The organism is Arthrobacter sp. R3-55 (genome assembly GCF_054161505.1).
This window is the reverse complement of sequence record NZ_CP096423.1, coordinates 3,893,521-3,951,191: the sequence shown is the minus strand read 5'-3', so window position 1 is coordinate 3,951,191 and position 57,671 is coordinate 3,893,521. Positions and strand designations below refer to the sequence as shown.

The following is a 57,671-nucleotide window of genomic DNA, read 5'->3' as shown; positions in this document are numbered from 1 at the left end:
AACCCATGTCCAGAACCATGAGGTCCAAATCGGCCGGATCTGCGTCCTTCGCAAGGGTCAATGCGATGGTCGCCAAGGTGGTGCTGGTACCTGAGCCCGCCACGCCCATGAGCATCAGGTTGCCCACGGACAGGTCCCAGCCGGCGGGCGACTGGCGCTGCAGCTCAGGTTCGTCCAGCAAGGTCACCAGAACGGTAGAGCCCTGCACGCTGCCGACTGTTGGGTGGCTGGCTGCAGCGGCGCCCTCCGGAGACCCCTCCGTCAGGAATCCCTCCAGTTCCACCCGCTCGCCCAACGCTTCCGGCCAGACCTGCCTCGGAGGGGCGTATCCGGCTTCAGCATTGGCGTCGACCACTGCGTCGATGAGCAGGTCCAGGTCGTTCTCGTCCACAGCAGCGGACCGGGCAATCGCAGGCGCGGGGGCCGGGACACCGAACTGACGGATGTCGCGGACATCGACGGCGGGACCGCCGTCGAGCTGTGCTTGTCCGGTGACCAGCGCGGTCTGGACAGGCGTGATGTCGTCCTGGCCGAGTTTCACAAAGGCGCGGCCCATCTGGGCCCTGCCGATGGACGAGGCAGCGGGCACGCCAATCACATTGTTGGAGTCATCGCGGCTCTGGACGCGCAACGCTACCCGAAGGTTGGTATTGGCGAGGATGTCATCACTGACCACACCGGCTGGGCGCTGAGTAGCCAGGATCATGTGCACCCCCAAGGTGCGTCCGACGGCGCCGATGCTGACCAAGGCGGTCAGGACATCCGGGAAATCCTTGGCCAGCATGGCGAACTCATCCACCACCAGCAGCAGGCGTGGCATCGGTTCGGCCGGGTTGGTGGCCAGGTAGGCGTTGAGGTTATCGATGCCCTCGCCTGCCTCCGCGAAAACCCGCTGGCGGCGCTCCATCTCTGCTTCCAGTGCAATCAGGGCGCGGTCGGCCAGCTGTTCGTCCAGGTTGGAGATGGTCCCAATAGTGTGCGGCAGACGCTCGCAGGCCTTGAAAGCGGCCCCGCCCTTGAAGTCCACCAGAATGAAGTTCAACCGGGTGGGATCGTTGCGGGCCGCGAGTCCGGCCACCAGGGACCGTAGGAACTCGGACTTTCCAGAGCCGGTGGTACCGCCTACCAAGCCGTGTGGACCGTCTTTGACCAGGTCCAGGGTGAGTGGCCCGTTTTCGCCGGTACCAATGGGTGTAGAAATCCCGGTGGGGGCCTGCCACAGCCTGCGAATGGTCGCTGCGTCGGGGCGCTCATAGCCAAGAAGGCCCGGCATCCGCACCAAGGCGGGCAAGGATGCCCCTGGAACGCTGAGTTCGGGATCATCGAAGTGTGCCAGTCTCGTGGCGCAGCGCAGGGCTTCCTCCTGGTCTAGGCCTGCCAGAATCACATCCTCCACGCGAGTGAGGTCCTCAGGCTGCTCAACGGTCGCGGCAGCATCCGTGCCAACCCTGATGATGGTGGTGCAGGAGGCTGGCAACTGCTCCTCGGACGTCGCTATGACGATGCCCGCCACACGGGGTGGGCGTTGCTGGGGGTTGACGTGGCTGCCGGGCAGGGAACGTCCCATGCCGAGCAAGGCCCGTGCCGGGGCATCCCTGCCCTCTGTCAGTACGTCGGAATCGAGGACCACCATGAGCGCTGGAGTGGGCAATTCTTCCACTGAGTCCTTCAGTATGCGCAGCATCGCCAGGCTGGTCTCACGGTGCGCGGACATCCAGCGTTCACCCTTGCTGCTGCCGGTTTGGCGCGTGTGGGGGAGCCACGAGGCCCATTCCCATTCGTCGGCCCGGCCGGCGTCGCAGAAGACACCGATCGTCAGATCTGCCGGACCAACATGCACCGCAGCCTGGGCCACCAGGGAACGGGCCAACGCCAAGGCGCCTTCCCGCGAGCCAACGATGCCCACCACTCCGGCGTCGGTCAGGTCCACCAGTACGGGGGCTGCCAGAAGACGGGCTGCCGTGAGGGTTTCCTTAACCTTTTCGTCGGGGCGTGAGCCCGCAGCACGGTCCACCTCCGGCTTCCAGGGCACATCACCTGTGCCCGCATGCAGGGCCAGGAAGTCGTCCGAGTCCGCACGCCGCTGCCACAGTGACGTTGCCGGAAGCGCAGGTCGACGGACCACTGTGGCGGGATCGGGGACCATCCTGTGCCGGCGGGCGGTTTCCACCTCGGCGGCAGTGCGGATCTGCTTCTCAAACTCCTTGAGCGCTCCGTCGAAGCGCTCGGCCTCTTCCTTCAGGCCACGGGCATGGCGGCGCTTTTGCTCGAACCACATGCCCACAGCCATCACCGGACTGAGCATGGCGAACATGGCGAACCGCATGTCACGGAGGATCATCACCATCGCAACCGCCATGACCAGCGGAGCCAGCACGGTGATGTAGCTGAACTTGTTGGCCGGGGGAACGTCCTTGCGGCTCGGCGGGACCAAAGGATCCCCGGCCGGTGCACGCCCTGGACGCGGTGGCCTGTTAAAGGGAGCAGTCGCTGCTGGCGTCAGGTTGTGCAGGCTGCCTGGCGCGGGGGCCGGGGTCTCGTCCAAGGCAGGGCGGAGGAGAAGGACCGTGCCGCCTGCCGTGATGGTGGCCGTTTGAGTGACCAGGACCCCGTCCTCGCCCACAGGTTCCCCGTTGACCAAAGTGCCGTTGGTGGAACCGCCATCCACCACGCGTAGCCCCTCCTCTTCACGGCGAAGGCGGAAGTGGTCCCATGAGGCACTTTCAGTAGGGAGGCTGAGATCGGCGTGGGGTGACCTGCCGATGAGCATGTCGCGTCCCTGCGGAACGTCCACCACGCCCCCAGTACGCTGACCGCCGGCCAGTGTGAGGCTCCAATCACGCACGCGGTGCGGCATTGGCCATGGTGCACGTGAGATGCGGCTGCCTTCCAGCAGAATCAGCTCGGACAGCGGTGTGGCCCCACGAACCTCTGTTTCATTGACGAACACAGGTTCCTCAGGGCCTACACGGGGTCCCCCGGCGGCTTCGACTAAGTCGGACAACGTGATGGCGGGCGCAGCGTGGGCAACCTCGCACTCGAAACGACGATCGTCCAGGTCGATCAGCACACGCATCAGGCGCTCCTCCTGTAGTGGAACTGTTCCCCTCAGTTGTGGGGACAGAAAGGGTTGTTAGGGGCTGCCAGGCGCCGGAACCCAGACGAGCCGTGGAGCGTTTTCATCTGCCGGACGAAGACCGAGGTCCTGTGGGGACGCGAAGACGGGGATCACATCAGCGGTCAGTGCCTGGGCTTGGGTGAAGTCAAGCGGGGGGCCGGCGAGGCCTTCCCCGGGGCCGAAGGACAGGGTGCGCAGCGACGCTGCGACCTTTGACGGTTCCTTGCTCCCAGCCAGTGCAGCCGCGCGGACCAGTGCCACCACGGCGTCGTGGCTGCGGGCGTCCGCGGCCCACGCATCGGCGGAGAACGGGGTATCGTCCGTCAGGTTCTTGACCTCCGGATTCCCCCCAGCCAATCTGATACCGGAGAGGAACGCGGACATTCCCCGCCCTTGGGCATCCTGCTGGAGTGCGATTGCATCTCCGGTGGCGGGGGCAACGCTGACCAGTTGTCCTGAAGCGGTGCCGTCCAGCTCCGCGAGCGAGGATGCGAACGCGGGGGTGATGGCGCCGTCGGGAAGTACCAGCGGAACTGACACATCGCGTGATTGGAGGGCTTGGACCAGGCGGGCGAGGCGCTGCGGCGTTGCCGCCGACACCACAACAGCGTCAGCCGGGTTGGCTATCCGTATGCCTTCAGCATCTGCCGGCGCGTCCTTGGCCGGAGGACGGAGCTGGTCGCCTGTACGGATGGCTGCTTCCTGGGCAAGGTCGGCTACCTCAGTGAAACCTTCCAGGGACAGGGTGTCCGCCACCGTCACCGAGGCGGGGACCTGACCGCCGTCGCTGACCAGCAGCACCCGGCTTTTGCCGGCAAGTACGGTTCCCAGGGCGGCTTCGACTGAAGCTGCCGTGGGTCCGGTGGTCCACGTGGTTTGAGTGGGTTCGGAGGCTTCGGCGTAGGGCAGGATGACCGGGAGGTTGCGCTCCTCGGCCGCCTTCGCTGCGGCAAGGGCCTGAGGCCCGGTGCTTGCAACAACGACTCCGGACACACCCTGCTCAGCAAGGGTGCCGACGGCTGCACGTGCGCCGTCTTCGGTGCCTTGGTCGTTCTGGGTGGGCAGGGTGACCTTTGAGCCGCTTTGGGCGAAGCGCTGCGCGGCCACCACGGCGCCCTGCGCTGCTCGGTTGTATTCGGTACCTGGCTCGCCGGACTGGCCGAACGTCATGACGACGCCGATCGAAAGGTCCGCTGGCAGGCCATCAGCCTTCAGTGCAACAGGAACGGTTGCGGCCACAGGATCGGGCCGGGGAGCTTCCGTAGGACGGTTCAGCGTCATCACCAAGACTGCCGCTGCAGCAATGACGACGGCGGCTCCCGCAGCAATCAGGGCGATGAGACGTGCGCGGGGGCTCATGCTGCACCGCCGATCTTCAGTGTGTAAAGCGTCTGAGACGTAGCGCCGGCCGGCACTTCGAGTTGGAACGGCGGCAATTCATCCACTGCGGTGAGCGAGGCCTTGAACTGGGCCTGGCGCAGCAGGAGTCCTGCCACGTCCCGGGAACGGATGTTTGCGTAGCCTTCGGCGTTCTGCGAGGCAAGGGCCAACTGGAAGTCCGCGGTGTCCGCTTTTGCCGCGCTGGTGGCCATCGAGCCGAGCAGGCCTGAACCGTTCACCGCCCTGTCCCCGAGGTCCAGCATCACCTTGTTGAGGCTGGACGCGAGAAGCGCGCTGGCACCTTCGACGTCGCGGGTGGAGCCCGACGTGCTGGCTGCGATGTTGTCCAAGGAAGCCTGGGTGCTCTTGGACAGTGCAGCGGTCAGGTCACCGCTCTGCCCCAGGAGCTCGTCACGCTGCTTGTTGACCGTTCCCTCGGCGTCTTTCACAACGTCGTCCGAGGTGGACTTCAGCCCGGAAATGGACCGGTTGAACGCTGAAGTCACGGCTTCGGAACTGGCATCGCCGATGTCGGCAACCTGCCGCACTTGTTCGTCCACGGTTTTGTAGACCTCTGCAGCAGTTTCGGCCGAAACGTCGCGGAGCGATTCCTTGATCTTATCGCCGAGCATGTCCTGCTGCTCTTTCAATTTCGCAAGTGCAGTGGTCACCGTGCCGGAAGATTCAATCGCGTCAGCGAGGGCAGCGTCGAGCGACTCGAGTCCCTTTTTGGTTCCGTTCACGTTTCCTGTTGCGGCGCCGTCGAGCGTCTTGACGGCGGTCTTGATCGCCTCCAGTTTGGTGTCGGTGGCGTCGAACGTAGCCTCCAAGGCCGTGAAGGCCTGGCCAATTGCCTGGTCGGCGGCGGTGGTGTCAGTCGCTGCGAGCACTTCGTCCCAGGCAGCTGACTGAGCTTCGAGCCGAACGTCCAGGGGCTCCTTGAAACCCGGCGGCGGATTCAGCGCAGGTGAGGGGTTGCCGTCTTCATCAGTCGGTTCGCACGGCACTGACGTCAGGTAGGAGCGCAACCTGTCAACGTCCTTGGCGGACAGTTTGCCCTTGCCAGGGATGAGTCCGTCGTCGGACAGCTTGCAGAGTTCGTCGGCCAGTTTCTGGTTCTGCTGCAGCATGGAGCCGTTCAGCCAGGTTCCCTGACCGAGTTCGCCGTTTGCTGCCTTGGCATTGTCCGCGATGGCGAGGAGTTTCTCACGGAGGGTGTCAACACTGTTCTGCGCCGCGGTGGCTGCGTTACGGGTCGCAGCTGCAGAGTCCTCGGCTGACTTGATGGCTGTATCCAGTGCCGCGAGTGCCCTGCTGTAATCCTCCGAAGTTCCGAAGCCGTCAAGCATCGCACCGAGGTCCGTGCGCACCTTTTCAAGTGCGACGGCGGACGTCGCCTGGTCTTTGATGGCACCTTCCACGACCTGCGGCTGAAGGCCGGAGACGAGCTCGTCGCCTTCTTGCACCAGGCCCAGAAGCGCTCCGGTGACAGTGACGGCGGAACCGTAGAGGGAGCAGGTCATTGAACCCTGCTCAGCACACTCTGCAGGGGTAGGGTTCTCGGGTCCCATGGTCGCCTTGAGAGCGCCGGCGACGGTGTCACGGCAACCAGCGCTGACCTTTGCATAGGCATCCAGCTGTGAGGACATGGTAAGAACGCTGGAATAGACAGTGGCTGCGGGCGCGGCCTTGGCTACCTCAGCGGTGCAGCCGTCGCCTGATATGGGGGTGACCGGCGGTGTGGCGGAAGTGTCGCCCAGCATCGCATCCACCGCGGAGACCGTCAGGTTCAGCTGCGACATGGTGGTGGACTGGGTGGCCGTGGTTGAAGACTCCAGGTCGGAGCCCAGAACCTGCAGTTGCTGCTTCAGGTCCGACATCGTCGCGGCAAGGGCCTTGGAGTTGTCCCGCAGTTCACCGGCTGTCTTTGCGCCAAGGGTCTGCGAGGTTGCCTGGAGGTTCCGGCGGACATCGGTGATGGTGGATCCGGCTTTCGCCAGGACGGTGTTGACATCAGAGACCAGCGAAATGGTGCGGCGCTGCAATTCCATCTCCGAGCCTGTTCCGGACGAGAAGGCGCTGGCAAGGACACCGTTGGCACTGAGGTCTGTATTGAGGCCCGGCTGGACGGCGACATCGAATTCGGGGACCTGGAAGTCTTTCACGTCGGCGGCGAGACGCAGCGTGGTGCTGGCGCCGGAACGCGGGGGAGCCAGGACGGTGGCCCACTGGACTACGGTGGCACCGTCTTCAGTACTGCTCAGGACTCCGTTGGTACCCGTGGTGCCGTCGCCCGAGCCGGGTGTTACGTCGTCCGCCCGGATGCCGGGGAGCTTGGTAGACGCGGCGATTGTCAGCGGGGCACCGACCAAAGCCGTGTCAGAACGGGCCTGGCCGGCGGCATCGTACTGGATGGTCTGTGGTTTGACCGTGAGGTTCTCAAGCGTCAGGTTGATCTCCACCGGGCCGGTATGGCCTTTCAAATCGGCGAGGTCGGAACCCGATTTCTCGCCGGCGCGGTACTGCAGGCTCACGCGCACCGGGAGTTCGCCCACAACCTGGGCGGTGTCATATGTGGTGTTTTCCGCCGAGGAGTCACCCGCAGCGGACACCGAGATGGTGGTGCCCTCGATCTTCTGCACACCGGCGGCCGGGGACAGGCCCACGCGGACGCTCTGCAAGAGTTTGACCGGGTTGGACACCGGCTCCGGCTCAGGTGGCTGGGTGCACGACGTGGTCGCGATCAGTCCCAGTGCTATCAGGGCGATGCCCAGAGCACGGACCGGGGGGATACGACGCCCCGGGTTGTACTGGTTAAAACTAGCCTGCCTGGGCATGGATCGTCCCCCTCTTTCCGTTCACGGTGCCTTGAGTATCATAAGGTTGCGCTCCCGATTGGACTAATCCATCCACGAAGTATCACCGCAGGTGGCAGGCAGGATCATGTTTTTTCAACAATGATTTATCTGTTTGTTGGATTTATTGGTTGGTGTTGGTAGTTTGGGGGCGTTGCCTGGGCTGGTTTGGTTTGGGTGTTGCGATTGTTCTTATTGGGAGGAAAGTTCTATGTCGCGTGTGTTGTCTACTGAGCAGGCCAAGGCTGCTATTGGTCAGGTGCAGTCGATTATTACTGGTGGGTTTACGGATCAGATTTCGGCGTTGGATGCCCAAGGTCGTGTGTTGTCGGATCCGAATGTGTGGGATGGTCCGTTGGCTGCTGAGTTCCGTGGTTCGACGTGGCCGGAGACGAAGGCTGCGTTGGATAAGGCCAAGGAAGAGTTGGAGCAGTTGCGGGGTCAGTTGCAGAAGATTTCGCAGGATATTTTCTCTGCTGGTGGCGGGGCCTGATTCTTTTTTGGTGTGAGTGTGGGGGCCGGGTGATCGTGCTGCGTTGATGCGTGGTGTGGTTGCCCGGCCGTTGCACTGTCTTGCTGTAGCGCCCGTTGTTGTAGCGCGGGTTGTAGCGCGGGTTGTTGTGGTGTGGGGTCGTGCCGTGTGGGTTGTGGTGCGGGTTGTTGTGGGTTGTTGGGTTTTGTTCGCGTTCTTGTTCTGTGGGGGGCTGTGGTTGTGACCGAGTTCGTTGAGATGCCGTTGTTGCCGGATTCCGGTGTTGGTCATGGTGGCCGGTTTGTGTATGGGGTTGCTGAGTCGGTGAAGGGTGCTTTTGAGTCCGCAGCGTCGCGGGTTGAGGAGCATTCGGGGTCGCGGACGCCGTTGGTGTCCTCGGCTGGGGAGGATTTCCGGGGGCATTTTTCGGAGGTGTTCGCGGCGAACGCGGTGACGGCGTCCCGGGACGCGGAGTCTTTGGCCGCGGCGTTACGGACGGTGGCCGGGTATGTGGGCACCATGATCGAGCGTGCGCGGGAAGAGGATGACCGGCGTCGGGAGAACAACGAGTGGGTGCGGCGGCATAACAACCGTAACTGGCTTGAGCAGTTTGGTGACAGCCTGTGGGGTGAGGAGGCGCGTCCGAATATGGAGCCCGGGAGTGGGCCGTCGTTCCCGTCCGAGGCTCCGGTGCCGGGGTCGCGGGTGCCCCCTGGCCCGGGTGGCGGGTTTGGGGGCGGGGTGTCCTCGGCGCGTCCGGAGTCGTTGCGGACTTTCGCGGCGGGTTCGCGTGGTCTGGATGAGGGTGTTGCGTCGGTGCCGGGGTCTTTGGAGTCGGAGTTGTCTTCGTTCGCGGACCGGTGCGGTTGGGGCCGGATTGACGCTGCGGGTGTGGTGACGGCGTTCCGGCAGTATTTGGCGGCGAATGAGGCGGACGCGGGGTGGGCGTTGGTGGTCGCGGACGCGTTTGCTGCTGCCGGGGGTGAGGGTGCGGTTTCGACCCTGTCGGATGCGGCGGTGAACGAGGCGTTGGCCGCGGCGGGTGTTTCGGGGACCCGGACGGGGTTGGTCATTGACCCGCCCACGGCGGCCGGGGCGATGCCCTCGTCCGGGTATGCCAATGATCCGGTGAACACGGCCACGGGGAATTTCATTGAACCCGAAACGGATCTGGGGTTCGCCGGGGCGGCCGCTGACTTGGCGGTCACAAGGATGTATAACTCTCTCGGTTCGGGCCTGGGCACTGTTGGGGTGTTTGGTCCGGGGTGGGCGTCGGTGCTGGACCAGCACCTGGCCTTCACTGATGAGGGGTGCCGGTGGGTGATGGCCGACGGGCGGGCGGTGGACTTCCCGCGTGAGGGTGCGGGTTGGGCCCGCGCCGTCGGGGAGAATTACTGGCTCACCCGCGAAGATGCCGGCACACCGTGGTTGGCGGAGCTGACCACGGTCCCCGAAGGTGTTACCGAGGTGCTGGTCGTGACCGACAATCAGGGCCGTTGGTGGGCTTACACCACTGCCGGGGTGTGGCTCGGGACCGGGGCAGGGCCCGGCCGAACCATCTCCGCCCACCGCAGTGAACCGGCTGCTTCTGTTGCGGAGACTGCGGTCGATGGTGGTGGGTTGGGTGTGGTGTGCCGGTTGGTGCATGTGCGGGGCCGGTTCGTGGAGATCGACTACGTCGACGGTGTTGTCGGGGTGGTTCGTTCATCGGATGGGCGCCGGGTTGAGTACGGGTACGACGCCGAGGGCCGGCTGACCAGTGTGGGCACGGAGACCGGCACCCGTAGGTATGGGTGGAACGAGCAGGGCTTGATCGCCTCGGTGGTTTCTGCCGCGGGTGTGGTGGAGGCCGCGAACACGTATGACGAGGCCGGCCGGGTCATCATGCAGGTCACTCAGCATGGGCGGCGGACGAGGTTCGCGTATTTACCGGGCCGGGTCACGGTGGTCTCTGATGAGGACGGGTCCCGGTCGAATTCCTGGGTCGCTGATTCGAAGGGCCGCCTGGTGGGGGTGCTGGATGCCGAGGACCGGCGCCAGTCCATGTCTTATGACGGGCACTCGAATCTGGTGTCTTTGACCGAGCGTGACGGCGCGGTCACGGTCCATGGTTACGACACCCGGGGCCGGAAGATCCGGACCGTGACCCCGGAAGGCGCTGACCTGACATATGGGTGGGACGATCAGGACCGTATCACCACCCTGGTGACCGCTTCCGGTGCCACCGTGACCTATGAGTACGCCGATGAGCTGTCCCGGGACCCGTCCGTGGTGGTTGACCCGTTGGGTGGCCGGACCATGCTGGTGTGGCGGGACGGGCTCCTGACCCAGGTCACGGACCCGGTCGGAGTCAGGATTGGTTTTGAGTACGACGAGTTCGGGGACCTGACCGGAACGTCCAACGCCGCTGGAGATGTGGCGAGGATTGTGCGGGACCGGGCGGGCCGTCCGGTGGCGGCGGTGAGCCCGTCGGGGGCTGAGACCCGGTTCGGTTATGACGAGGCCGGGGTGTTGGTGCGTCGGGTGGACCCGGACGGGGCGGTGTGGGCGTTCGAGCACGACGCCGCGGGCCGGACCACCGCGGTGGTCGCCCCGGATGGGGGCCGGACGGTGTTCGAGTACGCCCCCAACGGGGAGTTGTTCCGCACCACCGACCCGCTCGGACGGGTCGTGGAGCGTGTGGTTGATGAGCTGGGGAACCTCACGGCTGCGGTGTTGCCGGACGGGGGCAGGTGGGGCTTCACCCATGACAACCTCTCCCGGCTCGTGGGGGTCACGGACCCTGCCGGGCATGATTGGGTGCGGGAGTACGACACGGTCGGTGCCCTGACCGCCGTGGTGGATCCGACCGGGGTCCGGACCGGGGCGGTCACCGACCGGGCGGCCGGGACGGCGTCCCTGACCGACGCCTTCGCGTCGTCGACGTTGAGTTTTGATGAGTACGGCCGGCCCACGAAAATCGAATCTGTCGACGGGTCCGCGGAACTCATCACGTATGACGGTGCGGGCAATCCTGTCGAGTTGGTCGATGGTGAGGGCGGGTTGACGGTCCTGGGCCGTGACGCTGCGGGGAAGATCACCTCGATCACCTCCCCGACGGGGGCGGTGACCCGGTTCAAATACGACCACTGCGGCCGACCCTTCCGCAGTATTGATCCGGTCGGGGCGGTCACGGAACTGTCCTACGACGTCGACCAGCGTCTCACCGCGAGGAGACTGCCGACCGGTGAGGTCGAAACCTTCGCCTACGACGCGTGTGGCCGGTTGACCGCGAAGCACACCCCCGGGGACGGGACGGCCCGGTACGGGTACGACAAGGTTGGGCGGCTGAGTTTTGCCCAGGATTCCTGGTACGGGACCCGCCGCTTCGAATACAACCTCGCCGGGGAACTGGTGGCCACGATCAACGGGGTGGGTGGCAGGACCGGGTTCGAGTACGACACCCGCGGCCGGCTCACCCGCATCACCGACCCCAATGGTGGGGTCACGACCCGCACGTATACGGCCACGGACCAGGTCGATTCGGTGACGGACCCGCTGGGCCGGGTGACCACGGCGACCTATGACCCGGCAGGTCGGCAACTCTCGCAGACGGACCCGGACGGGCATACCACCACCTGGGTCTACGACGCCGCGGGCCGGGAAGCGTCCACCTCGGTGGACGGTGCCCTGATCGCCGCGATCGAACGTGACGTGGCCGGCCGGCGGGTGGTCATCACCGACCATACCGGCGGGGCGGGGTATGCGGTGGAGCACGAACTGTGCTTTGACCGCCGCGGCCTCCTCACCCGAAAGTCCAACGGCAACGGGACCGGGACCGGGACCGGGACCGGGAGTCAGGTGTTGGGGTGGGAGTATGACGGTGACGGGAACCGCACCGGCTTCACCGACCCCACCGGCACCACCACCCGCTACATCCGCGACGCCGCGGGCCGGGTCGTGAAGGTGTCGAACCCGTCGCTCGGGGACGCGGCCTTCACCCACGACGCTTCCGGGCGGATCACCACCGCGACCGCAGGGGACCTGGTGCAGGAGTGGGTGTATCGGGGAGGGAACCTCAGCGAGCACACCCGCACCACCGCCGACAACGGCACCAACCCTGCGGGTGCTGCTGATGTGACGTTGATCGGTCGTGAGGACGGCGGCCGGATCACCGGCCTGTCCAGGGGCGGGGTCGTGACCCGGTACGGGTACGACACTGCCGGGCAAATGGTCTCCGCCACCACCACTGTGACTGGCTCGGAGGCGTCGGGTTCGGTGGTGGGGTGGGAGTACGACGCCGGTGGGCGGCTGCTCCGCGAAACCACCCCCACCGGGGCCCGCACCTTTGAGTACGACGCCGCGGGGCAACTCCTAACTGTCACGGACCCTGACGGTGCCCGGACTGAGTACGTGTATGACGGGTTGGGTCGGCGGGTGCGGGTGATCGACCCGGGTGGGTCCTGGACCGAATACGCCTGGGGCCCCACCGGCTACCTCACCGGCACCATCGAAAAAGACCCGGACGGGGGAGAGGTGTCCAGGCACCGGCTCCACGTCGACGCGCTTGGTGAACTCGCTACCGTGGACGGGGCGACCTTGTGGTGGGACACTGCCGCGCCCGTGCCGACCCTCGCCGGTGCCAACACCACCCAGGTGGCGTCCTTGCCCGGCGGGGTCACCGGCATCGGGGACGCGTGGACCGCGCCCGGGTGGCGGGCCGCCCGACCGACCGATCAGCACGATCCCTGGGCCGTCCTCGGCACCCCCACCACCCCCAACCCGGGCAGCCCCACAGCTGCTATTGCTGGTGGTCTGGGTGGTGTGTTACCCGCCGGGATCGCCCTGACCGCCGGTGGCGGGATCGACATCGCCGGACTCGAATGGCTCGGCCAACGCGCCTACGACCCGTCCACCCGGGGATTCCTCTCCACCGACCCCCTCGCCCCCGTCCTTGGCGCGGGCTGGGACGGGAACCCCTACTCCTACGCCGGAAACAACCCCCTCAACACCACCGACCCCACCGGCCTGAAACCCCTCACCGACACCGACCTGAAAGCCTACGACGGCTCCTCCCGCGGCGCCCTCGCCGCCACCGGAGACTGGCTCGGACACAACTGGGAATACGTCGTCGGAGGGGCCGCTGTGGTCGGCGGGGCCGTGCTGATGTTCGTCCCCGGCGGACAACTCGCGGGCATGGGACTGATGAGCTTCGGCGCCGACGTCGTCATCCAAAAAGCAACCACCGGCCAAGTCAACTGGGGCCAAGCCGCGATCTCCGGCGGCCTCGGCATAATCGGCGGCGGAGTCGGGGTTGCCATTACTAAAACTGCTTCGCATATTGTTGGGAAAGTGGTGGCACAGCAGGCTGCGCGAAGTATGGCTTCAAATGTTGCGACTTCGACGTTGACTCGTGCCACAGGCAATGCCGCAGTCATTGCACGGAGGTTCGGCGCTAATTTGTTGAAAGACATGGTCGGCAGTGGTGCAGCAGGAGGTGTAGCCGGAACCGTAGATTATGTCCGGGAACGCGTTCAGAAGGGCGGTCCCTGGACAGCCCAAGGACTGTTGGGTAGCGCGGCTGGAGGTGCCTCCACGGGTGTCATCAGCGGGGCACTGAATCCAGCAGCCGGCCACGTTACGGGCAAAGGCGCCCAGTTTCTCCTGAGTGCGAGCGTCAACACAGGCGCCGGGTTCGCGGGGGACATGCTCAAGAGCGGTGTGAATGGCGAAGCATTTGATCCGATCAAGTCTCTGGTTTCTTCTACTACGGCCGGAGTGTTCTCTACGGGTGTTTCTACTTCGCGGGGAAACTCATCACAGGGTTACGCTGATCTTATTGGAACTAGCACCTCTTCGCCTATTGAGTATTTTACGAAGTCGAATATGACTACAGACTTAACTAATTCACTCATTGGACTCGGAACGAATGGAATGATCGATGGAGCATGGAAATAAGGATGACTAAAGAGACTGCCGGGGACCGCACCCTTCGTGAAAGATTGACGCCCCACTGGTACCAATGGCTGAGCGTGACAATTCCCGGTCTTATAGCGATTTTTACCTGCCTAAATAGATTTGACGAGTTTGGCTTATCTGCTTGGTTAACAAATTTTGTTGTCTTGTTTATGTGTATTGCCGGCATAGGGTTTGTCACATATGTCAGTTCAAATTTTGCCTCCATAAATACTCTGGTTGGCACAATTGTCCTAGGCAGTCTAGCCATCGCGGCTCTGTCCAACATACTTCCGGTCATTGCGACATCGTACGGATCGCTATGGGCGGGCTGTGGTCTCGGGTTCATGATTGGACTGACTCTAACTGCTGGTGAACAGCGATAAGTGTGGGCTTCGATGTGGTTGACAATGAAAACCAAATAGCACAGCAAGCAGCGAAGCTGTCATGACTAAAGAGCGGCGAAATTCTTGAGGGGTCTCCCTGATCTTCAGTGGGGTGGATTTATTGGCTACGCTCTCAGCGATCGTGTTTGTGCCGAATGACACAGTGTTGCTGGAGCGTGGTTCATTACTTGCCAGTCTGGCTGCTTTTTCTTTGTTTCATCGGTTTGGCTTACCTCGGCAGTGGATAGGTTCCGTTGTTCTGGTTGCTAGTGCACTGATAGGAAGCGGTGCAAATTTTTACACCGACGAAATGTGGACGAAGTAAATGAAGAATGAACGCGACAAAAAGGCAATCCCCAGCAAACGAGTCGCTCCGGAATGGTATTACTGGACCGGGGTCGTTATACCGGGAATTCTCATGCTGGTTCTGTGCGTCAATAGGACTGAAGAGTTTGGAATATCCGTGTGGATTGCTAACATTATTGTCCTTATTGCTAGCGCCCTTGGCATCGGATTTGTAACGTATTGGAAATCCAACTTCGCCGCCACGCTGTCCTTTGGTGCCACTATCATCTTAGGCAGCTTAGCCTTCGCTGCTCTTTCTAATGTTATCCCGGTGATTGGCTTGACGGGTGGTGCGCTGTGGACGGGCTGTCCTCTCGGTCTATTGGTTGGACTGACACTGACCGCCGGAGTAGAGCGTTGATGCTCAATTGGTGACGGTATTTGTGTTCAGGGCCCCAGATGGCTTGAGCTGCCGAAAAAGGTGGGTTTGCGGGGAGGTCTAATGGAAGGAAGCATTCGATTGGAGAAAAAGACAAGTAACTACCTGGACGTCATGTGTCTATTTGGCGTCGTGGTGAGCCTTGGTATTACTACATTTGTTTTCATGAATGCTCCGTTGAGTGCCGAAGTGGCCTATCACGGCGGATCGATTCCTGCAGTGTTACTTCTACTCCTGTCCGCACTGGGTATACTCCTGTTCTGGATTTCTGAACGGTTATTGGGGACCCATCCAACTCGTGGCCAGGCGCGTGCGCTGGTTTTTATTTCGGGCCCAGCTACCATTCTGGTGTGTATTTCCTTCCAGGCATTTCTAGCCGTGATCGTGCTGGATGAGAGTGGATACTTTAGGTGAGTAGCACACTGCCGCTCATCAGTTTTGAGGGTCGGGAGCTTTGCCCTGATGACTGACGGGATGCTGGGATAGCCCGAGTCACAGCGTGCCTAACGGGTGCACCTGGGCAGTTCCGGAGATGCGTGAGGTTTCCACTTCTGATCTGTGGTTATTCGTTCTGCTCATTCAAGTTATCTTCTACCGAAGAGAATAGCGGGCGCAGAACGTCTGCGTTCGGAAGATAGTTTTTTGTTGGATTTATAAATAGTTTCTGGGAAGGACATGAAGACAGGTGGATATGAAGATTGTTGATCCTGCCGGCGGAGGCGTTGCAGAGGTTACAGATTTGGGCGCGCTGGGTGGTCCCTTCTATGGTGCGTCGTTTGGTAAGTCGGTGAAGCGGTTCTTTGCCAAGTATGCGAAGTTCGCGGGTCGCGCCTCGCGGAGTGAGTTCTGGTGGAGTCAGCTTTTCGTTTTCCTGGTGATGGTGGTCCCATACCTCGTGATGACGGTCGGGTTCGTGGCCAGTACTGCCTGGGCTCAACAGAACCCTAATGTGCAATCCATGGGTTTCGATCCGGTCACCGGGCAAGAAGTGTTATATGAGGCCGCTCCTGGTATCGTGAATGCCCCGACTGGAAGTCTCATGGTGTTAGGTTTCATTCTCGTCGTTATTCTGGGACTGGCCATTTTGGTGCCGCAGCTGTCGTTGCTTTGGCGGCGTTTGCACGATGCAAATCTTGCGGGTCCGCTTGCGTTCGTTGGGCTTATTCCCCTAGTCGGCGGACTGGCTGTTTTGATTCTGGCGCTTATGCCCTCCAAGGCGGAAGGTCGGCGCTTCGACCCCCGCTGACGGGCCCGAAGAATCACAAGAAGCGTACTGTCCCTTTCCCGCGATTCCTCAGCGACCAGCTGGCGGCTCGGTGTGAAGGGAAAGGCCGCAATGACCTGGTGTTCCCGGGCAAAGACGGTAACCATATGCGGCTGCCACGAGTGCACGAGGACAACATGAGCTGGTTGCTGGCGCTGTGAAGCGTTCCGGGATCCTCAGGATCGCTCCGCGCGATCTCCGGCATTCCGCTGTCGGCTTAGCCGTGTCGGCCGGCGCCAGCGTGAAGGCCGTCCAAAAAGTGCTTGGCCACAGCTCGGCCGCAATGACGTTGGACGTCTACGCGGATCTCTTTGACGGGGACTTGGACTCAGTTTCAGACGCTCTAGATCACGCCGTATCTCTGGCGGGTGTGCCCAAAATGTGCCCACCCGCCTGATTTGGGCAAAGAGAAAGGCCCTGCCTCCCTCATAAACAAAGGGAAGCAGGGCCTTTCTCACGGACACGTAGTGCCGCTGTCAATGCCCGGAGGTTCGGTGGAAATTTTCGCTCACAGTCTTGGGAGAGGGCGGGTACTTCCGAAGAACAACCACGGCAGATTGCGATACTAGTTGTTGGTAGTTGAGTGGAAAATACGCCTGAGTGCGGGCTTACACGCCAACTGACCTTGATTGCTAATACTTGGCGATGAGGAGCTGTTGATCTGGTGGCTGGGCCGTTGGCCGGAGAGCTCAGCAGTATTCTTACGGCCGGGGCAGGTCGGGCAGGTACGGCGGCAACTACGCAGTTGCTGCCGGCCATGGGCCGTGAAGGATCGGCGGTAGAGTCGGGCGCAGCCAGGGTAGGGTCTGCGGACTCGGCTGTGGCTTCGCATGTCGGGACGACGGCGAATGCGGAGGTGTCCCGCGGCAGTACAGAGCGGGGCCATTATTTGTCTCCCGGTTGCCAACACAGCAAATGGGCAAGGCCTCGCTGACTGACGCAGGAGACCATGCAATTCGCGGGGTAGGGTACGGTCTCCGCTGATGACATTCGACGGAGCGGCAGGTGCATTCTCCCGCGTTTCCCTCGGCGCTTCGGAACTGGGTCCCTATCCAGGATGGATGGCCCACAGTACGGCGGCGGATGGCGGGGTCGCATTCCGGGTTGTCGTGAAGCGTAAAATTGTGGGAAATGAACTTGTAGGGCACTGAACGGGGCGTCGCTGTTGGGGGTAAACGATGAAGAAAAAGGCGAGAACGTGGATAAGAACTCGGGAGATGAATTCACTGAGGAAGAGCTTCGTTTAGGACGCCGCGCCTCAAAGTTCATGAATCGACTTTCCGTAGCTGCATTTCTAGCAAGTATTGCTGTTGGCCTCTTTGTTATTGTCAGTGTTCCGTGGGAAACCCGCATGCCCTACGATGGAAGGTTTGATCGTAGTGGTGCCGGCATACCAATGCAGATTGCAATGTTGCCGATTTTGCTAGTGCTGTTCGGATTGTGGCGATCAGGGCAGAAGCCTGATTCGTATAAAATGCACTCTGGATCCAGAATTGGTATATATATTCTTGGCACTGGCATGATCTTGGGCTGTGTCCTGGGTCAATGGACCATGGCCCAATCAATTCTGACTGCGGGTGGATATTTCGGTAACTAGAAGAAATTGGAGAACTAGGATAGCGACCTATAGTTCGTTGTGGCCTGGCCGTGCAAGGCCAGCTCTGGTGTCCTTGGTGGTTGAGACTGACTGCCGACTAACATAGTTAGATGCTGATTAGTGATCGAGACAGGTGGGAATTTGCAAGCTTTTAGACCGATGAGATACGACCAAAGTAGATGAAGAATGGCGAATCGGGTACTGAAACCCTAACTATCCGGGCTGTGCCGCAGTGGTATTACTGGACCGGAGTGATAGTTCCTGGAATTCTTATGGTAATCCTGTACGTCAACAGATCCGAAGAATTCGGAGTGTCCGTATGGGTTGCTAACTTTCTTGTTCTTATTCTCTGTGCCATAGCTGTTGGTTGCGTAACATATTGGAAATCAAATATTGTTGCCGCGCTATCGTTTGGTGCCACGATCGTCTTAGGAAGTTTGGCCTTCGCTGGGCTTTCCCATGCCATTCCGGTGGCAGCGTTGACTGGGGGTGCTCTATGGGCTGGCTGCCCTCTCGGACTATTGATTGGGCTGACGCTGACTGCTGGTGAACGACGATAGGGGTGGATCTGGGACCATGGGCTGGGCACGGCCAGAGCGGTTGATCGTCTGGGGTGAACAGGACTTGCTCCCGGGAAAACTAACTGCGTTTACCCCGGTTCTGGCCAAGCGAGTGCGGACCTAAGACGCAGCCCACTTGGTCGGGTGGCAGCTCGCGGGTGGGCAGGACCGGCACGCGATCACCTGGAGCTGTGACGCTGCCGGGCGGAAATCGTCCGCGTCGGTGGACGGGACACTGATCGTCGCCGTGAAGCGCATTGGAACCTGCTGTGGAGTATTTTACAGTGCTAAAGGAGAGGGGGCATTTCATTGTGGGATTAAATGACGATGAAAATAATGCCAAGCAGAATTCGGTTCCCGATGAGGAGTTCACGGATGAAGACCTGCGGTTGGGTAGGAAAGCCTGCCAATACATAGACGTCCTGTGCTTAATTTCTGCAATTGTGTGTGCGGGTATTGCATGGTTTGTGCTTGCTCACGTTCCGTGGAATACGAGAATGCCCTACGATGGAAGGTTTGACCGCTCCGGAAGTGGGATTCCGATGCAGATGGCGATGCTGATTGTGTTTGCCGTTCTATTCCTTTTCTGGCGTTCAGGTAGAAAGCCTGATGCTCACCGTATGCGAAAAGGGTCTCGAGCGGGGACCTACATCTTGGGGACAGCCATGATCCTGGGGTGTGTAGTTGGGCAGTTGGTTTTGGGCGAATCGGTTCTCACTGCGGGCGGCTACTTCGGTAACAAATGACTTTGACATTGAAGCATATGCGACAGGTAGTGATGGACATCGAGGGGAACACATATCTACGCTTTTTTGATGTGCCGGCTGGCAAGGCTCTGCTTATAAGGGGAGATCGCATATATAAGGTCCTGAAAGACTCTGGACGTCCAAGTGTGGTTTCAGCAAAGGGGTTGGCAGAAGCTGTCTGGGTCGGTCCGCGGGTCCATGGAAGGACTTACAGGAGTGTGAGTTGACCGTAGCTCGACTCTGTCGGGAGCGCTGACACGGTGATTGGGTTGAGTATCCGGCTGCAATAGTCGTTGCGGATAAGTAGGCTTCGGCAGGGGCCACGGTCTGCGACCTCCCCGTATTGCACGTCCTCCCGCAGGAAATCGGGACGGAGGGATGGCCAGAGTCAACAGCCCGGAGCGTCGTTCGGATAGGCCAAAATTGAAGTGGTACTGGAAGTTGCCTTGCATCGCACTTCTGGCATTTACGGCTTTTATGCCATGTCGCCAGCGCTGGATTCCATCGCTGTGGAGAGTCTGCGATGCAAAATGCTCTCCGCGAAGGCCAGAAAGGGTATCCCTTCTGCACGGGAGTACAGGCTGGTCCGTTAAACCCTGCCCAGTTGTCCAATAGGGTGTGGACAAGTGTCATGAAACCGCTCCTCGGGCGGGAAATGGGTTAGTCTGGTCGATGGATAAAACATGCCAGTCGCGGCATCACCCCTCCAAGGAAGTGTTCTATGAGCCACCCCAGTTACCCCCATGCACAGCAGGACGACAACCTTGCATCCAAGGCGGATGCGCCCACCGGCTTCGACCGGCGAAACCCGGGGGGATACCAGTCCCCTCAGACTCAGCATCTTTCCCATGCCAGTGGTCCGGGAAAATCGTTTTTGACGACATGGCTCTTGGCCCTCCTGCTCGGCAACCTTGGTGTGGACCGCTTTTACTTGGGCAAAATCGGCACGGGAATCGCCAAGCTGCTGACCGCCGGCGGGCTTGGCATTTGGACGCTCGTTGACATGATCATCACCCTGACCGGAAACGCAAAGAGCAAAGATGGCCGGGCGCTTCCCGGTTCCTCAGAACTTGACCCGCTAAGGTTCCTCGTTCCTTGACTGTTCAGCGCCCGGCTGTCCTGCTTGCCCTATCTTAACCCGCTCGTGCTAATACCGCGGAGCCCACCGCCGGGGGTGTCATGGCTGTTCCCGCAGCGCGGCCTGGGTGTAGTTGTCTAGGATCATTTCCGCTTTGCCGCGGCCCAGCGTGACCAGTAGCGCCGCAGCCATGCTGGATGCGGCGTGGGCCAGCTCCACGGGGTTTTCGGATTCGTTCAGCATGACGGCGGCTTCCTCCGTGCGGTTTTGAGTTATCAGCCAACATGAGTTGGTTCGCCGGAGCCGTGAAGCGGTCCGGCGTCCCGCGGATTACCCCGCATGATCTGAGGCATTCAGCGGCTAGCTTCGCGGTGTCGGCGGGAGCGAACGTTAAAGCCGTGCAGAAGATGCTGGGGCACAGCTCCGCGGCCATGACGCTAGACGTTTATGCTGACCTGTTCGACGGCGACCTTGACGCGGTTTCGGATGCACTGGATCAGGCGGTATCACGGGCCAGTGTGGGCAAAATGTGGGCACGGCCCTAGTTCGGGCAAAGTAAAAGGGCCCTGGTCTCCTTGATTTACAAGGGAACCAGGGCCTCTCTATTTGGCGGTGACGGTGGGATTTGAACCCACGTTGGCTTTTACACCAAACAACATTTCGAGTGTTGCACCTTCGGCCGCTCGGACACGTCACCAACTGAAATAGGCTACCCGAGATTGGCCCCGTTCCCCAAAACGAGCCCCTCTGGACCCTCCCCAAAAGGCAGGTGGCGTACCCTTCAATCCACGCCAACTTCCGTCCACAGCTCCGCACCGATAGATTCGTAAGCATCATGACGATTTCGCAGGAACACGAACGGAAACACGGGCACGAAGCCCACGCCTACTGGGTCACTGAGACGGGCGATGGTGAGCTGCGCCAGGAAGCCCTGCCGGCAAGGCAAGAAGGCGAAGCCCTCGTCAGGACCTTGTACTCAGGCGTCAGCCGGGGCACGGAGCGCGTGGTCCACGAAGGCCGGGTCCCGGAGCGCGTGGCTGACCTGATGCAGGCCCCGCACCAGGAGGGCGACTTCCCGGGCCCGGTGAAGTACGGCTACCTGAGTGTGGGGACGGTCGAGCAAGGACCGGAACAGTGGGTAGGAAAAACCGTCTTCAGCCTGCACCCCCATCAGGACTTTTACGTGATCCCCACCAGCCAGCTCACGGCAATCCCCGAGGACGTCCCGGCCAAACGCGCCGTTCTAACTGGCATCGTCGAAGTCGCCATTAACGCACTCTGGGAAGCCGGACCGAGGCTGGGTGACCGGGTCGCCGTCGTCGGTGGTGGTTTGGTGGGCGGCGTCCTGGCGACGCTGCTGCAGAAGTATCCGCTGAGCCGCCTGCAGTTGGTGGACGCGGATCCGGAGAAGCGAAAGCTGGCGGAAACCATCAACATCGAATTCGCCGAACCAGAGGTTGCAAAAAGCGACAACGACATTGTCTTCCACTGTTCCGCCTCCGACGACGGCCTCAAGTTGAGCCTGCAACTGGCCGGCGATGACTCCGACGTCATCGAGCTTTCCTGGTTCGCCGATAAGGAAGTTACCCTGCCGCTCGGCGAGGACTTCCATGCCCGCCGCCTGAACATCCGTTCCAGCCAGGTGGGTGCAGTGGCCCTCCCGCGACGGCACAGGCGCACCAACGCCCAACGACTCGAGCAAGCGGCAAGGGAACTGAAGGACCCGCTGTTCGACACATTCCTGACCAGCGAATGCCAGTTCCGGAACCTGCCCACCACACTCGTTAAATTGTTCGAACGGCCCGGAGGTTTCTGCCACGTGGTCGCCTATCCCACCCCGGAGGATTAGTACATGTTCAGCCTGACCGTCCGACGCCACTTCATGATCGCCCACAGCCTTCCCCGCGAAGCGTTCGGCCCGGCCCAGGGCCTCCATGGTGCAACGTTTGTGGCCGAAGTCAGTTTCCGCCGCCCGGATCTCAATGACGACGCAATCGTTCTGGACATTGGCGCAGCGGGCGGCATCCTTGAGGAAATCCTGGAGGACCTTAATTACAAGAACCTCGATGAGCACCCGGCATTCAAGGGCAAGCTCTCCACCACGGAGGCTCTGGCCAAGCACATTGCCGACGCCATGGCCACCCGGATCCAGGACACCGCCGACGGACCGGCGCTCAGTGGCATCGACGTCGTCCTCCGCGAAAACCCTGACGCCTGGGCCGGTTACTCGCTGGAGCTCCCGGTCAAGTAGGTGCGCATTCGCTTCCTTGTCCCGGGGAACGTCAGGCACGGCTCCGGCGGCAACAAGTACAACGCCAAGCTCGCCGAGCATCTGACCGTCCTGGGCGCTGACGTTGAGACCCTAAGGGTCGACGGCGACTGGCCGGTTGGGAGCCCGGCGGACCGGCAGCGGTTCGCTGGCATGATCGACGGCGGCACAACGGTGATTGCCGACGGCTTGGTGGCGAGTGGGGCGCCGGAGGAGGTCGCCGGCGCCGTGGGCAAAGGAACCAAAGTCTGGATCCTGTCCCATATGGCGTTGGCGGACCATAGCGAGCTTGAAGCCAAGGCGCTGGCCGCCGCAACCGGAATCATCTGCCCCAGTTCCCACTCCGCCGCTGAGCTCGAGGCGAGGCACGGCCCGCAGACCATCGTCATCGCAACGCCGGGGGCCGACAAAGCAAACCCCGCCCAGGGATCGCAGCCGCCGCGCATCGTAGCCGTGGCCGCACTGCTGCCGAACAAGAGTCAGACACTCTTGGTCGAAGCCCTCGCCAACCTGCAGGACCTTGAATGGGAGGCCGCCCTCATCGGCTCGGAGAACGCTGACCCGGCGTACGCCGCGGAGGTGCGGGCCGCCGTCGAGCATTACAGGCTTGAGGACCGCATCAGCATCACGGGCGAGTTGAGCGGCAACACCCTCGAGGACCAGTGGCAACAAGCTGACCTCAGCGTCCTTGTTTCCCGATCGGAATCCTTCGGGATGGTGGTGACGGAATCGCTGGCCCACGGCGTTCCTGTGCTTGTCCGGCAGGGGACCGGCGCCGTGGAGGCGCTCGGCCAAACAGGAGCGGGTGCTGCGCTGGAGCTGACACAGGAGGGGGCCTTGACCGATTCGCTCCGGAGTTGGCTCAGCGATCCCGGCCTGCAACAATCCTGGCGCAACAATGCAATTCAGGCCCGCGAGCACCTCCCCGGGTGGGACACCACTGCCGCCACCATACTGAGGGCCCTCCAAAGCCCGCCGAACTAGGGCAGCCGGTGAGAGGCGAAGAACTCCCTGAGAAGCGCCGCGCATTCCTCTTCACGGACACCCGCATAGACCTCCACCCAGTGGTTGAGGCGGCGCTCGCGGAGGATGTCGAACACCGAGCCCACCGCTCCTGCCTTCTCATCCCAGGCACCAAACACCACTCTGGGGATACGCGCCAGGACAATGGCACCGGCACACATGGCACACGGCTCAAGGGTCACCACCAGGGTGCAGTCCTCAAGCCGCCAACCGTCACCCGAGCCGCCAGAGGTCAAAGCTCGCGCCCGCAGCGAAGCAGCCGCCTGGCGGATGGCCACCACTTCCGCGTGGGCGGTCGGGTCCCCATGCGCCTCACGTTCGTTGCGTCCGGAACCCAGCACGCCGCCGTCGGGCCCTAACACCACCGCGCCAATGGGTACGTCGTCCGTTTTCAGCGCCAACCGGGCCTCGTCCAGGGCAAGGCCCATCCAGGCCATGTGGTCTGCGTGATACGGCTCGGTGGCGCTCATGTCTCAATGATAGTTTTGGGGGATGCGCACACTCGTCGTGGACCACCCGCTGGTCGCCCACAAGCTCACCGTTCTGCGGGATAAGAACACCCCTTCACCGGTCTTCCGGCAACTCACTGAAGAACTCGTCACCCTCCTGGCCTACGAAGCCACCCGCGAGGTCAAGACGCAGCCAGTGGAGATCGAGACCCCTGTCACCAAGACCATCGGCACGGCTTTCACCAAGCCCACGCCGCTGGTGGTTCCCATCCTGCGCGCGGGCCTGGGCATGCTCGAGGGCATGACCAAGCTGGTCCCCACCGCTGAGGTGGGCTTCCTGGGCATGGCCCGCGACGAAGAAACCCTGGACATCATCACCTACGCCGAGCGCCTCCCCGAGGACCTCACCGGCCGCCAGATCTTTGTCCTGGACCCTATGCTCGCTACCGGCGGCACCCTGCGTGAGGCCATCAAGTTCCTCTTCAAGCGCGGCGCTTCGGACGTCACCTGCATCTGCCTGCTGGCCGCTCCCGAGGGCCTGGCCAAGCTGGAAGAGGAACTCTCGGACGCAAACGTCAACATTGTCCTCGCATCGATTGACGAGAAACTCAACGAGAAGTCGTACATTGTGCCGGGCCTGGGCGACGCCGGAGACCGCCTCTACGGCGTGGCCGGCTAGTGATCACAGGGAACGATTGACCCCTACCGGTTTCCCACCCAGCCCGTTAGCCTGTGGCGCATGGACTGGAAACTTGAACTGGTATTTGTCCCTGTCTCCGACGTCGATCGCGCGAAAGACTTTTACGTCAACAAGGTCGGTTTCAACGCCGATTTCGATGAGCGTCCCACGGACGGCATCCGCTTCGTGCAACTGACGCCGCCGGGTTCTGCGTGTTCCATCGCTATCGGCGAGGGCCTCACGGACGCCCCTCCGGGTTCGGCTCCCAACCTGCAAGTGGTGGTGGCGGACATCAACAAGGCCCACGAGCACCTCAAGGCCAACGGCGTGGACGTCAGCGACGTCGACGTCCAGGACTGGGGTCACTTTGTGTACTTTGCTGACCCGGACGGCAACCAGTGGGCGGTGCAGTACCTCCCACAGCGGCCCAATGGCTAAGTCATACTTCAGCACCACCCCATGAGCGTGCGGCAGGATGGAACCATGAGCCATCCTGCCGCACCCGTGCTGACTGTCCGTGCCGTCCTCTTCGACATGGACGGCACGCTGGTGGATTCCACGGCCGTCGTGGAACAGGTGTGGCTCGAGTTCGCCGAGCGCTACGGCCTGGATTACAACGAAATCCTCCGCACATCCCACGGTGTCCAAGCAGGCGATACCGTGCGGCGCTACGCCCCGGCAGGGGCCGACTTCGCAGCGCTGACGGCCGAACTTGGCGAGATGGAACGTTCCCGGACGGACGGCGTGATTGCCCTTCCCGGTGCTGAAGCCCTGCTGGCGGGCCTCCCGGATGACGCCATCGCCTTGGTCACCTCAGCAGATCAAATCCTTGCCGATATCCGCATGCAGGCAGCCGGACTCACCATGCCATCCACTGCTGTGACGGCAGAGTCCGTCACCCGTGGCAAGCCGCATCCGGAGGGCTATCTGAAGGCGGCGGCACTCCTGGGAGCCGACCCGGCCGACGTCGTGGTTTTCGAAGACGCACCCGCCGGGATCGCTGCTGCGCGCGCGGCGGGGATGCGGATCGTGGTGGTGGGCAAGGCCGCTGCCGGGCACAGTGCGGAGCTGGAGCCTGGCATGTGGCGGATTCCGGACTACTCGGCCGTGACCGTCACCGCTGTCAAGGACGACGACGGCGGGCACCTCATCACGCTGACCCTCTAGCAGCGCCGGGTTAAAGACTGTTCCATACTGCAGACCCGGCGTAGGCTGTGCGCATGTCTGCGATGCCGGAGGCGTACGGTGCGGCACTGGAGCGGGCCATGGTCCACGCCGGTGACTGGCTTGCGTCGGTCCCAACACGTTCAGTCCGCCCGTCTTCCGATGCCGATCAGGTAGCCAAGAGCATCCTGCCGCGCCTGCCGGATGAAGCCACCGATGCCGCAGAGGTAGTTGATGAGCTCGCGGCGCTGGCTGAGCCGGGGCTCATGGCGATCCAGTCCGGACGGTTCTTTGGGTGGGTCATGGGCGGAACCCTGCCCGCGGCCATGGCCGCAGATTGGCTTGTTTCGGCGTGGGACCAGAACACGGGGCTGCGGTTCGCCACCCCGGCGGCGGCCGCGATCGAGGAATCTGCCGCCGCGTGGCTGCTGGAACTCTTGGGACTGCCCGCAAGTGCCGACGTCGGATTCACCACCGGTGCCACCACCGCGAACTTCGTGGGGCTGGCGGCCGGGCGCCAGTACTTGATGGACGAGGCAGGCTGGGACCTGGAGGCTCTTGGGTTGACCGGCGCCCCGCGCATCACCACCTTTGCCGGCCGGGAGCGCCACGCCGCAGTGGATTTGGCGTTGCGGTATCTCGGCTTGGGTGCGTGCGTCCCCGTAGATGCCGACGACGAAGGACGGATTCTCCCTGACGCGCTTGCCGAGGCCATGGATCAGCAGCCCGGGCCTTCGCTGGTCTGTCTCCAAGCGGGAAACCTGCATTCCGGCGCTTTTGATCCCATGGAGGAAGCCATTGCGGTGGCACATGACCGGGGGGCGTGGGTGCACGTGGATGGGGCGTTCGGTCTGTGGGCCGCTGTGAGCCCAACGTTGCGGGGCCGGCTGGCGGGAGTGGAGGAAGCGGACTCGTGGGCAACGGATGCCCACAAGACGTTGAACGTCCCGTACGACTGCGGCTTGGCAATCGTGGCCCGCCCCGAAGCTTTGCGAAGGGCTTTCAGTGTCCACACCAGCTATCTGATTGCCACTGATGCCGGACCGGGGGATCCCTTCGAAAAGGTCCCGGAGATGTCCCGCCGCGCCAGGGGCATCCCGGTGTGGGCCGCGCTCCGCCAACTGGGACGCTCCGGGGTGATCGCCATGGTGGAGCGGCTCGCCGCAAATGCCCGTGCGTTGGCTGAGGGCCTGGCTGCCATCCCGGGTGTCGAGGTGCTCAACGACGTCGTTTTCACCCAGGTCTCGGTGAGCTTCGGCAGCGATGACCGTACACACCGTGTCACGCAACGGTTGATGGCCGAGGGGGCGGTGTGGATGTCCGGGTCCTCGTGGCGTGGCCGTGAAATCCTCAGGATCTCAGTGAGCAACTGGACCACGGATGCCGGCGATGTTGCGGCGTCCATTGCCGCTGTGAGGGGTGCGGTGGAGGCCGAGCCGGAGGCTTAGCCGATGACGTGGAGGAAGTGCGGCATTGTGTATGCCCCTGCGAAAATTGCGGCCCAACCAACCAAACGCAGAAGCGGTCCCAGACGCGACGCCGCCGTTCCCGACGCCGGTGTCCGGCCGATCTCCCTGCGCACCTCCTTGTAAGGAACACGCCCGCTGCCAAGGTCGCGAGCCAAGCGCACCAGGCCGCGCAGGTCGGCAAGCGCGGTGCGTACGACGTCGACACTTGAGGTGGGATCGTCGGTCCAGTCGACGGGTACTTCATGAACGCGCAGTCCGCACCGTTCGGCGATCACCAGGAGTTCGGTATCGAAGAACCAGCCATCGTCCTTGGTCAATGGAAGGATGTGGTGCACGACGTCGGCACGGACGGCCTTGAACCCGCACTGGGCATCGGAAATGCGTGTGCCCAGGACGGCGCGGAGCAGGGCGTTGTAGCTTCGGGAGATGAATCCGCGCTGGGGACTGCGGGCCGCCTGTGAGCTCCGTGCCAGCCGCGTGCCGACGGCGATATCCGAATGGCCCGAGAGCAGCGGTGCAATCAGGGGAGCCAGGGCCGACAAGTCCGTGGAAAGGTCTGCTTCCATATAGGCGAGCACGGGTGACGGTGAGACCTGCCAGAGGCGGCGGAGTGCGTTTCCGCGCCCCCTTTGCTGGAACCGCACCACCACCACTTCAGGGAGCTCCCGGGCCAAGCGCTCGGCGATCCTCAGGGTGTTGTCAGTGCTGCAGTTATCCGCAACCGTAATGCGGAAGCTGTGGGGAAACGAGTCGGTGAGATGCCAGTGAAGCCTACGCAGGTTCCGTTCCAAACGGGCTTCCTCGTTGGCGACGGGAAGGGTGACGTCCAGAACAGGAACGGCAGCACGGGTGTCAATGGGGGAGCGTCGGGGTTGTGGCCCTGCAAGGTCCTGCTGTGAATAAGTTGCCGCCCCGCCACCGAAGCGCGCCGAGTGGAAGCGTCGCGGCGGAGCGCTGGTGGTGGGATTTGTGAGCGTCATGTCTTCAGAATGGCCCCGCCGATTATGAGTGCTTTAGGCGCGGGCTGTGACGCCACTGTGAGCTACGGCGGTCACCTGTGAAAACAGAAAACCGCGCCGGTTCCCGCCATTCGCTCCAGTGGTTACTGGTGCGAACGGCGGCAACCGGCGCGGTCCTCAGGCAGTGTGGCTTAGTACCAGTTGTTGGCCAGGTGGAAGCCCAGGGCGGCCGACGGGGATCCGTAGCGCTCCTTGATGTAGTTCAGGCCCCACTTGATCTGGGTCTGGTAGTTGGTCTGCCAGTCAGCACCGGCAGTGGCCATCTTGGAAGCAGGCAGGGACTGGACAATGCCGTAAGCGCCGCTGGAAGCGTTCGTGGCAGTGGTCCTCCAGTTGGATTCCTTCTCCCACAGGGTGTTCAGCGCGGTCATTTCGCTGGCGCTCCAGCCATAGTTGCCGAGGATGCTGGCAGCGTAGGCTTTGGCGGCGGCGGGGTCATCCACGGCCTTCGGGGCGGCGGCAGCAGCTTCGGCGGCGGCCTTTTCGGCGGCAGCAGCGGCGTCGGCGGCCTGCTTGGCTGCAGCATCAGCGGCTGCCTTCTCCGCAGCAGCCTGATCGGCGGCGGCCTTCTCGGCGGCAGCCTTTTCAGCGGCGGCCTGGTCGGCGGCGGCCTTCTCGGCGGCAGCCTTTTCAGCAGCGGCCTTGTCCACAGCGGCCCGGTCAGCAGCGCCCTTTGCGGCGGCTGCGTCCAAGGAAGCGGAGATTTCGGCTGTCTTGTTGGTGCTGACCTGGGCAGCAGCCTGGGTCTCTGCAACGCGGCTCGCCTCAGGGAGGTTCAGGGTGGCGTTGGCAGCAGTACCGAGCGAAGCGACGCCCAGCGCAGCGGCCACGACGCCGGCAACAACCGACATGCGGTGGCCGGACTTACCCTGGCGGGCAGCGTTCTTGAGGACGGTTTGCGACTTGGTCAACGGTGCGTTGTGCTCATCGCGGTGACGCGCGGAAGGGCGCGTCTGATCGTTAAATTCAGACATGTGTGATTACCTCTCAGCGCCTGCGGAGTTAGCTGTCGGGTTCGGATGAGGTCATCCGGCCGCGCGTGTCGCTGCGGCTTCACCCCAAGGGTCCGGCATAAATGCCTGGGCCCGGAGACTCTGGGTCCCCCGTCTCTGCCTCGGAGTAAGAACGGACTCCGGGAAGTGGCAGAGCTCGGCGCATCCCGGATGCGGGCCAGTTGGGGCGACCCACCCTTTCGACGGTACAGGAGGAATTCGCAGAAGTCACATTTAGGTAACAGAGATCACGACGCCGGTGAGTCGCCTTGCCGAGTTCGTTACATCTCTTCGGCGGTGACGGTTGGTAGTCGCAGGGCGAACTCGGTGCGACCCGGTTTTGACGTCACTTCCACGCTTCCGCCGTGCGCTTCCACGATGGATTCCACGATCGACAAGCCTAGTCCCGACGTCCCTTCAGAACCCGATCTCGCGGCATCGGCCCGGGCAAAGCGGGAGAAGATGCGGCCTTGGAAATCCTCTGGAATGCCCGGCCCGTTGTCGGTCACGGTCACCACTGCGCTGCCATCGGCCGAGAGCATAACGGCCGTGACCACAGTTGTGCCGGCATCGGTATGTTTGCGGGCATTGGACAGCAGGTTTGCCAGGACCTGGTGCAGCTGGATGGAGTCGCCGCGGACCGTGACGGGTTCCTCCGGCAGTTGCAGTTGCCACACGTGGTCCGGTGCCATGACTTTCTCATCGCTGACCGTTTCGATCACCAACTGGGTGAGGTCCACATCGGTAACCTTGATCGCTTGGCCCTCGTCCAACCTGGCGAGCAGCAAGAGATCCTCCACCAGGGTTGTCATCCGCTCTGACTGGCTTTGCACGCGCGCCAGGGATTTGCAGCCGTCATCTGTGAAGTGTTCGGTCATCCTCAGCAGTTCGGTGTAACCGCGGATGGCAGTGAGCGGCGTCCGGAGTTCGTGTGAGGCGTCCGCGACGAACTGGCGCACCTTGGTTTCGCTTTCCTGGCGGGCTTCCAAGGCGCTGGAGACGTTGTTCAGCATCAGGTTCAGGGCATGGCCTACGCTGCCCACTTCCGTTCCGGGATGAGAGGCCGACGGCGGTACGCGCACCGCAAGTGCCACTTCACCGGCGTCGAGCGGTAGTCGCGAAACTTTCGTGGCCACCTCGGAGAGCTGCTCCAAAGGCCGCATGGTCCGGCGGATGATGACGGTGCCGGCGAGGCCGATGATGACCAGTCCGCCCAGCGAGACCAGCACCATGGTCCACACCAACGAGGCCTCGGCGCTCTGTTTGTCCGCGAGAGGCAGGCCCGTGACGATCACGTCACCATAGGGGGCGACCGCCACCAGCCGATAGTCCCCGTTGGAGAGGGAACGATCCACCGGATCACCGCTCTTGGGCAGTGCCAACAGCACTTGCTCATCCTCGGGGGACAAGGCAACACGGTTGCCTTGGGCGTCAATGAGCCCGGAACTGCGGACGGTGGAACCGTCGATCCTGGCGTTAAGCGTTCCGGCGGCCTGACCCCGCGCCTCCAGCGGGTCCGGCTTCCCCGAAGGTGAGGAGGGAAAGTTCGACGGCGGCCTGCCGAAGTCGTTCGCGCGGCTGGACGCCTGCTCAAGCTGCCTGTCGAGCTGCCTGTTGAACACCATGTCCATGGAGGCGTAGCTGACCACACCCACCGCCCCGCAGATGGCGACCAGCAGTGCCATCGCCACCAGGACCAGCCGGGTGCGCAAATGCCAGGTGGAGGGGTTCAGCCAGCTCCGGCGGGACTTTCTGGCCACCCCTGAAAGTGTGCTCAACGCCTAGTCCGCGGGCTTGATGACATAGCCGGCACCGCGGATTGTGTGGATCATGGGCGGATGGTTGGCTTCGATCTTCTTGCGAAGGTAGGAAATGTAGAGCTCCACGATGTTGGCTTGCCCACCGAAGTCGTAATCCCACACGCGGTCCAGGATCTGGGCCTTGCTGATCACACGTTTGGGATTCTCCATGAGGTAGCGCAGAAGCTCGAACTGGGTTGCGGTGAGGGGAATGTCCTCGCCGGCACGCGTGACTTCGCGGGTGTCCACGTTCAGGGTGAGATCACCCACCACCAACTCCGCGGTGTCCATGGCGGCGACGCCGGAACGCTGGACCAGTCGGTGGAGGCGCAGGAGGACTTCCTCCATGCTGAAAGGTTTGGTGACGTAGTCGTCGCCGCCGGCAGCCAATCCGACGATCCTGTCCTGCACGGCGTCCTTGGCGGTAAGGAAGAGGGCGGGCACTTCGGGGGCGAAGGCGCGGATGCGGTTGAGGACCTCTACGCCGTCGAATCCGGGCAACATGACGTCCAGCACCAGGACGTCGGGCCGGAAATCCTTGGCAAGCTTCACAGCCTCCGGACCGTCTTCGGCCACAGCTACCGACCAGCCGGCCATGCGCAGTCCCATGCTCATGAGTTCGGCAAGGCTGGGTTCGTCATCCACCACTAAGGCGCGGATCGGCGAACCGTCCGGGTGGGACAGCTGGGGAAGGTTGTTGGTCATGGAGTGCGAGGAGGCCATGGGACAACTCTCTGTTCTGCTGATTAGCGATCGCTTTGCCGATCCTGTGAGGACGCTGTGAAGTCAACAGTAACGAGATGGGAGTCAAGGGGCGGGTAGCGTCCGGAAAATACGCTTTCTACGGCTTGTAGCAGATTTTCATGCGAAAATTCCTGAAGAAGGCCGTCCACGATTGGACAACAACTGTTTCAGATCGTGAGATTCCGCAGGTGCGCCGTTCGCGGGAATGAAGATGCACATCATGCCTCATCAGCCGAAGAATATTCACTGGATGGCGATTATTTCCTGCGCGAGCCGAATGAAATGGCGTTCATTTATCCCGTCGGCTGAATTGTGATTTACGGCACAATAGACCCCTCCGTCTCAAAATGTGGACGGTTCTGCGCTTTGTTACTTGCGTGTTGCCATTGTTACGTTGCACACTTCCAATGTGAACAAGAACTCAACAGCACCTGCAGCCGCAGCAACCTGGCCCAGCACACCCGCTGGCCATGATGACCGCTGTTGTCGAATGCAAGCCTAACTTTCCACCCCAAGAAGTTTCAGGCATTCGCCCCCTAGCCCAGCGTTGGGCGCCCCTCCCCAAACTCATTGCGGGGACAACCAGCATTCGAAGCCGCGATGACGGCTATTCACTTTTGAGGTAAGCACTCCATGTCAGTTGCATCTGGATACGTCCACATCTCCGTCCGTAACGCCAACAAGGCCGCGTCGAACGCAGGGCTCCGCCCCGGCTTCGGCAACCGCCCCGGCTACGCCCCCGCCCAGCAAGGTGCAGGCCAGCAGGCTCCCGGTTATGTTCCGCAGGGTTACAACCCCAACTCCTATGGCCAGTTGCGCGCCGTACCCGCCGCCGAGCCGGCACCCATGACTGCGCCTACGCCGGTCATTGCCCAGTCCGACAGGCTCCGCCCCGTTGCCAACGACAACGTAGCCCGTGGCTTCGTGCTCTACATGGGCATTGATGAAGAGACCGCAGCGGCCGCAGGCACCTCCATCGCCAAGCTGGCCCAGGAAATCCGCGCCTATGCGCAGTCCCTCGTCACCGGCGCAGAGAGCTATGCTGCCGTGGCAGTAGCCCCCGCCGGCGCGCCCGGGTCCGCACTCGACGTCGTGCGTTCCACCTTTGGTGACCCCACCGTCACCGCCCGCCAGCGCACCGAAACCGCCCGCCCGGCGCCGCAGCAGGAATCCCGCCCCTCCGGCGTGCTGATCGACCTCGCCCGCCGCGAAGTGCACCTTGACGGCGAATCGCTGAACCTGACATTCAAGGAATTCGAACTCCTCAACTACCTCGTGGAGAACGGCACCCGCACCGTGGGCCGCGACGAACTCCTTGAAGGCCTGTGGCGCAACGCCGAAGAGGTCCCCAACGAGCGCACCATCGACGTCCATATCCGCCGCCTCCGCTCCAAGCTGGGGCGCCTTGCCAACACTGTTCGCACGGTCCGCGGCCAGGGCTACCGCTTCTACGAGCACCCCGAGGTCATCGTCTGGGCCGCTCCGGAATACTCGATCTAAGTAGTACTACTGCAGCCGAAAGGCGGCAACATCCCTCTGCGCCTGCGCTCATTCTTCGCGCGACAATGGCGCTGTCGGGATATGCCGCCTTTCGGCTTTTTCGTGCCCTGACGAGGATTGGCCTCCGCGGCTGAAGGGTCCGGGGCGCCAGGTTGTGTGCGGCTACCACCTACATTGGCTGGAGAGGCCCCCTGGCACGCCCGCTGCCTCCGCGTGTTCGGGGCGTATGGAGTTCAAAGTAGGTGGTGGGGGACCGGGGTGCGTGGGGTCGTGACCCTGTTTGATGCGCCGGAAGCCCTGGGGCAACCGCATCAGGTTGCTAATAGCCTGTTCTATTCTCAAAGAAGGTCAGGAACCGCCGCGAGCCGGGGGGGCGGATAGGGTTGTTTCATGAGCGACCACCACATCAAGCGCCTCGTGATCATGCGGCATGCCAAGGCTGACTGGCCCATGGGTGTACCTGATCATGAGCGTCCCCTTGAAGAACGTGGCCACAGGGAGGCTCCGCTCGCGGGCAGATGGTTGCTCCAGCAGGGTGTGGTGCCGGACTTCATCCTGTGCTCGTCTGCGCTGAGGACCCGGCAGACCTGCACTTGGGTCTGCGATGAGTTGGGCGACAAAGCGCCGACGCCGAAACTCGAGGACGGCCTGTACTCAGCCTCCGCCAACCGCATGTTGACGGTCATCAATCATGTCCCCGATACCGTCACCACGTTGATGATCATCTCGCACATGCCCGGGGTCCAGGATCTCGCCATGCACTTGGCCTCGCGCGATTCGGACCACGATGCCTACATGGATGCCGCTACCCGTTACCCAACGAGTGCGTTGACGGTAATGGAGACGGAGAAATCCTGGGCCGAGTTGGACGGTCAGGACGCGCGGCTGACGCACTTCACGGTGCCCCGCGCGTAGGGCCGCGGCCGCAGCGGCGGTGTTTGCTGGAACGCTCGGCTATTGCGGGTTGCCGGGGTCCCCATAGGCCAACTGGGGCATGCACATGCATCGAATCTCGAACACAGGCAGGCCCGCTGCTTCTTCCCCGTGACCGGTCGCGATCAGGTATTCGCCGTCGAACATGTACACCGGCAACTGTGGGGCCATGTATTCGTTGTAGCGGCTGGGGTAGACCCATTGCCCGCGGATGTCGAAGGCCGGTAGAGCATAGGGATCGCGCCGGTTGTGGGCGCTCGGATAGAGTCCGTCGTCGATCATGAGGTAACTGACCAGGCCGTAGGTGTGGTGGTGGTTCATGTCCGTGGGAAAGAGGATTGCTTCCACAGTAGGGCCCCTTCAGAAGTTTCGACGATCGCGCACAGGGCGGCGCGGACAGCTAAGTAAGGTTAGCCTAAGCTAACAGTGCACTGAGCGTCGAATGTTCCACTGTGTGACATTGGTCAACCCTGCGGCAGGGGCAACTCTTCTGCGGCCACGTCCCTCAACATGTGAACTGCTTGCCTGATGGCGGGGCTGGCGGTCATCGTCTTTCGGTACACCACGCCCACGGAACGTTGCTGGACGGGGTTCATCACGGGAATCGCAACCACGGCAGGCGGGAGCGGCGGCCTTCCGAGGCGCGGGACAAGCGCCACGGCGACCCCCTGCTCCACCATGGCGATATGCGTGGAGAAGTCGGGATCGTAAATGCGGATGTCGGGAACGCGGCCCAGTCCGGCGAAGATCTGCAAGAGGGCCTCGTTGCAGATGGCCCCCGCCGGGGTGCTGATCCACGTCTGGTCCAGTAAATCTTCACGCTCGACGGCGGCGCGGGCGGCGAGCGGGTGGGTGCTGTTGACCAGGACATCCGCTTGGTCGACGCAGAGTTCCTCATGCACCAGGTTCTCCGGAATCACCAGCGGCACGGAGTTCCAGTTGTGGACTACAGCCAGTTCCGCCTCGCCAGTAGCCACTCGCTGGACTGCTTCGCGGGGGTCTTCTGCCAGCACCGTGACCTTCACGGAGGGGTGGGTGGCCGCCATGCGTCCAAGCATGGGTCCCACGAGCCCCCGGCAAGCGGTGGAGAATGCCACCAGCCTCAGCAGGCCCGACGGCTTCGCGGGATCAGCCAGTAAGGTCGCTTGGAGTTCCTCCAGTTCGCCCATGATCCGGCGGCCATAGCCGGCCAATGCCAGTCCGCGCTCGGTCAGGAGTACGCCACGGCCATTGCGCTCCAAGACGGTAACGCCGGTCTGCTTTTCCAATTTCTTGATCTGCTGGGAAACGGCCGATGGGCTGAACCCCATCACGTCCGATGCCGCAATGACGGAGCCGTGCTGTTCCACGGCCACAAGCGCCCGCAACGCCGAGATATCAATCATGAAGCAAATCTACGCTGTTCCACGTCGAATTCACCGCTGGTGCTTCATGTTAAAGCGAGTCAGAGTGTACTTGTGAACCTTCGCCACTCTGCCCTCGCCGTCATGGTCGCCGTCCTCTGGGGCATCAACTTCGTCGCCATCGACCTCGGCCTGCACACCAATGGCAGGGAAGTTCCTCCGCTGCTTTTCGTCGCAATGCGCTTTCTCCTCGTCGTTTTCCCGTTCATCCTGTTCATCCGTAAACCGGATGTGGGCTGGAAGGCGATTGTCGGCGTCGGGCTGTTCATGAGCGCCGGCCAATTCGGACTCTTGTATCTGGGAATGGCGCTCGGGATGCCTGCGGGTTTGGCTTCGCTGGTCCTGCAGGCACAGGTTCTGTTCACTATCCTGCTGGCCGCGAAGTTCCTGGGGGAGAGGCCCAGCCGACGTCAGTTGGCCGGCGTGGTGCTCGGCATCGCGGGGCTGGGCGTGGTTGCACTGGGACGCAGTGCTGTGGCGCCGGTCCTTCCCCTCATGATTGTCCTGGCCGCAGCTTTGTCCTGGGCCATTGGCAACGTGGTGGCCAGGCATTCGAAAGCTGCCTCCGGTTTGGGCCTGGTGGTGTGGTCGGGGGCCGTGGTTCCGGTTCCGCTGGCGGGGTTGTCGTTGGTGGTGGACGGGCCGGGGACCGTGTGGGCGACACTGACGGACCTGCAGCCTGCCACCATTCTCAGTGCGATCTACACGGCCGTGTTTGCGTCCTTGATCGGTTACGGCATCTGGAACCGGCTGTTGTCGCTGTACCCGAGTTCCGACGTCGTGCCCTTTACGCTTTTGGTCCCTGTGGTAGGGATGACGGCCGCGTGGCTGGTCCTTAACGAGATCCCGACGCTGACCGAAATCATGGGCGGGCTGATATTGCTCCTCGGAGTGGCCACTGCCGTGCTGGGTGCCGGGCGCACAATCCGTCCGGAAACGCCCGTTGCGGGGCCTGCTCTGCGCCTCTAAACCTCGGGAAAGCGCGCAGAGCGGGCCCCGCAACGCCGGGTGGTTGTGTTGTGGGGCCTGTTTTGCGCGTTTTGGTGCCGGGGATGTGTGTAGAGCGGGCCTCGCAACGCCGGCTGGTTAGCGTTTGGAGGCAGGTTTGCGTTGGGAGGAAGCGCTCGACGCCGGTCGCTTGCCTGGCGCTGTTGGCGTACGTGACGCCGGGCGCTTGACGGGGGTACCCGCGCGCGGGGCGGGTTTGCGCGGCGCGGAGGTGCGCTTCGTCGTTGTCGGGGTTCGCTTGGCAGGAACAGCGGCACGCGACCCAAACGAGGGCACCACTGCTCCGAGGAACAACACTGCCAGGGTCCCCAACCCGGCGGCGGCGGCAAGGTAGAAGTAGATGTCCGAATCCCGGGTGCTCACCGCGCTGCCCAAAGCGTTGGCATCCTGGTTGAAGGCGATGCCCCACATCCGCAGGAAAGCGATGCTGCAACCAATGAACACGCTGGTGCCCGCTGCAGCCAGCAGGACCACCAAGTATCGTCGGCGGTTGAAGACCTGGACGAGCGAGGCCAGATAGCAGATCAGCACGGAGCCCAGGAACAAGTACAACACCAGTTCCTCGAGTACCACAGCGGCCATCACCAAGAGCCCCAGGGACACAAAGGCGGCCACGACCGCAAGCTTTCCGCTGTTCCCCATGTGACGCATGAGGTTAATCATCGCCGACCCAGTGGCCACGCCACGCCGTCGTACATTGCAGTTGAATACCGTTGTGAGGCCCGCTCTGCGCCCTAAACACCAGTGAGAACGTGCACTATAGGCCCCACAACGGGGTGGCCAAAACTACTTGATGACATACCCGTGCATGATGGTCATCACGGCTGCCACGCTTTGCTCGCGGGTCCGTTCAGGGTTGTAGGTCTGCCGGTCGAGGCCAACCACGAAGATCGCGCCGAAGATCGCCGCCTCCAGGGAGCCGCGGGCAATGGACTCGTTCACCTTGTACCTGGACGCAACGCTTTCCACCGCCGAACCAATCACGGCCAGAAGCTCGGCGCGGAGTTCGGCGAACACAGCACTCCACTCGCCGGGAGTCCGCCAGTTTTCGCTGACCCAGAGGCGGGCGAAAGAAGGGTAATCGTCCATGAACTCCATGGCCTGGCCCACCATGTTGTTCATGGATTCCAGGGGGTCGTTGGCCTTGCCGCGGACGTCCTGAAGCCGGACCAGCATGATGTCCACACCGTGCCGCAGCAACTGGGCGATCAGGTCCGATTTACTGCCGAAGTTGTAATAGACAGTCCCCTTGGACACTCCGGCGGCGGCTGCAATCTCGTCCACCGTCACTCCAGCCGCGCCGCGCTCGCCGATCAACTCCATGGAGGCCTCGAACAGGCGCTGTTTGGTGGCGTTGGTTCGGCCGGGGCGGAGCTTCTTCTCACCGGCCGCGGCGGCGCCTGACGCCGCGGGGGCGGCTGACTCGGCAGGGGCGGGCTCGGTGGTGCCGGCCGCGGCGGAGCCTGACTCGGCAGGGGCGGGCTCGGTGGTGCTCATACTGCGATCTCCGGCTTCAGCGTCTTCAGGGTCCACACCTTGTGCTTGCGGACGGCGAGCGTGGACAACGCCATTCCCAGCAAAGTGTATCCAAGCAGGCCAAGGACGGTAGGCCAGATCATGCTGAGCTCACCACCGTAGATCAGGTGCCTCATGCCGGTGACCACGTAGCCCATGGGAAGGACCTCGTGCACCACATGCAGCGGCATCGGCGTGGTCTGCCACGGGAACGTACCGCCGGAGGACACCAGTTGCAGGACCAGCAGGATCAGCACCACGAACTTGCCCGGTGTCCCCATCAGCGCCACGATGCCCTGGATGATCGCGCTGAAGGCCATCACTGCGGCCAGCATGAACAGCCACATCCCCACGGGGTGTGCCGGGTTCAGGCCAAGCCCCAGGTTCACCACGAGGGTGAGGATGGTCGCTTGCAGTACTGAGACCACGAAGAACGGCAACCAGCCTCCGACGGCGATTTTCCAGGCCGGGGCGTTCGACGCCAGTGCCCGTTGGGTGATGGGCCGCATGGCTTGGACCAGCATGAACACGCCGATCCATAGAGCCAGGGTCAGGAAGAACGGTGCCAGGCCTGCGCCGTAGGAGCCGGCTTTTGCCTGCGAGACATTGTCCACGGCAACAGGGTCAGCGATCACCTTGGACACACTGTTCTTTTGCTCATCGTTGGGGTTGGGAATGTCCCCGGCACCCTTGGCAAGTTCCGTGGCCAGGGTGTGGGACCCATCGGCGGCCGTCACTGCGCCCGTGGCAAGCTGGCTGGCGCCGTCGTCCAGTTGGTGGGCGCCGTCGTCGAGCTTGGCAGCGCCGTCCAAGGCAGTCTGTTGCCCGGCGGCCAGTGTTGCCGCGCCGGTGTTGAGTTGGCCCGCGCCGGCAGCGGCCTTCGAAATGGCATCGGTGAGTGTTGGTGTGGCAGCGGCGAGCTTGGAGGCACCGGCACTTACAGCGGCTGAACCGTCCGAGAGTTGCTGGATCTTGGCGGCGTCGCCGGAGATCTTTGCCTTGGCGTCCGTCACGGGGCTCGAGGCCGCGGCGGCGTCGAAGTCAGCAAGGACCTTCGCCGCCTGCTCCTGGGTGAGCACGCCGGCCGCAACCAGCCGGGCGTTGGACTCGACCACGCGGTTCCGGAGTCCCTTGTCCGCCGCTTCCAACTGCCCGACGACGTCCTGGACTTTAGCGTTCAGCTCGGCGTTTCCGGCCGCCACCTGGGCGGCGCCGTCGGCAAGCTTCTTGGAGTCGGCAGGCAGGGTAGCCGTTTTGTTTTTCAGCTCAGTGAGGCCGGAACTCAGCTGGCTGGCACCGTTGTTGAGCTGGACGGCGCCGTCGCGCAGCTTCGTTTGCCCGGCCACCAGTTGATCGGCGCCGGTCACCAGTTGGGTGGTTCCGCCATGGAGGGTGGCCGCGCCGTCACTGAGCTTTCCCACGCCCGTGGCCAGCTCGGAGGCGCCATCAGCAGCCTTCACGATGGACGCGTGGATGGTGCCGAAGCCGGTGAGGAGCTGATTGGCTGTTTCCTCGCCCACCTCTTTGGCCACGGTGGAGTGCACGGCGGTGGTGAGCTTGTCCACGATGGTGCTCAGGAGGTAGTTGTTGGCATCGTTGGTGGTGACGTGCAGCATGGCCTGGTTGGCGGCGTCGAAGCTGCCGGGGGAGACCAGGTTGGCGGAGAAGTCCTTGGGGATGCGCAGCGCGAAGGCGTACTCGCCCGTACGGACACCGGCATCTGCGTCCTCGGCGCTGGCCACCTGCTTCCAGTTGAAGACGTGGCCCTCCACCAGGCTGTCGGCCACCTTCTTGCCGGCCTGCAGCTCGGTGCCGTCAGATGACGAGGCTCCCGTGTCCTCCACTACCAGGGCGGCGTCGATCTGGTTCAGGTTGCCGTACGGATCCCAGTTCGCGTAAAGGTACACGGCGCCGTACAGCAACGGAACCATGGTCAGGGCGAGGATGGTCAGCTTGGGCAGGAGCCCGCCGGTCATGCGCTTGAGTTCGGAGCGGGCGAGCCGCAGAACAGTCACTTTGCAGTCCTTTGGAGGGTTTCGGTTTCAGGGTCGGCGGCTGATTGGTGCGCCGTAGGAGTTTCGAGCGTTTCCGGTTTTTGGGGCACCGGCCCGGCAGCATGTTTGGCCTTGGGTTCGACGACGGTGGCTGGCTTGGGCTTGACTGGCTCGACGGCGGCGCTCTCCGCCTCCGGTTCGGGCGGATGTGTCACTGAGTTGCCGATTATCGCGGCGGCTCCGGTCCAGTTGTCCGGGAGGGCACCCACGACGGCGACGACGGCAAGCGGCCGCCCGGCGTCGGACGCCAAAGCCTGAAGCCGGGGCAACCACGCTTCCGGATCCGCGCTGTGGCGGTCGGGGGAGTCCACCACCAGCAGGTCCGTTGCCGGATCAGCAAGGGCCAGGGCGGTCAGGAGCTCGAGGCGGCGGGCGGCGGGAATTTGTTCTATCCAGAGGCCTGCAATGTCTTCGAAGCTGTTGACCTTCAGCCACGGCTTACTCAGCAAGGCGCCGCGGTAACGGCGGGGAATGAGGGAGAGGTCCTCGGTGACGAGGTCGCGGACGCTGAGGTGTTGCTCGGGCTCGTTGACGCCCGGTGAGTCCACCAGGGCGCTGGCGAGGCGAATCTTCTTGGTCTTGGTGGTGGTGTCCCAACTGAGGACGCCATTGCTTGGCTTCATGCGGCCGCTCAAGGCCAACACCAAAGCTGTCCGCTGGTCCTGGCCTTCTCCGGCGACGAGCAGGAGTTCGCCGCGGCGGACTTGAAGCGACGTTGCCGGAAGGAGATCGCCCCGGCGGCCGTTGATCTGGAGTTGCTGTACGGACAGCACAATGAAGCCTTTCGCAGAAATGGTGTCTGCTGAAAGTCTAACTAAACTGACCAGTCAGTTCAAATAGGAATTTAGAGGCCGTACTTTTCCAAGAGCCTGAGCCACACTTCGCTGATGGTGGGGTAGGACGGAACCGCGTGCCACAGGCGGTCCAGGGTCACTTCACCAACGATTGCGATAGTGGCCGAGTGCAGCAGCTCCGCAACACCCGGGCCTACGAACGTAGCCCCGAGGATGACCTTGCGGTCCTCGTCCACCACGATCTGGGCCCAGCCCTTGTAGTCAGGGGAGTGCAGTTGGGAGCCCGAGACGTTGATGGGGAGTTCCACGCCCGTGACATTCTTTCCCTGCAGCAACGCTTGCTCCAGGCTTGGTCCCACTGAGGCAACCTCGGGATCGGTGAACACCACGCTGGGAACCGCGTGATCGTTGGCGGTGTGGGCCCACGGGCTCCACGGTTCGGGCGAGCCTTTGAGCTTGCCGCTGGCCCGGGCCACAATGGCATCACCGGTGGCACGGGCCTCGTACTTGCCTTGGTGCGTCAGGAGAACCTTTCCTGCTGCGTCCCCGGCGGCGTAAAGCCAGAGCCCACTGGTGCCATCGCTCGCAGGACCTTCCACGAGTCCGCTGGCATCGGTGGTAAGGCGGAGCGGTTTGCCTTCCAAGGCTTCGACGCCCACGTTGTCCAAGCCCAGGTTGGCCAGTGCGGGGTGCCGTCCGGAAGCGACCAGGAGTTTGTCGGCCGTGACCGTTTTGCCGTCGAACGTCACTGTCACTGAGCCGTCGTCGTTCTTCTCTGTTTTCTCCACATCAGTGTGGACGTGGACGGTCACGCCATCGGCGCGGAGCCCGGCCATGACCAGGTTGGCGGCCTCTTCCGGGTAGCTGCTCAACAAGCGGCCTCGGGCAATCAGTGTCACGTCCGAGCCGAGGCGGGCAAAGGCCTGCGCCATTTCCACGCCCGCAACGCCACCGCCGAGGACTGTGAATCGCCGGGGAACTTCCTTGGCTGCCGTGGCACCCCGGGTGGTCCAGAATGGAACATCCTTCAAGCCCTCAATGTCCGGGATGGTGGGGGTAGAGCCCGTCGCGACCACTACTGCATGGTGGGCCTTCAATGCGTAACTGTTGCCGTCGACGCCATCCACCTGGACCTCGCGGGGACCCGTGATGCGGCCGCGTCCACGGATGAGTTCGATGCCGGCGCTGTCCAGCCATTCGACCTGGCTGCCGTCCTGCCAATTATTGGTGAACCAGTCCCGGTTCTTCAGCACGGCCTCGGCGTTGATGGTTCCAGTGATCGCTTCTTTGGCCCCGGGCACCACTTGGGCGGAGTGGAGCACGTTTCCTGGCCGGAGCAGTGCCTTGGAGGGGATGCAAGCCCAGTAGGAGCATTCGCCACCTACCAATTCGCTCTCGACAATCACCGCCGTGAGGCCGCCACGAACCACCCGGTCCGCCACGTTTTCCCCTACGGCGCCCGCGCCGATCACGATTACATCGAATTCCCGGGAGCTCTCGGCAGTCATGGGGAAAGCCTACAGCCGCTCCCTTGGGGTTGTGAGGCCCGCTTTGCGGGGTTTGCGTGGGTTTGAGGGCGCAGAACAGGCCCCGCAACGGGGGGGCTACGCGTGCATCGCGCCCTTGAACCAGCCCGTGATGCTCGCCGGATGTGTGATCGCGGTGCCGACAACCACCGCAAACGCCCCGGCGTCCAGGGCTTGCCGGGCGTGCGCCGGGGTATGGATCCGGCCCTCAGCGATGAGCGGCTTACCCAACCCGGCAGAAGCAATTTGCTCCAACAACTCCAGATCCGGACCGTCCGTCTTGGGGCGCTCGCCGGAATAACCGGACAAGGTGGTGCCGATCAGGTCCGCCCCCGCTTCCACGGCAGCAACGGCGTCGTCAAACGAGCCACAATCTGCCATGACCAGTGCATGGGACCCAGCGTGGAGACCAGCCACTGTTTCGGCAAGGGACAGCCCATCCGGCCGTTCCCGGCGCGTTCCATCAATCGCAACAACATGGGCCCCGGCGTTCGCAACGGCCAAGGCATGCCGAAGTGTTGGCGTGATGAAGACGCCGTCGTGCCCGTCTTTCCAGAGGCCAATAACAGGGACCTCGACGGCGGTGCGCGTGAACTGTACGTCGGCCAACCCTTGGACACGGATCGCCGCCGCGCCGCCGATGACCGCTGAGGCCGCCACTTGCGCCGTGGTCCGGGGATCACGCATGGGCTCTCCGGGATACGCCTGGCAGGAGACGATCAGTTGGGAACGGAGGGCTTCGAGGCCTTCGGGCGTGAGGATCATGATCTTCCCTTACTTAAGGACGAGTTTCGCGGCGCCAACAATGGCAGCGGTGTTGCCAAGGGTTGCCGGGACAACGGGTACGGCCGCCAGCGGGGCCAGCAGTTCCTGACGCAGGGCCGACTCCATGGGCTTCCACCAGAGGTCGCCGGCATCGGTCAAGCCACCGGAGACCACCACGGTCTCGGGATCGAGGATATTAATGAGTCCGCCCACGGCCTGGCCCGCTGCTGCTGCACCGACCTCGATGGCACGCAAAGCGGCGGCGCGGCTGTCCGCGGACGCTGCGGCAGCACCGTCGTCGTGCGTGTCTGAGACCGAAGCTGCCAGTGCAAACACGCCCCGCGTGTCAGTTGCGTCCAGGGAAGAACCGCCGAAGCGAAGATAGGCCTCATGCAGGGCAGGCCCGGAGGCGATGGCCTCGACGTGCCCGGAACCACCGCAAACACACGGCAGTGGAACACCGTCAGCGCAGGCATAGGGAGAAGCGAAGTGCCCCACATGCCCGCCCACAAACCGGTGCCCCAAAACGGGAGCGCCGTCCACCACAAAACTGCCGCCCACGCCGGTCCCGAACGCCACCATGAGCGACGTCGTCGACCCGGCCGCCGCGCCACGCCAGGCTTCGCCGAGGGCATGGGCGTGGACGTCGTTGACGGCGCGCACAGCAGCGGCCGGCAGGGAATGCCGGGAGCAAAGCCCGGAAACAAGAGCAGTCCCTGCCCAACCATGAATCGCATCGGTCGCGGACACAACGGACCCGGCAACAGCGTCAATCACCCCGGCGGAGCCGATACCGACGCCGGAAACCGAAATTCCGGCGTCGGCAGCGCGCTCCACCAATCTCGAGATCAGCGCAGCGGTGGCGTCCAGGATCGCTTCGCCACCGGCCCGGTTCAGCGTCGGAATGGTCTCCGACATCAGCACTTCGCCAGCAGGGGAAACAACCCCGGCGGCAGTTTTGGTACCGCCGAGGTCAACGCCGATCACGTGGTTCATGGGAGCGGTCATGGAAAAACTAGACCAGCCCGTTCCGCTCCAGAATTGCACGAATCGACGCGGTCTCGGCGTCGTTCAAGGAAAGCATCGGCGAGCTCATGGTGTTGGACTCGATGACCCCCATCACCTGCAAAGCGGTCTTGAACGCGCCCAGGCCGGCAGCACCACCGGAGACACGGCCGTTGGGGGTGTAAACGATCTCGAAGACGTCCGCCAAACGGTCCTGTTCCCTTGCAGCAAGGGCCCAGTCACCGGCTTGGGCGGCGTCGAACAAGCGGCGGTAACCGGCCGGATCAACGTTGCCGAGGCCCGGAACAACGCCCTGCGCACCGCCCAGGAGGGCGCCGTCCACTACAACTTCGTGACCGGTGAAGATGTCGAAGTTGGGGATGTCCCTTGCCGCAAGCAGGAGTTGGCGGAAGGAGACGTCGTCCCCGGAGGAGTCCTTGACGCCGGCAATGACGCCGTCGCGTCCAAGGCGTACAAGCAAATCCGTGGGCAGCTTGAAGTGCGTGCGGACCGGGACGTCGTAAGCGAAGATCGGCTTGTCGATGGCGGCGTGGATGCTGCGGAAGTGGGTCTCAGTTTCCGCGGCGTTGCCAATGGCGTAATACATGGAGGTGACAACGATCGCGTCGGCGCCGAGGTCAACCACCTTCCGCGCTTCTTCGATGACCCGGTGGGTGGTTTGCTCGTTGGCCCCCACGATCAGCGGAACCGCCCCTGCGTTGGCATCGGCGATGGTGGAGACCACCAGCTCACGCTCGTCGTTGGTCAGGTAGGGCACTTCGCCGGAGGAGCCCAGGACGAAAAGTCCGGACACGCCGCCGTCGATCAGGTGCTTGGTGACGTTCTTCAGCGACGCGGTGTCGAGGCTGCCGTTGGCGTGGCGCGGGGTGATGACCGGCGGGATGACGCCCTGGAACTGAGTGGACACAGAATTCTCCGTTGTTTGTAACTTGTGAAGGGAAAAACTAGATGTGGAGCAGGCTCGGCGCGGCGCCCAGCAGCTTCTTGGTGTAGTCGTTGCTCGGGTTGTCGAAGACCTGGGCGGCAGAGCCTTGCTCCACGATCTTGCCGAAGTACATGACACAAATGCGGTCCGAGACATAGCGGACGGTCTGGATGTCATGGGAAATGAAAACCATGCCCAGGTTCAGCTGCTTCTTCAGATCGGACAGCAGGTTCAGCACCTGCGCGCGGACCGAAACGTCCAAGGCCGACGTCGGCTCGTCCGCCACGATGATGTCCGGATCCAACGCCAGCGCGCGTGCGATTGCCACACGCTGGCGCTGGCCGCCGGAAACCTGCGACGGCGTCACTTCGGCTGCCGATTGCGGCAAGCCAACCAGCGCCAGCAGTTCCCTGACCTTGGCAGCGCGGCTGGCTGGGGTCCCGATGCCGTGGATCTGCAAGGGATCGGTGAGGATGTCTTGGATGGTCATGCGTGGGTTCAGTGCTGTTGCAGGGTCCTGGAACACCACCGAAACCGAGCGGCCGAACTCCTTGCGCATGGCTGCGTTCCGCTTGATGGCGGGCTTTCCGTGGAACAAGACCTTGCCCGACGTCGGCGGCTGAAGTCCCACAAGCACTGACGCAAGCGTGGACTTGCCGCAGCCGGACTCACCCACGATGCCCACGGTTTCACCGCGGCTGATGGTGAAGTCCACACCGTCCACCGCTTTGACGATGTTCGGACGGAACAGCCCGCCCGTCCGTGCACGGTGGTAGACCTTGACGTCGTTGAGTTCGATGACCGGCTTTCCCGTTGACAGGCTCATTTCGCGTCCTCCTTCAAATGGCTTGCCCAGTAGTGGTCGGCATCATGGCCGTTCGCCGAAGCAACACTGGTGAGGACCAGTTTCTGCTGGGGATCGGCGTCGGGGCGCTGCGAACGTGCTGCAAAGCGGTCTCCCGTTGCGAAGTCCCGCGGGGAAGGGACCGTGCCGGGGATCTGGTGCAGCCGGACGGCGTCGGCCTCGATGGACAGGACGGCACCCAACAGGCCACGGGTGTACTCATGCTTGGGGTTCTGCAGGAGCTCGGAAGCCTGTGCGGATTCCACCACCTGGCCGGCGTACATTACCGTGATGCGATGGGCCAGGGAAGCCACCAGGGCGAGGTCGTGACTGACGAAAACCATGGCGAATCCGAGCTGCTCCCGGAGTTCGTTGAGGAGGTCCACCACCTGCTTCTGGACGGTGACGTCCAGCGCGGTGGTGGGCTCGTCGGCCACCACAATCCTGGGCGAGCGGGACAACGCCATGGCAATCAGCACGCGTTGGCGCTGGCCGCCGGAGAGTTCGTGCGGGTAGCTGGCAAGCGTCCGGACGGGATCCAGCTTGACCATTTCGAGCAGCTCCGCGGGAGTCTTGCGGCCGCCACGCTTGGTGAGCTGCTCCATCTGGTCCTTGATCTTCATGGACGGGTTCAGTGAGCTCAACGCGTCCTGGTAGACCATGGCAATCTGCTCCCCACGCAGGCCTTCATAAGCCTTGGCGTTGCTGTGCTGGGTGGTGGAGTCCAGGAGTTCCTTGCCATCGAACATGATGGATCCGGTGACTTGGGCGGTCTTGGGCAGGAGGCCCATGACAGCCAACGAGGTGATCGACTTGCCGCAACCGGATTCGCCTACCAGCCCCATGGTTTCGCCTTCGCGGACCGTGAAGGAAACGTTGTCCACGATTGCGATGTCGCCGAAACGGCCCGGGAAACGGATGGAGAGGTTTTTCACTTCGAGCACGCTCCGGGCCTCGGGCGAGACCTGGGGGAGGCGGTCGGAGCGTTTCGCTTCGATCGCAGCCAGGAGTTCCAGTTCGCGGTCCAGCAGGAGGTGCGGACTGGCGGCGGCCAGCTTCACGTCGGTGAGGACAGCTGACGTGCCCGCATCCGAGGTGACGGTGTCACCGGAAGCTGCGCGGACGCCGTCGAGCTCGTGTTCCTCAACTACGGAAGGCTGGGCCACGGAAGTTGCAACCTCGGCGTCCACAGCAACAGCTGCGGAGGATCCGTCGTCGTCCTTCACAGCCGACGCGCGGCGCAGCTTCGGGTTCACCATGGCGTCGGTGAGGCCCTCGGCCAGGATGTTAAGGGACAGCACGGTCAGCAGGATGGTCACACCGGCGAAGGTGGTGGCCCACCAACCACCGGACAGGACCAGGTTGCGGCCATAGGAAATCACGTTGCCCCATGACGGCGCGGGGTCCTGCACGCCGGCGCCCAGGAAGGAGAGCGAGGCTTCAAGGATGATGGCGTCGGCAACCATGACCGTGGCGAACACCAGCACGGGAGCCGCGGTGTTGCGGACAATGTGCTTGACCAGTATGTAGAAGCGGCCGGCACCGATCACGCGTTCAGCACGAACATAGTCCTCGCCGTACTGGGCCAGCACGTTGGCACGGACCACGCGGGCCAACTGCGGGGTGTAGATGATGGCGATCGCGATGATGATGGTGGGCACCGAGTTGCCGAACGCCGCGAGCAGCACCGCAGCCAGCGCGATGCCGGGGAACGCCATGAGGATGTCCATGAGCCGCATGATGATCTCGTTCACGGACTTGCTGGACGTCGCGGCGAAGGAGCCAAGGAGCGCGCCGGCGAGGATGGCCAAGCCAACTGCGCCAAGGCCGATCAGTAGTGATGACTGAGCGCCGAACAGGAGTCGAGAGAAGATATCGCGGCCCAGGCGGTCGGTGCCGAAGAAGTGTTCAGCGCCCGGCGGCGTGGCCGGAATGAAGGTCTCCAGGGGATCGTGCGGGGCGATGACCGGGGCAAAAATGGCCGCCAGGACAATCACGATGAGGAAAAGCAGGGCGATACGGGAGCCCCAGGGCAGGGCCTTGAAGCGAATGCCCGGGGCACTTAGCCGTTCTGCGAGCTTGCTGCGCATGAGCTATACCGTCCTGATTCGGGGGTTGATGAGCAGGTAGAGAAGGTCCACCACGATGTTCACCAGAACGAACGTGACAGAGATGGTGAGCACCACGCCCTGGACCAGGTTGACGTCCAGGTTGGTGATGCCGTTGAGGATCAGCTGGCCCATGCCGGGCAGGGCGAAGATCATTTCAATCACGACGGCGCCACCCAGCAGGTAGCCGACGCGCAGTCCCAGCACGGTCACCGGGGTGACGAGCGCGTTGCGGAGGACGTTCTTGGAGACAACCTCGCGGTAGGGGACACCGTTGCCGATGGCAGTGCGGACGTAGTCGCGGTCCAGTTCTTCCACCATGGAGGTGCGGACCACGCGGATCAGCGATGCCGATACAGGAATGCCGAGCGCCAGGGCCGGGAGGGCCATGGAGTTGAGCCACCCGCCGAAGCCGGATTCCGGCGTCGCAATTCCGCCCGAGGGGAACATCGGGTTGGCGCCGAGCGCGAACCATTGGATGAGCAGGATGCCCAGCCAGAACGATGGCGTGGCGATCGCGGCGATGGAGAAGACACGGACCAACTGGTCCTGCCACTTGTCGCGGTAAAGGGCGCCGAGGATGCCGAACGCGAGCGAGAGCACGATCGCGATCAGGACACCCAGGAACGTGAGCTGCAGCGTCAGGGGGAACGCCGAGCCGATCATGGAAGCCACCGACTTGGCTGGTGGGGTGGTGACGCCGAGATCGAATTGCAGGAGCTTGCCGAGGAAGCGGAAGTACTGCAGGACCAGGGGATCGTTCAGGCCATTGTCCTGGCGGTACTGCTGCTTCGCTTCTTCACTGGCGCCGTCGCCGAGGGCCGAGCTGGCCTGGTCGCCGGGAGCGGCCTGCAGGACGAGGAAGACGAGCAACGTGATGCCCAGGATCATCAATGGCAATGCTGCAAGTCTGCGGCCAAGCAGACGCAATATCGTGACCAATTTGTTCTCCGGTTGGTTGGGGTGCTGCTGGTTGTGAGGCCCGCTCTGCGCGCTATTCGGGGGATTCAGGCCGCAGAGCGGGCCTCACAACTCGTAGGGTGCTTAGGCAGTTCGTCCGACGTCGATGAACGACAAGCCGGTGGTGGGCAGGGGCTGGAAGCCGTTGAGCTTCTTCTCGTCCCAAGCGCTGGGCAGCTGGCGGTGGAAGATCGGGTACAGGGGGACTTCGTCCGAGACCATGTCCACGATTTCTCCAACGATCTTCTTTGCCTCTTCACCCGAAGCCTGGGAGCCCTTGTTCATCAGCTCCTGCAGCTTGGCGCGCTCCGGGGTGGTCCAGAAAGCGCGCTTGTCCATCCAGGTTGCGCCCGAGTAGAACCAGCTCAGGAGGAGGTCTGCATCATTGCCGAACACGGACGGATCACCCGGGGCTGCAACCACCGAGAAGTCGCCCTTGCCCACGCGATCGCTGTACAAAGCGCCGGACTGCAGGCTCTTGACGGTGACCTTGACTCCGGGGATTTTGTTCCAGGATTCGAGGATCAGCGGGGCAACGTCCTTGACCCACGCGGTGTCCGTGGTGAGGAGCTCGAACTCAAGGTTGGTGACGCCCGCTTGCTTCAGGAGTTCCTCAGCCTTGGAGGTATCGAAGCCGTAAACGTTCTTGGCCTTGACGTAGTCCGGGTGGCCTTCCTGGAAGTAGGAACTGGCAGCCTTTGCGTTGCCGAACAATGCCTTCTTGATGATGGCTTCCTTGTCCAGGCCGTAGTGGAGGGCCTGGCGGACCAGCTTGTTATCGAACGGAGCCTTGGCGCAGTTGAACATGAGGAACAGCAGGCCGAAGGACTGGACGGATTCGACCTTGACCTTGGATTTCAGGCCGTCAACGTCCAAGTAGGGAACGTCTTCGATGGCCTGGACGCGGCCGGACTGGACGGCTGTGACGCGGGCTGCGGCATCCGAGAGCAGCAGCCAGGTCATGCCCTTGGCCAGTGCGGGCTTCGGACCGTTGTAATCGGCGAAAGCTTCGAAGACGATCTTGTCGTCCTTGACTGCTGAGACGAGTTTGTAGGGGCCGGATCCAATGGGGGCAGCGTCGAAGGCCTTCAGATCGGTGGCAAGTGCCTTGGGCACGATCTTGACTACTGAAATGCGGGGGCCAAAGCCGGGGAAGGCGTACTTAAGCGTGAACTCCACCGTTTTGGCATCCACGGGCTTGACGTCCTGGATGAAGGGGATGAACTGGGAAAACAAGGACTTGTTCGCCGGGTCCATGACACGGGTGAAGGAGAAAGCAACGTCTTCGGTGGTGACGGGGGAGCCGTCGTGGAACTTTGCGCCGTCGCGGATTGTCACCTGGTAGGTGGTGTCGTTGACCTTCTTGGGATCCGTTGCCGCGAGTGCGTTGTAAGGCTGGCGGGTGGCCGGGTGGAGCTCGATCAGGCCTTCGAAAATGTGCAGGTTGGCTGCCATGGGCGTCGCGCCGGAGGAGCTTAGGGGGTCAAAGCCGGTGGAGAGGGCGTAGGAAATGCCTGCCTCAATGGTGAGGTCCTTATTGACGGCTGCCGTGTTGGTGGCCGCTCCGGTAGTGGTGCTGGCAGCGCCGCCGCACGCAGAGAGTGTTGCCGTGAAGGCGGCTGCTGCACCAACTGCGCCGCTTAGCTTCAGGAAGTTCCGGCGGCTGGCGTCATTGACCAGCGGCAGGCTGTGAATCGTCTTGCTCATAGGGTGCCTCACCATTCGCGTTTCGTGGGTTATCGGATGTAGGACGTCCGATGCTCGTATTGAAACTGTAAGGGCGGTCACAACGGAACGTCAAGTGAGATGTAGCCCTGAGGTGTGTGCCGTGGGCTGGGCGGTTCGCCGGCTGCGGCCGGTCCGGAGGGGAAATCTCAGCGATTTCCCGGTACATAGCTATGACGGAGGTGGGACATCCGATATTGTATGTTGCGAGTCACTCATTCTTGGGTGGGCACTAAGCTCGCCTCAATATTAACACCGCACATGCTTCCGAAACCGGTCACTTCCGGGTCTCAGGCAGGTGCATCGGCAAGGAGAAAGCCATGACAACTTCCGGTGTGGTTCCGCAGGCGCGGTTCAGTGCACAGGCCCGGCTGCGTGCCTTGCAATCGGACATTATGGAATTGATTCTTGAGCGCGAGCTCGAGGCGGGCGATCCACTGCCGACAGAGAGCGAACTTTCCGGCGCTCTGGGCGTAGGGCGCAATACGCTGCGCGAGTCCCTCAAGGTCCTCCAAGCCTTGGGCGTCATCGAAATCCGCCACGGCTTCGGCATGTTCGTGGCACCCAGCAACTTTGACGCCTTGGCCGACGGCCTGACGTTCCGGGGCCGGCTCTCGCTGCGGCACCAGGGCCTGGAAGCCTTGCAGTTGGTGGATGTGCGCCAGGCCTTGGAGTCTGGCCTGATCGGCTCGTCCATTGACGTTATGACCAGGGAACAGCTGGCCTCCATTGAAGAAGCCGTAAAGCAGATGGAGGAGCTCGCCGCTGCCGGCGAAAACTTCGTTGCTGCCGATGCCGAGTTCCATCGTCGGCTCTTCGAACCCCTTAACAATGAGCTCCTGATCAACCTCATGGGCGTCTTCTGGAAGGTCTACCGGAAGATCCACGTGGAAATCGGCCCGGGCAACGAGGACTTGGTAAAGACTGCCGCGATGCACCGTGGCATCTACGCAGCTGTAGCTGCAGGGGACAAAGCCCTGGCCTCCGAGTTGCTCAACCGTCACTTCGACGGAATCCGCCGACGTATCAGCGAGGCCGTCGGAGAGTAAAAGCTCCGCGCTCAACGCAAGGGCCGTCGTCGTACTTCTTTGAAAAGTACGACGACGGCCCTTCCCGTTCTGCGCGCGGGTCACCTGCGGTTGGGTTCGCCAGGTTGGGTTCGCCGGGCATAAAAAAGACCCGCACCGGCGAACCGGTGCGGGTCTTTATCTGTGCGCCCAAAGGGATTCGAACCCCTGACCTTCTGTTCCGTAGACAGACGCTCTATCCAGCTGAGCTATGGGCGCATTTCGTGTGATTCTCGGCGGTCTGTTTCTCTGACCCCCTCGAACCTCAATAAACTTTACAGAAGTTCATGAGAAGTTCCAAATCGAAAAGCTGTAATCTGCGCAACTAGACCGGTCTACGTGACCTTAGTCACTTAAATCCGGCACATTGGCATGCCAGCCCTTGATTTCTAGCGGTTTTTACTTTTCCCACCTCCGGATGTCCGATGTCTGACAACGGATTGGTCTGGTCCGCGGCCCCTATCGTTTAGGACACACCACTGAACCCGAGGAAGGGAACCGCAATGGGCGATCTGGCGCGACTGCCGCTGCTTGAGAAGGCACCTACTACGCATGCACGCCTGCTGGCCTGGGTCGAGGAAGTTGCCGAGCTGACTCAGCCGGACCGCATCCACTGGGTTGATGGCAGCGAAGCAGAAAACAAGAAGCTGACGGACGAGCTGGTCGAGGCCGGCACGCTCAAGCGGCTGAACCCGGAGACGTTCCCGAACTCTTTCGCGGCATTCTCGGACCCCGCTGACGTTGCCCGTGTGGAGGAGCAGACCTTCATCTGCTCCGAGAACGAGCGCGACGCAGGCTTCACCAACAACTGGATGGCCCCGGCCGAGATGAAGCAGAAGCTGCGCAGCCTGTTCGCCGGCTCCATGCGTGGCCGCACCATGTACGTCATTCCGTTCGTCATGGGCCATCTTGATGCAGAAGATCCCAAGTTTGGCGTCGAGATCACCGACTCCGCCTACGTTGTTGCCTCCATGCGCATCATGGCCCGCATTGGAACCGACGTCCTGGACCGCATCACCCAGACCGACGCTTTCTTTGTCCCCGCCCTCCACTCGCTGGGCGCACCCCTGGAAGCCGGCCAGGCTGACGTCGCGTGGCCCTGCAACACGGACAAATGGATTGTGCACTTCCCCGAAGAGCGGTCCATCTGGTCCTTCGGCTCCGGCTACGGCGGAAACGCCCTCCTGGGCAAGAAGTGCTACGCACTGCGCATCGCTTCGGTCATGGCCCGCGATGAAGGCTGGCTGGCCGAGCACATGCTCATCCTCAAGCTGACCTCCCCGGAGCAGAAAACTTACTACATCTCTGCTGCGTTCCCGTCTGCTTGCGGCAAGACCAACCTCGCGTTGCTCGACCCCACCATCAAGGGCTGGAAAGTTGAGACCCTTGGCGATGACATCACCTGGATGCGCTTCGGCAAGGAAGGCGAACTGCGCGCCGTCAACCCCGAGGCAGGCCTCTTCGGCGTCGCTCCCGGCACCGGCTGGGGCACCAACCCCAACGCCATGCGTGCCATCGCCAAGGGCAACAGCATCTTCACCAACGTGGCTCTGACCGACGACGGTGGCGTCTGGTGGGAAGGAATGACGGAGGAAACTCCGGCACACCTGACCGACTGGCGCGGTGAGTCCTGGACTCCGGACTCCGACGCCCCGGCAGCGCACCCGAATTCGCGCTTCTGCACGCCGATCGACCAGATCGACATGCTGGCTGAGGAATACTTCAGCCCGGAAGGCGTGGAACTGTCCGCGATCCTGTTTGGCGGCCGTCGCAAGACCACCATCCCGCTGGTCACTGAAGCGCGCGACTGGTCAAACGGCATCTTCATGGGATCCACGCTGTCTTCCGAGACCACGGCTGCCGCCGCCGGTGCCGTTGGCGTGGTTCGCCGCGACCCGATGGCCATGCTGCCGTTCATTGGCTACGACGCAGGGGACTACCTGAACCACTGGGTGAACCTGTCCGCCAAGGCCAACCCCGAGCGTCTGCCGAAGATCTTCCTGGTCAACTGGTTCCGTCGCACGGCTGAAGGCGGCTTCGCGTGGCCCGGCTTCGGCGACAACGCCCGTGTGCTCAAGTGGGCCATCGAGCGCCTTGAAGGCAAGGCCGACGCCGTGGAGACTCCGATCGGTTTCGTTCCGACCGGCGAATCCATCGACCTTGAGGGCCTGGACATGACCCCCGCTGAGGTTGAGTCGGCCGTTCGTGTGGACCCCGAGGAATGGGCAACCGAGCTGGCCTCCATCGAGGAATGGTTCGCCAACTTCGGCGAGTCCCTCCCGGCGGCGCTGCAGTCCGAGCTGGACGGTCTCAAGACCCGTCTGGGCTAGACCTCTTAGGAACAACGGCGTTCTTAAGTGAACGACGACGGCCCGTCACCTTTCGATTGAGAGGTGGCGGGCCGCCGTCGTTCTTGGGACCGTGTCCTTCCGAGGCGTTAGTTGGCGAGCCAAACGTCGGGGCCGAAGACCTCGTAGTGGATCCGGGTGGCCGGAATTCCGGCCTCGATGGCTTCGTCGCGGATCTTCTTCATGAAGGGAAGCGGTCCGCAGAGATACAACGAGGCGTCGGCTGGGACGTCAACTTCCCGCAGTGACATGAAACCCTGAATGGCTTCGGCGTGCGGTGTTTCCAGCCAGAGCTTCACATCGGCGTCGATCTTGGCAGCGTCCGCCGTCATCTGCCCGCTCAGTGCCCAGCTGTCCATGGACTTTTCCGCGTGAAGGACAAGGACCTCCCGGTCGGTGCCCGTCTGCGCCAGAGAGCGCAGGATGGACGCAGTGGGCGTGCAACCGATACCCGCCGAGGCCAGGATGACCGGACCGGCTCCCTCTTTGAGGGTGATTTCGCCGTACGGATTTGAGATCTCCAGGATGTCACCACGTTCAACCTCGCTGTGCAGGGCGGTGGACACTTCGCCCCCGTCGTTGAGCTTGGTGGTGAAGGTTCGGCCGTTGCCGGTGTCGCCGGACAACGAGTACTGGCGTACTTGGCGCAGGCCATCGCTGAGGCGGACCTTGACGCTGACGTACTGACCCGGAATTGCAGGGGTGACAGGGGTATCGTCCGCAGGTTCCAGACTGAAGGTCATGGCGTCGGTGCCTGCCGGCTCCTTGGCCGTAACGCGCCAAGGCATCCACATTTTGCTGTTGGCCTGGGAGGCGTAGAGGTCCTTTTCCAGCTTGATCAGCGCGTCAGCCATGAGCCAGTAGACCTCAGTCCAGGCCTCAGCGATCTCGGGCGTGATGACCTCGGCGAGGTCTGCGGCGATCGCGGCGAACAAGTGCTCGTAGACCACGCAGTACTGCTCTTCTGTGATTCCAAGGGAGGCATGCTTGTGCGCAATCCTGGACAGGACCTGCTCCGGAAGGGTACCTGGGTTGTTGACCAGGTGGGTGGCGAAAGCGGCAATGCTGCCGGCTAGTGCCCGCTGCTGATCACCCGAACGCTGATTGGAACGGCTGAAGAGGCCATCAAGCAGCTCGGGGTGTGCCGAGAAAAGCCGTTGGTAGAAGTCGACCGTTATCGCCCCGATCCGTGAACCCACCAAGGGAAGGGTTGCTTCGATGATGGGGCGGGACTTTTCCGAGAGCATGGTTCTCCTGGGTGTTAGGGGTCGGACTGGCCGGCCGAAATATACAAGCATTTGCAATGCTTATATTGATACCTCAATTTCTACACCTCGTAGAAGTGTTGTGCAAACTGGGAGGAAGGTGCCGGAAGGGCGGTGTGTTGGGAGGGGGTTTACGGTTGGCCGGCCGGCACCCTGAATTCCGGACGCAGCCCGATGGACTGGAAAACCGGATTCATTTGGCGGGCATGGGGGAGCGAAGCGATGACCACGGTGTCCAACTCGCGGTAAAAGGCTTCCCTGGCGCGGTTCATCGCATGGCGCAGCCCGCATTCGGTGATGAGCGGGCAATTTTTGGTGGGGGACTGGCACTCAGCCGGGTCTTGTCGGCTGTCCAAATGCCGCAGGACCTCGCCAACTGTCGCCTTCCGCCCCGATTCATTGAGCCTTGAACCGCCCAACCGACCCCGTTCAACGTCAATGTAGCCCAGTGCGCGCAAGCGGACCATCGCCTTGCTGACATGGTTGTACGGTGTTCCCACGGCGTCCGCCACCGCTTGGGTGGTCAGGAGTACGCCTTCGGGAGCCGCGGCCAACACCATGATGGCGCGGAGGCTGACATCTGCAAACGCGTTGATTTTCATGGCATCAGCTCACGGGTAGGGTCCGGAAAACGGTCAGGGTCTAGTCCACCCAAATGGATGGTTCATGCGTGTCAGGTTCCATTGCACCGTAGGCAAAGCCGTCGGTGGTAGGGGTGTACGGAATGATGGCGGCCAGGACCTCACCGCTCCGATGCTCGGCTGCGCCGTGAATGCCATCGGAGCCGTGGTCGGGCAGGCTGACGTCACTGACCACTGCAACGGCCCGGAAATCATCGCGGCCCTGGCGCAGCAGGTCATGGACATCGGCCAGCATCTGCCCGGCATCAACGTCGCCGTTTTCGTCCGGTTCCCCCGGAGCGATCATCACAATCCGCAGCTCGCCATCATTGGACAACGTGATGCCGAAGGGGAAGAATCCACCGTTCTGCTGGAGGTGCTCCTGGGCAGTTCCCAAAGCTGTGCCCAAGGTTTCACGGAGTTCGCGATCCTGGTCTGAATCCTCCGGGACGCTTTCTGCGTTGGGTTGCTCGTTCATTCGTGGCCCTATGCCCGGACCAGTGCGAGGACGCGGTCGCGGATCTTTTCCATGGTGGGCTGATCCTTGGCCTCTGCGTTCAGGCGAAGGAAGGGCTCGGTGTTGGAGGGGCGCAGGTTGAACCACCAGCTGCCGTCCTTGGCCGTGAAGGTGCTGCCGTCCATGTGGTCGATCTCGATGTCTTCGGTTTCGAAGTCGATGCGAACACGTTCCACGGCGCCAGCTTTGTCCTCGATCTCGGAATTGATTTCACCGGAAGAGACGTAGGGCTCGTACTGGCGGCCAAGTTCGGAGAGCGGTCCGTCCTGCTCGCCCAGGGCGGCCAGGACGTGCATGGCAGCGAGCATGCCGGTGTCCGCATTCCAGAAATCCCGGAAGTAGAAGTGTGCCGAGTGCTCCCCGCCAAACACTGCGCCTTCCGCGGCCATGACGGCTTTGATGAAGGAGTGCCCCACCCGGGTCCGTACCGCACGGCCGCCGTCTTTGGCGACGAGCTCGGGTACGGCCTTGGACGTGAGGAGGTTGTGGATGATCACAGGGGTTTCTTCCCCTGCAGCCTGGGCACGGGCGATTTCGCGGCGGGCCACCATGCCGGTGATCGCGGAGGGAGAGACGGGCTCGCCCTTCTCATCAATCACGAAACAGCGGTCAGCGTCGCCGTCGAACGCCAAGCCGATGTCCGCGCCGTGCTTGACGACGGCGGCCTGCAAGTCTCGCAGGTTTTCCGGTTCCAAGGGGTTGGCCGGGTGATTGGGGAACGAGCCGTCCAGTTCAAAGTAGAGCGGGACGATCTCGAACGGCAAGGCTGGAAGCAGTTTGTCGCCAAGTACTGCCGGCGTGGTCAACCCGGCCATGCCGTTGCCGGCATCCACTACCATCTTCAGCGGACGGGAACCGGAAAGGTCCACCAGCTCGCGCAGGTATTCCGAGTAGTCCTTCAACACATCACGCACGCCGATCTCGCCGCGGGTTGCCGATGCAGGGATGGTGCCCGAATTCAGGTACTGCTCGGCCAGGGCCTGTATTTCCTTCAAGCCGGACTCGGAGGAGATGGGCTGGGCGCCGGCCTTGGCCATTTTGATGCCG

Annotated in this window: 48 protein-coding genes, 2 tRNA genes, 1 pseudogene and 1 riboswitch (2 of these 52 only partly in view); of the genes and pseudogenes, 22 read left to right on the top strand and 29 right to left on the bottom strand. The window is 62.7% G+C overall.

Features of this window, described 5'->3' with window-relative positions:
* The 3 genes in view from M1D51_RS18000 to M1D51_RS17990 are tightly spaced (at most 57 nt apart) and all read right to left on the bottom strand, a layout consistent with a single transcriptional unit that may run on beyond the window.
* Positions 1 to 3,076, bottom strand: the 5' portion of a protein-coding gene (locus M1D51_RS18000) for an FtsK/SpoIIIE domain-containing protein (protein ID WP_458107461.1). The gene continues 1,214 nt to the left of window position 1, outside the view; only the first 3,076 of its 4,290 coding nucleotides appear in the window; its start codon is at positions 3,074 to 3,076; its stop codon lies beyond the left edge, outside the window.
* A 57-nt stretch (positions 3,077 to 3,133) separates the two neighbouring features.
* A complete protein-coding gene (locus M1D51_RS17995; RefSeq protein WP_458107460.1) occupies positions 3,134 to 4,477 on the bottom strand; it encodes a hypothetical protein in 1,344 nt (447 codons plus the stop codon).
* Positions 4,474 to 7,335 carry a hypothetical protein gene (locus M1D51_RS17990; RefSeq protein WP_458107459.1) on the bottom strand — a complete coding sequence of 954 codons (2,862 nt, stop codon included), beginning with the start codon at positions 7,333 to 7,335 and terminating at the stop codon, positions 4,474 to 4,476. The genes M1D51_RS17995 and M1D51_RS17990 overlap by 4 nt, the downstream gene beginning before the upstream one ends.
* A 229-nt stretch (positions 7,336 to 7,564) precedes the next feature.
* On the opposite strand from M1D51_RS17990, the gene M1D51_RS17985 reads away from it, so the two are divergent.
* The 9 genes from M1D51_RS17985 to M1D51_RS17945 all read left to right on the top strand — a co-directional run bounded on the left by M1D51_RS17985 (position 7,565) and on the right by M1D51_RS17945 (position 20,135).
* On the top strand, positions 7,565 to 7,846 hold the full coding sequence (locus tag M1D51_RS17985) for a hypothetical protein (protein WP_026547649.1): 282 nt from the start codon (positions 7,565 to 7,567) through the stop codon (positions 7,844 to 7,846).
* 219 nt (positions 7,847 to 8,065) lie between these two features.
* Complete coding sequence (locus tag M1D51_RS17980) at positions 8,066 to 13,762, top strand: DUF6531 domain-containing protein (RefSeq protein WP_458107458.1); 5,697 nt, start codon at positions 8,066 to 8,068, stop codon at positions 13,760 to 13,762.
* A 708-nt stretch (positions 13,763 to 14,470) separates the two neighbouring features.
* On the top strand, positions 14,471 to 14,851 hold the full coding sequence (locus M1D51_RS17975) for a hypothetical protein (RefSeq protein WP_458107457.1): 381 nt from the start codon (positions 14,471 to 14,473) through the stop codon (positions 14,849 to 14,851).
* A gap of 81 nt (positions 14,852 to 14,932) precedes the next feature.
* Entirely contained in the window at positions 14,933 to 15,283 is a 351-nt protein-coding gene (locus M1D51_RS17970; RefSeq protein WP_458107456.1) for a hypothetical protein, read from the top strand.
* A gap of 277 nt (positions 15,284 to 15,560) precedes the next feature.
* Complete coding sequence (locus tag M1D51_RS17965) at positions 15,561 to 16,115, top strand: DUF805 domain-containing protein (protein WP_458107455.1); 555 nt, start codon at positions 15,561 to 15,563, stop codon at positions 16,113 to 16,115.
* Positions 16,116 to 16,290: 175 nt separating this feature from the next.
* Positions 16,291 to 16,530: a tyrosine-type recombinase/integrase gene (locus M1D51_RS17960; RefSeq protein WP_458107454.1), complete on the top strand. Its 240-nt coding sequence runs from the start codon at positions 16,291 to 16,293 to the stop codon at positions 16,528 to 16,530.
* Between the two features lie 801 nt (positions 16,531 to 17,331).
* The gene (locus M1D51_RS17955; RefSeq protein WP_458107453.1) at positions 17,332 to 17,730 is read left to right on the top strand and encodes a hypothetical protein; all 399 of its coding nucleotides are present in this window, start codon (positions 17,332 to 17,334) and stop codon (positions 17,728 to 17,730) included.
* Between the two features lie 829 nt (positions 17,731 to 18,559).
* Entirely contained in the window at positions 18,560 to 19,036 is a 477-nt protein-coding gene (locus M1D51_RS17950; protein ID WP_458107452.1) for a hypothetical protein, read from the top strand.
* 721 nt (positions 19,037 to 19,757) lie between these two features.
* The gene (locus M1D51_RS17945; protein WP_458107451.1) at positions 19,758 to 20,135 is read left to right on the top strand and encodes a TM2 domain-containing protein; all 378 of its coding nucleotides are present in this window, start codon (positions 19,758 to 19,760) and stop codon (positions 20,133 to 20,135) included.
* A 78-nt stretch (positions 20,136 to 20,213) separates the two neighbouring features.
* Here the strand turns inward: M1D51_RS17945 and M1D51_RS17940 are convergent, their stop codons facing one another.
* Positions 20,214 to 20,357: a hypothetical protein gene (locus tag M1D51_RS17940; RefSeq protein WP_347781883.1), complete on the bottom strand. Its 144-nt coding sequence runs from the start codon at positions 20,355 to 20,357 to the stop codon at positions 20,214 to 20,216.
* Between the two features lie 44 nt (positions 20,358 to 20,401).
* Here M1D51_RS17940 and M1D51_RS17935 point away from each other — a divergent pair.
* A pseudogene (locus tag M1D51_RS17935) lies at positions 20,402 to 20,659 on the top strand (tyrosine-type recombinase/integrase); the annotation flags it as partial.
* A gap of 62 nt (positions 20,660 to 20,721) precedes the next feature.
* Here the strand turns inward: M1D51_RS17935 and M1D51_RS17930 are convergent.
* Positions 20,722 to 20,811, bottom strand: a tRNA-Ser gene (locus M1D51_RS17930).
* A gap of 138 nt (positions 20,812 to 20,949) precedes the next feature.
* Between M1D51_RS17930 and M1D51_RS17925 the strand changes: the two genes are divergently transcribed.
* Genes M1D51_RS17925 through M1D51_RS17915 form a run of 3 tightly spaced genes read left to right on the top strand, consistent with a single transcriptional unit; the run spans position 20,950 to position 23,367 of the window.
* Positions 20,950 to 21,963 (top strand): zinc-dependent alcohol dehydrogenase, encoded by a 1,014-nt coding sequence (locus tag M1D51_RS17925; protein ID WP_458107450.1) that lies wholly within the window; start codon positions 20,950 to 20,952, stop codon positions 21,961 to 21,963.
* Positions 21,964 to 21,966: 3 nt separating this feature from the next.
* Positions 21,967 to 22,365, top strand: coding sequence for a 6-pyruvoyl trahydropterin synthase family protein (locus tag M1D51_RS17920; RefSeq protein ID WP_026547653.1), 399 nt, complete (start codon positions 21,967 to 21,969; stop codon positions 22,363 to 22,365).
* Positions 22,366 to 23,367, top strand: coding sequence for a glycosyltransferase family 4 protein (locus tag M1D51_RS17915; RefSeq protein ID WP_458107449.1), 1,002 nt, complete (start codon positions 22,366 to 22,368; stop codon positions 23,365 to 23,367).
* Here the strand turns inward: M1D51_RS17915 and M1D51_RS17910 are convergent.
* Positions 23,364 to 23,876: a nucleoside deaminase gene (locus M1D51_RS17910; protein ID WP_458107448.1), complete on the bottom strand. Its 513-nt coding sequence runs from the start codon at positions 23,874 to 23,876 to the stop codon at positions 23,364 to 23,366. The two genes, M1D51_RS17915 and M1D51_RS17910, sit on opposite strands and share 4 nt — an antisense overlap.
* Positions 23,877 to 23,898: 22 nt before the next feature.
* Here M1D51_RS17910 and upp point away from each other — a divergent pair, with 22 nt between their 5' ends.
* The 4 genes from upp to M1D51_RS17890 are packed head-to-tail and all read left to right on the top strand — an operon-like array spanning position 23,899 to position 27,146.
* Positions 23,899 to 24,534 carry a uracil phosphoribosyltransferase gene (upp, locus tag M1D51_RS17905; RefSeq protein ID WP_026542238.1) on the top strand — a complete coding sequence of 212 codons (636 nt, stop codon included), beginning with the start codon at positions 23,899 to 23,901 and terminating at the stop codon, positions 24,532 to 24,534.
* A gap of 60 nt (positions 24,535 to 24,594) precedes the next feature.
* A complete protein-coding gene (locus M1D51_RS17900) occupies positions 24,595 to 24,972 on the top strand; it encodes a glyoxalase superfamily protein (RefSeq protein ID WP_026542237.1) in 378 nt (125 codons plus the stop codon).
* Between the two features lie 45 nt (positions 24,973 to 25,017).
* Complete coding sequence (locus M1D51_RS17895) at positions 25,018 to 25,701, top strand: HAD-IA family hydrolase (protein ID WP_458107447.1); 684 nt, start codon at positions 25,018 to 25,020, stop codon at positions 25,699 to 25,701.
* Between the two features lie 53 nt (positions 25,702 to 25,754).
* A complete protein-coding gene (locus M1D51_RS17890; RefSeq protein WP_458107446.1) occupies positions 25,755 to 27,146 on the top strand; it encodes a pyridoxal phosphate-dependent decarboxylase family protein in 1,392 nt (463 codons plus the stop codon).
* Here the strand turns inward: M1D51_RS17890 and M1D51_RS17885 are convergent.
* From M1D51_RS17885 to M1D51_RS17870, 4 genes are all read right to left on the bottom strand, one after another.
* The gene (locus M1D51_RS17885) at positions 27,143 to 28,147 is read right to left on the bottom strand and encodes a dolichyl-phosphate beta-glucosyltransferase (RefSeq protein WP_458107445.1); all 1,005 of its coding nucleotides are present in this window, start codon (positions 28,145 to 28,147) and stop codon (positions 27,143 to 27,145) included. The genes M1D51_RS17890 and M1D51_RS17885 overlap by 4 nt on opposite strands.
* 170 nt (positions 28,148 to 28,317) lie before the next feature.
* The gene (locus M1D51_RS17880; protein WP_458107444.1) at positions 28,318 to 29,160 is read right to left on the bottom strand and encodes an aggregation-promoting factor C-terminal-like domain-containing protein; all 843 of its coding nucleotides are present in this window, start codon (positions 29,158 to 29,160) and stop codon (positions 28,318 to 28,320) included.
* Positions 29,161 to 29,165: 5 nt separating this feature from the next.
* Positions 29,166 to 29,327, bottom strand: a riboswitch (cyclic di-AMP (ydaO/yuaA leader).
* A gap of 132 nt (positions 29,328 to 29,459) precedes the next feature.
* Positions 29,460 to 30,956 (bottom strand): sensor histidine kinase, encoded by a 1,497-nt coding sequence (locus M1D51_RS17875; RefSeq protein WP_458107443.1) that lies wholly within the window; start codon positions 30,954 to 30,956, stop codon positions 29,460 to 29,462.
* A gap of 3 nt (positions 30,957 to 30,959) precedes the next feature.
* A complete protein-coding gene (locus tag M1D51_RS17870) occupies positions 30,960 to 31,700 on the bottom strand; it encodes a response regulator transcription factor (RefSeq protein WP_172323760.1) in 741 nt (246 codons plus the stop codon).
* Positions 31,701 to 32,354: 654 nt separating this feature from the next.
* Between M1D51_RS17870 and M1D51_RS17865 the strand changes: the two genes are divergently transcribed.
* Both M1D51_RS17865 and M1D51_RS17860 read left to right on the top strand, forming a co-directional pair.
* On the top strand, positions 32,355 to 33,221 hold the full coding sequence (locus M1D51_RS17865) for a winged helix-turn-helix domain-containing protein (RefSeq protein WP_172323761.1): 867 nt from the start codon (positions 32,355 to 32,357) through the stop codon (positions 33,219 to 33,221).
* Between the two features lie 390 nt (positions 33,222 to 33,611).
* A complete protein-coding gene (locus M1D51_RS17860; RefSeq protein WP_458107442.1) occupies positions 33,612 to 34,136 on the top strand; it encodes a SixA phosphatase family protein in 525 nt (174 codons plus the stop codon).
* A gap of 39 nt (positions 34,137 to 34,175) precedes the next feature.
* On the opposite strand, the gene M1D51_RS17855 is transcribed toward M1D51_RS17860, so the two are convergent.
* Both M1D51_RS17855 and M1D51_RS17850 read right to left on the bottom strand, forming a co-directional pair.
* Entirely contained in the window at positions 34,176 to 34,502 is a 327-nt protein-coding gene (locus M1D51_RS17855; RefSeq protein WP_458107441.1) for a hypothetical protein, read from the bottom strand.
* A gap of 116 nt (positions 34,503 to 34,618) precedes the next feature.
* Complete coding sequence (locus M1D51_RS17850; RefSeq protein WP_458107440.1) at positions 34,619 to 35,539, bottom strand: LysR family transcriptional regulator; 921 nt, start codon at positions 35,537 to 35,539, stop codon at positions 34,619 to 34,621.
* A 72-nt stretch (positions 35,540 to 35,611) separates the two neighbouring features.
* On the opposite strand from M1D51_RS17850, the gene M1D51_RS17845 reads away from it, so the two are divergent.
* Positions 35,612 to 36,526 carry an EamA family transporter gene (locus M1D51_RS17845; RefSeq protein ID WP_458107439.1) on the top strand — a complete coding sequence of 305 codons (915 nt, stop codon included), beginning with the start codon at positions 35,612 to 35,614 and terminating at the stop codon, positions 36,524 to 36,526.
* A gap of 117 nt (positions 36,527 to 36,643) precedes the next feature.
* Here the strand turns inward: M1D51_RS17845 and M1D51_RS17840 are convergent, their stop codons facing one another.
* From M1D51_RS17840 to M1D51_RS17785, 12 genes are all read right to left on the bottom strand, one after another.
* Positions 36,644 to 37,207: a hypothetical protein gene (locus M1D51_RS17840; protein ID WP_458107438.1), complete on the bottom strand. Its 564-nt coding sequence runs from the start codon at positions 37,205 to 37,207 to the stop codon at positions 36,644 to 36,646.
* Positions 37,208 to 37,351: 144 nt separating this feature from the next.
* Positions 37,352 to 38,062 (bottom strand): TetR/AcrR family transcriptional regulator, encoded by a 711-nt coding sequence (locus M1D51_RS17835; RefSeq protein WP_458107437.1) that lies wholly within the window; start codon positions 38,060 to 38,062, stop codon positions 37,352 to 37,354.
* Positions 38,059 to 40,095 carry a YhgE/Pip family protein gene (locus tag M1D51_RS17830; protein WP_458107436.1) on the bottom strand — a complete coding sequence of 679 codons (2,037 nt, stop codon included), beginning with the start codon at positions 40,093 to 40,095 and terminating at the stop codon, positions 38,059 to 38,061. The genes M1D51_RS17835 and M1D51_RS17830 overlap by 4 nt, the downstream gene beginning before the upstream one ends.
* On the bottom strand, positions 40,092 to 40,907 hold the full coding sequence (locus M1D51_RS17825; RefSeq protein WP_458107435.1) for an ABC transporter ATP-binding protein: 816 nt from the start codon (positions 40,905 to 40,907) through the stop codon (positions 40,092 to 40,094). The genes M1D51_RS17830 and M1D51_RS17825 overlap by 4 nt, the downstream gene beginning before the upstream one ends.
* Positions 40,908 to 40,978: 71 nt before the next feature.
* On the bottom strand, positions 40,979 to 42,436 hold the full coding sequence (locus tag M1D51_RS17820) for a dihydrolipoyl dehydrogenase family protein (RefSeq protein ID WP_458107434.1): 1,458 nt from the start codon (positions 42,434 to 42,436) through the stop codon (positions 40,979 to 40,981).
* Positions 42,437 to 42,532: 96 nt separating this feature from the next.
* Positions 42,533 to 43,219, bottom strand: a complete 687-nt coding sequence (locus M1D51_RS17815; protein ID WP_172323769.1) for an N-acetylmannosamine-6-phosphate 2-epimerase — start codon at positions 43,217 to 43,219, stop codon at positions 42,533 to 42,535.
* 9 nt (positions 43,220 to 43,228) lie between these two features.
* On the bottom strand, positions 43,229 to 44,215 hold the full coding sequence (locus M1D51_RS17810) for an ROK family protein (RefSeq protein ID WP_458109613.1): 987 nt from the start codon (positions 44,213 to 44,215) through the stop codon (positions 43,229 to 43,231).
* Positions 44,216 to 44,234: 19 nt separating this feature from the next.
* Entirely contained in the window at positions 44,235 to 45,152 is a 918-nt protein-coding gene (locus M1D51_RS17805) for a dihydrodipicolinate synthase family protein (RefSeq protein WP_458107433.1), read from the bottom strand.
* A 37-nt stretch (positions 45,153 to 45,189) separates the two neighbouring features.
* Positions 45,190 to 45,996, bottom strand: coding sequence for an ATP-binding cassette domain-containing protein (locus M1D51_RS17800; RefSeq protein WP_458107432.1), 807 nt, complete (start codon positions 45,994 to 45,996; stop codon positions 45,190 to 45,192).
* Positions 45,993 to 48,104: a dipeptide/oligopeptide/nickel ABC transporter permease/ATP-binding protein gene (locus M1D51_RS17795; RefSeq protein WP_458107431.1), complete on the bottom strand. Its 2,112-nt coding sequence runs from the start codon at positions 48,102 to 48,104 to the stop codon at positions 45,993 to 45,995. The genes M1D51_RS17800 and M1D51_RS17795 overlap by 4 nt, the downstream gene beginning before the upstream one ends.
* 3 nt (positions 48,105 to 48,107) lie before the next feature.
* A complete protein-coding gene (locus M1D51_RS17790; protein WP_141285599.1) occupies positions 48,108 to 49,013 on the bottom strand; it encodes an ABC transporter permease in 906 nt (301 codons plus the stop codon).
* 153 nt (positions 49,014 to 49,166) lie between these two features.
* On the bottom strand, positions 49,167 to 50,804 hold the full coding sequence (locus M1D51_RS17785) for an ABC transporter substrate-binding protein (protein ID WP_172326240.1): 1,638 nt from the start codon (positions 50,802 to 50,804) through the stop codon (positions 49,167 to 49,169).
* A 323-nt stretch (positions 50,805 to 51,127) separates the two neighbouring features.
* Here M1D51_RS17785 and M1D51_RS17780 point away from each other — a divergent pair, with 323 nt between their 5' ends.
* A complete protein-coding gene (locus tag M1D51_RS17780; RefSeq protein ID WP_172325995.1) occupies positions 51,128 to 51,856 on the top strand; it encodes a FadR/GntR family transcriptional regulator in 729 nt (242 codons plus the stop codon).
* A gap of 163 nt (positions 51,857 to 52,019) precedes the next feature.
* Here the strand turns inward: M1D51_RS17780 and M1D51_RS17775 are convergent.
* Positions 52,020 to 52,093 (bottom strand) — tRNA-Arg (locus M1D51_RS17775).
* A 284-nt stretch (positions 52,094 to 52,377) separates the two neighbouring features.
* On the opposite strand from M1D51_RS17775, the gene M1D51_RS17770 reads away from it, so the two are divergent.
* Positions 52,378 to 54,204: a phosphoenolpyruvate carboxykinase (GTP) gene (locus M1D51_RS17770; RefSeq protein ID WP_458107430.1), complete on the top strand. Its 1,827-nt coding sequence runs from the start codon at positions 52,378 to 52,380 to the stop codon at positions 54,202 to 54,204.
* A 107-nt stretch (positions 54,205 to 54,311) separates the two neighbouring features.
* Here the strand turns inward: M1D51_RS17770 and M1D51_RS17765 are convergent, their stop codons facing one another.
* The 4 genes from M1D51_RS17765 to M1D51_RS17750 form a co-directional block, all read right to left on the bottom strand.
* Complete coding sequence (locus tag M1D51_RS17765) at positions 54,312 to 55,469, bottom strand: globin domain-containing protein (protein WP_172325997.1); 1,158 nt, start codon at positions 55,467 to 55,469, stop codon at positions 54,312 to 54,314.
* A gap of 149 nt (positions 55,470 to 55,618) precedes the next feature.
* Entirely contained in the window at positions 55,619 to 56,089 is a 471-nt protein-coding gene (locus M1D51_RS17760) for an RrF2 family transcriptional regulator (protein WP_458107429.1), read from the bottom strand.
* A gap of 40 nt (positions 56,090 to 56,129) precedes the next feature.
* A complete protein-coding gene (locus M1D51_RS17755; RefSeq protein ID WP_458107428.1) occupies positions 56,130 to 56,585 on the bottom strand; it encodes a hypothetical protein in 456 nt (151 codons plus the stop codon).
* A gap of 8 nt (positions 56,586 to 56,593) precedes the next feature.
* On the bottom strand, positions 56,594 to 57,671 hold the 3' portion of the coding sequence (locus M1D51_RS17750) for a phosphomannomutase/phosphoglucomutase (protein ID WP_458107427.1). 341 nt of this gene lie beyond the right edge of the window; only the last 1,078 of its 1,419 coding nucleotides appear in the window; the start codon falls outside the window, past its right edge; the stop codon is at positions 56,594 to 56,596.

Coding starts and splice junctions, on each gene's coding strand:
- M1D51_RS17995 (WP_458107460.1), bottom strand. CDS start 4,477: ATGAGCCCCCGCGCACGTCTCATCGCCCTGATTGCTGCGGGAGCCGCC.
- M1D51_RS17990 (WP_458107459.1), bottom strand. CDS start 7,335: ATGCCCAGGCAGGCTAGTTTTAACCAGTACAACCCGGGGCGTCGTATC.
- M1D51_RS17985 (WP_026547649.1), top strand. CDS start 7,565: ATGTCGCGTGTGTTGTCTACTGAGCAGGCCAAGGCTGCTATTGGTCAG.
- M1D51_RS17975 (WP_458107457.1), top strand. CDS start 14,471: ATGAAGAATGAACGCGACAAAAAGGCAATCCCCAGCAAACGAGTCGCT.
- M1D51_RS17970 (WP_458107456.1), top strand. CDS start 14,933: ATGGAAGGAAGCATTCGATTGGAGAAAAAGACAAGTAACTACCTGGAC.
- M1D51_RS17965 (WP_458107455.1), top strand. CDS start 15,561: ATGAAGATTGTTGATCCTGCCGGCGGAGGCGTTGCAGAGGTTACAGAT.
- M1D51_RS17945 (WP_458107451.1), top strand. CDS start 19,758: ATGAGCCACCCCAGTTACCCCCATGCACAGCAGGACGACAACCTTGCA.
- M1D51_RS17940 (WP_347781883.1), bottom strand. CDS start 20,357: ATGCTGAACGAATCCGAAAACCCCGTGGAGCTGGCCCACGCCGCATCC.
- M1D51_RS17925 (WP_458107450.1), top strand. CDS start 20,950: ATGACGATTTCGCAGGAACACGAACGGAAACACGGGCACGAAGCCCAC.
- M1D51_RS17920 (WP_026547653.1), top strand. CDS start 21,967: ATGTTCAGCCTGACCGTCCGACGCCACTTCATGATCGCCCACAGCCTT.
- M1D51_RS17910 (WP_458107448.1), bottom strand. CDS start 23,876: ATGAGCGCCACCGAGCCGTATCACGCAGACCACATGGCCTGGATGGGC.
- upp (WP_026542238.1), top strand. CDS start 23,899: ATGCGCACACTCGTCGTGGACCACCCGCTGGTCGCCCACAAGCTCACC.
- M1D51_RS17900 (WP_026542237.1), top strand. CDS start 24,595: ATGGACTGGAAACTTGAACTGGTATTTGTCCCTGTCTCCGACGTCGAT.
- M1D51_RS17895 (WP_458107447.1), top strand. CDS start 25,018: ATGAGCCATCCTGCCGCACCCGTGCTGACTGTCCGTGCCGTCCTCTTC.
- M1D51_RS17890 (WP_458107446.1), top strand. CDS start 25,755: ATGTCTGCGATGCCGGAGGCGTACGGTGCGGCACTGGAGCGGGCCATG.
- M1D51_RS17885 (WP_458107445.1), bottom strand. CDS start 28,147: ATGACGCTCACAAATCCCACCACCAGCGCTCCGCCGCGACGCTTCCAC.
- M1D51_RS17880 (WP_458107444.1), bottom strand. CDS start 29,160: ATGTCTGAATTTAACGATCAGACGCGCCCTTCCGCGCGTCACCGCGAT.
- M1D51_RS17870 (WP_172323760.1), bottom strand. CDS start 31,700: ATGGCCTCCTCGCACTCCATGACCAACAACCTTCCCCAGCTGTCCCAC.
- M1D51_RS17865 (WP_172323761.1), top strand. CDS start 32,355: ATGTCAGTTGCATCTGGATACGTCCACATCTCCGTCCGTAACGCCAAC.
- M1D51_RS17860 (WP_458107442.1), top strand. CDS start 33,612: ATGAGCGACCACCACATCAAGCGCCTCGTGATCATGCGGCATGCCAAG.
- M1D51_RS17850 (WP_458107440.1), bottom strand. CDS start 35,539: ATGATTGATATCTCGGCGTTGCGGGCGCTTGTGGCCGTGGAACAGCAC.
- M1D51_RS17840 (WP_458107438.1), bottom strand. CDS start 37,207: ATGGGGAACAGCGGAAAGCTTGCGGTCGTGGCCGCCTTTGTGTCCCTG.
- M1D51_RS17835 (WP_458107437.1), bottom strand. CDS start 38,062: ATGAGCACCACCGAGCCCGCCCCTGCCGAGTCAGGCTCCGCCGCGGCC.
- M1D51_RS17820 (WP_458107434.1), bottom strand. CDS start 42,436: ATGACTGCCGAGAGCTCCCGGGAATTCGATGTAATCGTGATCGGCGCG.
- M1D51_RS17815 (WP_172323769.1), bottom strand. CDS start 43,219: ATGATCCTCACGCCCGAAGGCCTCGAAGCCCTCCGTTCCCAACTGATC.
- M1D51_RS17810 (WP_458109613.1), bottom strand. CDS start 44,215: ATGAACCACGTGATCGGCGTTGACCTCGGCGGTACCAAAACTGCCGCC.
- M1D51_RS17800 (WP_458107432.1), bottom strand. CDS start 45,996: ATGAGCCTGTCAACGGGAAAGCCGGTCATCGAACTCAACGACGTCAAG.
- M1D51_RS17795 (WP_458107431.1), bottom strand. CDS start 48,104: ATGCGCAGCAAGCTCGCAGAACGGCTAAGTGCCCCGGGCATTCGCTTC.
- M1D51_RS17790 (WP_141285599.1), bottom strand. CDS start 49,013: ATGATCCTGGGCATCACGTTGCTCGTCTTCCTCGTCCTGCAGGCCGCT.
- M1D51_RS17785 (WP_172326240.1), bottom strand. CDS start 50,804: ATGGTGAGGCACCCTATGAGCAAGACGATTCACAGCCTGCCGCTGGTC.
- M1D51_RS17780 (WP_172325995.1), top strand. CDS start 51,128: ATGACAACTTCCGGTGTGGTTCCGCAGGCGCGGTTCAGTGCACAGGCC.
- M1D51_RS17770 (WP_458107430.1), top strand. CDS start 52,378: ATGGGCGATCTGGCGCGACTGCCGCTGCTTGAGAAGGCACCTACTACG.
- M1D51_RS17765 (WP_172325997.1), bottom strand. CDS start 55,469: ATGCTCTCGGAAAAGTCCCGCCCCATCATCGAAGCAACCCTTCCCTTG.
- M1D51_RS17760 (WP_458107429.1), bottom strand. CDS start 56,089: ATGAAAATCAACGCGTTTGCAGATGTCAGCCTCCGCGCCATCATGGTG.
- M1D51_RS17755 (WP_458107428.1), bottom strand. CDS start 56,585: ATGAACGAGCAACCCAACGCAGAAAGCGTCCCGGAGGATTCAGACCAG.